This window comes from Streptomyces sp. NPDC030893, from assembly GCF_055571535.1.
On sequence record NZ_JBVIFC010000019.1, the window covers coordinates 1 to 57,505 of the forward strand.

The 57,505-nt window shown below is 73.3% G+C and carries 47 protein-coding genes and 1 pseudogene (1 of these 48 cut by a window edge); 21 read left to right on the forward strand and 27 right to left on the reverse strand.

Going from position 1 to position 57,505, the window contains the following annotated elements:
• Positions 1-544, reverse strand: a pseudogene (locus tag ACZ434_RS28095) (IS5 family transposase); the annotation flags it as partial.
• 211 nt (positions 545-755) lie between these two features.
• Here ACZ434_RS28095 and ACZ434_RS28100 point away from each other — a divergent pair.
• On the forward strand, positions 756-2,813 hold the full coding sequence (locus tag ACZ434_RS28100) for a PA14 domain-containing protein (protein WP_468460643.1): 2,058 nt from the start codon (positions 756-758) through the stop codon (positions 2,811-2,813).
• A 74-nt stretch (positions 2,814-2,887) separates the two neighbouring features.
• Positions 2,888-3,853 (forward strand): phosphotransferase family protein, encoded by a 966-nt coding sequence (locus ACZ434_RS28105; RefSeq protein WP_468460645.1) that lies wholly within the window; start codon positions 2,888-2,890, stop codon positions 3,851-3,853.
• Between the two features lie 19 nt (positions 3,854-3,872).
• Here ACZ434_RS28105 and ACZ434_RS28110 read toward each other — a convergent pair whose 3' ends face one another.
• Together ACZ434_RS28110 and ACZ434_RS28115 are read right to left on the reverse strand one after the other, a co-directional pair.
• Entirely contained in the window at positions 3,873-4,400 is a 528-nt protein-coding gene (locus ACZ434_RS28110; protein WP_468460647.1) for a hypothetical protein, read from the reverse strand.
• Positions 4,397-5,440 (reverse strand): Clp protease N-terminal domain-containing protein, encoded by a 1,044-nt coding sequence (locus ACZ434_RS28115; protein ID WP_468460649.1) that lies wholly within the window; start codon positions 5,438-5,440, stop codon positions 4,397-4,399. Before ACZ434_RS28115 ends, ACZ434_RS28110 begins: the two co-directional genes overlap by 4 nt.
• A gap of 147 nt (positions 5,441-5,587) precedes the next feature.
• On the opposite strand from ACZ434_RS28115, the gene trkA reads away from it, so the two are divergent.
• Entirely contained in the window at positions 5,588-6,901 is a 1,314-nt protein-coding gene (gene trkA / locus ACZ434_RS28120) for a Trk system potassium transporter TrkA (RefSeq protein WP_468460651.1), read from the forward strand.
• Positions 6,898-8,451: a TrkH family potassium uptake protein gene (locus tag ACZ434_RS28125; RefSeq protein WP_468460653.1), complete on the forward strand. Its 1,554-nt coding sequence runs from the start codon at positions 6,898-6,900 to the stop codon at positions 8,449-8,451. The genes trkA and ACZ434_RS28125 overlap by 4 nt, the downstream gene beginning before the upstream one ends.
• On the opposite strand, the gene ACZ434_RS28130 is transcribed toward ACZ434_RS28125, so the two are convergent.
• The 7 genes from ACZ434_RS28130 to ACZ434_RS28160 all read right to left on the reverse strand — a co-directional run bounded on the left by ACZ434_RS28130 (position 8,405) and on the right by ACZ434_RS28160 (position 17,704).
• Entirely contained in the window at positions 8,405-10,969 is a 2,565-nt protein-coding gene (locus tag ACZ434_RS28130) for a sensor histidine kinase (protein ID WP_468460655.1), read from the reverse strand. The genes ACZ434_RS28125 and ACZ434_RS28130 overlap by 47 nt on opposite strands.
• A 29-nt stretch (positions 10,970-10,998) precedes the next feature.
• Positions 10,999-11,682 (reverse strand): response regulator, encoded by a 684-nt coding sequence (locus tag ACZ434_RS28135; RefSeq protein WP_468460657.1) that lies wholly within the window; start codon positions 11,680-11,682, stop codon positions 10,999-11,001.
• Positions 11,683-11,711: 29 nt separating this feature from the next.
• Entirely contained in the window at positions 11,712-12,380 is a 669-nt protein-coding gene (locus ACZ434_RS28140) for a potassium-transporting ATPase subunit C (protein ID WP_468460659.1), read from the reverse strand.
• A gap of 5 nt (positions 12,381-12,385) precedes the next feature.
• Positions 12,386-14,518 (reverse strand): potassium-transporting ATPase subunit KdpB, encoded by a 2,133-nt coding sequence (gene kdpB / locus ACZ434_RS28145; RefSeq protein ID WP_468460661.1) that lies wholly within the window; start codon positions 14,516-14,518, stop codon positions 12,386-12,388.
• A complete protein-coding gene (kdpA, locus tag ACZ434_RS28150; RefSeq protein WP_468460663.1) occupies positions 14,515-16,179 on the reverse strand; it encodes a potassium-transporting ATPase subunit KdpA in 1,665 nt (554 codons plus the stop codon). Before kdpA ends, kdpB begins: the two co-directional genes overlap by 4 nt.
• 7 nt (positions 16,180-16,186) lie before the next feature.
• The gene (gene kdpF / locus ACZ434_RS28155; RefSeq protein ID WP_468460665.1) at positions 16,187-16,276 is read right to left on the reverse strand and encodes a K(+)-transporting ATPase subunit F; all 90 of its coding nucleotides are present in this window, start codon (positions 16,274-16,276) and stop codon (positions 16,187-16,189) included.
• A gap of 201 nt (positions 16,277-16,477) precedes the next feature.
• Positions 16,478-17,704: an MFS transporter gene (locus ACZ434_RS28160; RefSeq protein ID WP_468460667.1), complete on the reverse strand. Its 1,227-nt coding sequence runs from the start codon at positions 17,702-17,704 to the stop codon at positions 16,478-16,480.
• A gap of 76 nt (positions 17,705-17,780) precedes the next feature.
• Between ACZ434_RS28160 and ACZ434_RS28165 the strand changes: the two genes are divergently transcribed.
• The 3 genes from ACZ434_RS28165 (at position 17,781) to ACZ434_RS28175 (ending at position 20,219) form a co-directional block, all read left to right on the forward strand.
• Positions 17,781-18,794, forward strand: coding sequence for an ArsR/SmtB family transcription factor (locus ACZ434_RS28165; RefSeq protein WP_468460669.1), 1,014 nt, complete (start codon positions 17,781-17,783; stop codon positions 18,792-18,794).
• Positions 18,784-19,281, forward strand: coding sequence for a glutathione peroxidase (locus ACZ434_RS28170; RefSeq protein WP_468460671.1), 498 nt, complete (start codon positions 18,784-18,786; stop codon positions 19,279-19,281). The genes ACZ434_RS28165 and ACZ434_RS28170 overlap by 11 nt, the downstream gene beginning before the upstream one ends.
• 80 nt (positions 19,282-19,361) lie before the next feature.
• Positions 19,362-20,219: a MerR family transcriptional regulator gene (locus tag ACZ434_RS28175; protein WP_468460673.1), complete on the forward strand. Its 858-nt coding sequence runs from the start codon at positions 19,362-19,364 to the stop codon at positions 20,217-20,219.
• A gap of 216 nt (positions 20,220-20,435) precedes the next feature.
• Here the strand turns inward: ACZ434_RS28175 and ACZ434_RS28180 are convergent, their stop codons facing one another.
• From ACZ434_RS28180 to ACZ434_RS28190, 3 genes are all read right to left on the reverse strand, one after another.
• On the reverse strand, positions 20,436-20,627 hold the full coding sequence (locus ACZ434_RS28180) for a DUF397 domain-containing protein (RefSeq protein ID WP_468460675.1): 192 nt from the start codon (positions 20,625-20,627) through the stop codon (positions 20,436-20,438).
• A 227-nt stretch (positions 20,628-20,854) separates the two neighbouring features.
• A complete protein-coding gene (locus ACZ434_RS28185; protein WP_468460677.1) occupies positions 20,855-21,712 on the reverse strand; it encodes a helix-turn-helix domain-containing protein in 858 nt (285 codons plus the stop codon).
• A gap of 289 nt (positions 21,713-22,001) precedes the next feature.
• Positions 22,002-22,757, reverse strand: a complete 756-nt coding sequence (locus ACZ434_RS28190) for a GOLPH3/VPS74 family protein (protein ID WP_468460679.1) — start codon at positions 22,755-22,757, stop codon at positions 22,002-22,004.
• Between the two features lie 808 nt (positions 22,758-23,565).
• Here ACZ434_RS28190 and ACZ434_RS28195 point away from each other — a divergent pair.
• Entirely contained in the window at positions 23,566-26,022 is a 2,457-nt protein-coding gene (locus ACZ434_RS28195; RefSeq protein WP_468460681.1) for a D-alanyl-D-alanine carboxypeptidase, read from the forward strand.
• Positions 26,023-26,155: 133 nt separating this feature from the next.
• Positions 26,156-28,054 carry an MFS transporter gene (locus ACZ434_RS28200; protein WP_468460683.1) on the forward strand — a complete coding sequence of 633 codons (1,899 nt, stop codon included), beginning with the start codon at positions 26,156-26,158 and terminating at the stop codon, positions 28,052-28,054.
• A 21-nt stretch (positions 28,055-28,075) separates the two neighbouring features.
• Here ACZ434_RS28200 and ACZ434_RS28205 read toward each other — a convergent pair whose 3' ends face one another.
• A complete protein-coding gene (locus ACZ434_RS28205; protein WP_468460685.1) occupies positions 28,076-28,585 on the reverse strand; it encodes a DUF2165 domain-containing protein in 510 nt (169 codons plus the stop codon).
• A 110-nt stretch (positions 28,586-28,695) separates the two neighbouring features.
• On the opposite strand from ACZ434_RS28205, the gene ACZ434_RS28210 reads away from it, so the two are divergent.
• Together ACZ434_RS28210 and ACZ434_RS28215 are read left to right on the forward strand one after the other, a co-directional pair.
• Positions 28,696-31,197, forward strand: a complete 2,502-nt coding sequence (locus ACZ434_RS28210; protein WP_468460830.1) for a tetratricopeptide repeat protein — start codon at positions 28,696-28,698, stop codon at positions 31,195-31,197.
• Positions 31,198-31,318: 121 nt separating this feature from the next.
• On the forward strand, positions 31,319-32,437 hold the full coding sequence (locus tag ACZ434_RS28215) for an ADP-ribosylglycohydrolase family protein (protein ID WP_468460687.1): 1,119 nt from the start codon (positions 31,319-31,321) through the stop codon (positions 32,435-32,437).
• A 25-nt stretch (positions 32,438-32,462) separates the two neighbouring features.
• On the opposite strand, the gene ACZ434_RS28220 is transcribed toward ACZ434_RS28215, so the two are convergent.
• The 3 genes from ACZ434_RS28220 to ACZ434_RS28230 all read right to left on the reverse strand — a co-directional run bounded on the left by ACZ434_RS28220 (position 32,463) and on the right by ACZ434_RS28230 (position 36,616).
• Positions 32,463-33,041 (reverse strand): hypothetical protein, encoded by a 579-nt coding sequence (locus tag ACZ434_RS28220; RefSeq protein WP_468460689.1) that lies wholly within the window; start codon positions 33,039-33,041, stop codon positions 32,463-32,465.
• Positions 33,042-33,118: 77 nt separating this feature from the next.
• Positions 33,119-35,707 carry a bifunctional FO biosynthesis protein CofGH gene (locus ACZ434_RS28225; RefSeq protein WP_468460691.1) on the reverse strand — a complete coding sequence of 863 codons (2,589 nt, stop codon included), beginning with the start codon at positions 35,705-35,707 and terminating at the stop codon, positions 33,119-33,121.
• Positions 35,708-35,731: 24 nt separating this feature from the next.
• Positions 35,732-36,616, reverse strand: a complete 885-nt coding sequence (locus ACZ434_RS28230; RefSeq protein ID WP_468460693.1) for an LLM class F420-dependent oxidoreductase — start codon at positions 36,614-36,616, stop codon at positions 35,732-35,734.
• 367 nt (positions 36,617-36,983) lie between these two features.
• Here ACZ434_RS28230 and ACZ434_RS28235 point away from each other — a divergent pair, with 367 nt between their 5' ends.
• The 3 genes from ACZ434_RS28235 to afsS all read left to right on the forward strand — a co-directional run bounded on the left by ACZ434_RS28235 (position 36,984) and on the right by afsS (position 40,868).
• The gene (locus ACZ434_RS28235; RefSeq protein WP_468460695.1) at positions 36,984-37,376 is read left to right on the forward strand and encodes a nitroreductase/quinone reductase family protein; all 393 of its coding nucleotides are present in this window, start codon (positions 36,984-36,986) and stop codon (positions 37,374-37,376) included.
• Between the two features lie 126 nt (positions 37,377-37,502).
• Positions 37,503-40,460 (forward strand): SARP-family global regulator AfsR, encoded by a 2,958-nt coding sequence (gene afsR, locus ACZ434_RS28240; protein WP_468460697.1) that lies wholly within the window; start codon positions 37,503-37,505, stop codon positions 40,458-40,460.
• A gap of 213 nt (positions 40,461-40,673) precedes the next feature.
• Entirely contained in the window at positions 40,674-40,868 is a 195-nt protein-coding gene (gene afsS / locus ACZ434_RS28245; RefSeq protein ID WP_468460699.1) for a regulatory protein AfsS, read from the forward strand.
• A gap of 70 nt (positions 40,869-40,938) precedes the next feature.
• On the opposite strand, the gene ACZ434_RS28250 is transcribed toward afsS, so the two are convergent.
• From ACZ434_RS28250 to kbpA, 3 genes are all read right to left on the reverse strand, one after another.
• On the reverse strand, positions 40,939-41,457 hold the full coding sequence (locus ACZ434_RS28250) for a hypothetical protein (RefSeq protein ID WP_468460701.1): 519 nt from the start codon (positions 41,455-41,457) through the stop codon (positions 40,939-40,941).
• Between the two features lie 185 nt (positions 41,458-41,642).
• Positions 41,643-44,051, reverse strand: a complete 2,409-nt coding sequence (gene afsK / locus ACZ434_RS28255; RefSeq protein WP_468460703.1) for a protein serine/threonine kinase AfsK — start codon at positions 44,049-44,051, stop codon at positions 41,643-41,645.
• Between the two features lie 185 nt (positions 44,052-44,236).
• Positions 44,237-44,959, reverse strand: a complete 723-nt coding sequence (gene kbpA / locus ACZ434_RS28260; protein WP_468460705.1) for an AfsK-binding protein KbpA — start codon at positions 44,957-44,959, stop codon at positions 44,237-44,239.
• A gap of 134 nt (positions 44,960-45,093) precedes the next feature.
• Between kbpA and ACZ434_RS28265 the strand changes: the two genes are divergently transcribed.
• From ACZ434_RS28265 to ACZ434_RS28275, 3 genes are all read left to right on the forward strand, one after another.
• Entirely contained in the window at positions 45,094-45,729 is a 636-nt protein-coding gene (locus tag ACZ434_RS28265; RefSeq protein WP_468460833.1) for a TetR family transcriptional regulator, read from the forward strand.
• 219 nt (positions 45,730-45,948) lie between these two features.
• The gene (locus ACZ434_RS28270; protein WP_468460707.1) at positions 45,949-46,374 is read left to right on the forward strand and encodes a pyridoxamine 5'-phosphate oxidase family protein; all 426 of its coding nucleotides are present in this window, start codon (positions 45,949-45,951) and stop codon (positions 46,372-46,374) included.
• A 27-nt stretch (positions 46,375-46,401) separates the two neighbouring features.
• A complete protein-coding gene (locus ACZ434_RS28275) occupies positions 46,402-47,073 on the forward strand; it encodes a pyridoxine/pyridoxamine 5'-phosphate oxidase (protein ID WP_468460709.1) in 672 nt (223 codons plus the stop codon).
• Positions 47,074-47,294: 221 nt separating this feature from the next.
• Here ACZ434_RS28275 and ACZ434_RS28280 read toward each other — a convergent pair whose 3' ends face one another.
• On the reverse strand, positions 47,295-47,885 hold the full coding sequence (locus ACZ434_RS28280; protein WP_468460710.1) for a GNAT family N-acetyltransferase: 591 nt from the start codon (positions 47,883-47,885) through the stop codon (positions 47,295-47,297).
• A gap of 107 nt (positions 47,886-47,992) precedes the next feature.
• Between ACZ434_RS28280 and ACZ434_RS28285 the strand changes: the two genes are divergently transcribed.
• A complete protein-coding gene (locus ACZ434_RS28285) occupies positions 47,993-49,219 on the forward strand; it encodes a flavin-containing monooxygenase (protein ID WP_468460711.1) in 1,227 nt (408 codons plus the stop codon).
• 83 nt (positions 49,220-49,302) lie between these two features.
• Here ACZ434_RS28285 and ACZ434_RS28290 read toward each other — a convergent pair whose 3' ends face one another.
• Positions 49,303-50,604, reverse strand: coding sequence for an MFS transporter (locus tag ACZ434_RS28290; protein WP_468460713.1), 1,302 nt, complete (start codon positions 50,602-50,604; stop codon positions 49,303-49,305).
• 72 nt (positions 50,605-50,676) lie between these two features.
• Between ACZ434_RS28290 and ACZ434_RS28295 the strand changes: the two genes are divergently transcribed.
• On the forward strand, positions 50,677-51,720 hold the full coding sequence (locus tag ACZ434_RS28295) for a GlxA family transcriptional regulator (RefSeq protein ID WP_468460715.1): 1,044 nt from the start codon (positions 50,677-50,679) through the stop codon (positions 51,718-51,720).
• Between the two features lie 468 nt (positions 51,721-52,188).
• Here ACZ434_RS28295 and ACZ434_RS28300 read toward each other — a convergent pair whose 3' ends face one another.
• From ACZ434_RS28300 to ACZ434_RS28310, 3 genes are all read right to left on the reverse strand, one after another.
• On the reverse strand, positions 52,189-52,668 hold the full coding sequence (locus tag ACZ434_RS28300; RefSeq protein WP_468460835.1) for an ATP-binding protein: 480 nt from the start codon (positions 52,666-52,668) through the stop codon (positions 52,189-52,191).
• Between the two features lie 483 nt (positions 52,669-53,151).
• Positions 53,152-53,664: an EF-hand domain-containing protein gene (locus ACZ434_RS28305; RefSeq protein ID WP_468460717.1), complete on the reverse strand. Its 513-nt coding sequence runs from the start codon at positions 53,662-53,664 to the stop codon at positions 53,152-53,154.
• A 172-nt stretch (positions 53,665-53,836) separates the two neighbouring features.
• Entirely contained in the window at positions 53,837-54,217 is a 381-nt protein-coding gene (locus tag ACZ434_RS28310; protein WP_468460719.1) for an STAS domain-containing protein, read from the reverse strand.
• A 361-nt stretch (positions 54,218-54,578) separates the two neighbouring features.
• On the opposite strand from ACZ434_RS28310, the gene ACZ434_RS28315 reads away from it, so the two are divergent.
• Positions 54,579-55,160 (forward strand): sigma factor, encoded by a 582-nt coding sequence (locus tag ACZ434_RS28315; RefSeq protein WP_468460721.1) that lies wholly within the window; start codon positions 54,579-54,581, stop codon positions 55,158-55,160.
• Positions 55,157-56,344: a maleylpyruvate isomerase N-terminal domain-containing protein gene (locus tag ACZ434_RS28320; protein ID WP_468460723.1), complete on the forward strand. Its 1,188-nt coding sequence runs from the start codon at positions 55,157-55,159 to the stop codon at positions 56,342-56,344. The genes ACZ434_RS28315 and ACZ434_RS28320 overlap by 4 nt, the downstream gene beginning before the upstream one ends.
• A gap of 70 nt (positions 56,345-56,414) precedes the next feature.
• On the opposite strand, the gene purU is transcribed toward ACZ434_RS28320, so the two are convergent.
• A complete protein-coding gene (gene purU / locus ACZ434_RS28325) occupies positions 56,415-57,296 on the reverse strand; it encodes a formyltetrahydrofolate deformylase (RefSeq protein WP_468460725.1) in 882 nt (293 codons plus the stop codon).
• A gap of 47 nt (positions 57,297-57,343) precedes the next feature.
• A protein-coding gene (locus ACZ434_RS28330; protein WP_468460727.1) for an SCO4402 family protein crosses the window boundary here: on the reverse strand, positions 57,344-57,505 show its final stretch. The gene runs 339 nt beyond the window's last position; only the last 162 of its 501 coding nucleotides appear in the window; the start codon falls outside the window, past its right edge — the gene reads right to left on this strand; the stop codon is at positions 57,344-57,346.

A 57,505-nucleotide genomic window follows, 5' to 3' on the forward strand; every position in this document is an offset into this window, starting at 1 on the left:
CGTCGGCGGGGTCTGCCGACCCGGCCCGCGACGGCGGGAATCTTGTCGAGCAGCGGCTCGAGCTGGGTGACGTCGTTGCGGTTGCCGCCGGTCAGCGACACCGCGAGCGGGATGCCCTGGCCGTCGACGATGAGGTGGTGCTTGCTGCCCGGCCGTGCGCGGTCGACCGGGCTGGGCCCGCTTTTGGGCCCCGTCGGGCGGCCCGCACGTGCGAGGAGTCGATCACCGCCCGGTCCCAGTCCAGCTGGTTCTTCGACCGCAGCTCGTTCAGCAGCAGCTGGTGCAGTCGGTCCCAGACGCCGGCCTCGTTCCACGCCGCAAGGCGCCGCCAGCAGGTCATGCCCGAGCCGAAGCCGAGCTCCTGGGGCAGGTACTCCCACTGGATGCCGGTGTGCAGGACGAACAGGATCCCCGACAGGGCCTGGCGGTCCGGCACCCGTGGTCTGCCCTGGACCTTCTTCGGCCCCGGCTTCGGCAGCAACGGCTCGATCAGCGACCACAGTTCGTCCGACACGATCCACGGCCGCGACTGACGGTTTCCCATACCCAGACATACGAGCAGAGAGGCCGACAGCCTCATGATCAGCAGCTTTTGTTAGAGCCAGTAAGGGGGAGGGCATCGGCCACGGTGGTGGTGGTGGTGATCGTCGGGGTGGCCGGCCGGTGGTGTGCTCGCCGTACAACCAACCCCTCTGCTCGTGGGTCGTGATCATGGCGGCCTCGGCCGCCGTTCCGAGTCTGAAGCAGAGGACTGAATGAAGCACGACAGACGCACGACCTCCGCGGCCGCGACCGCGCTCGTGCTCGCCACCACGGGTGGACTGCTCACTGCCGTCGTCACGCCCGCCTCCGCCGCGGCCTCCTGCGCCTCGCCGGTCTACAAGCGGCAGTTCTTCGCGAACACCACCTTCGCCGGAAAGCCGAAGAAGACCGACTGCGACTCCAGGATCGACCAGAACTGGGGCACGAAGGCCCCGGCGTCCGGGCTGCCGGCGAACAACTTCGGTGTCCGCTGGACGGTGACCCGCGACTTCGGCTCCGGTGGCCCCTTCACGTTCCCCGTCGAAACGCGTGACGGCATCCGCGTCTACGTCGACGGTGTCCGCAAGGTCAACCTGTGGAAGAACGTCTCGACGACGGTGAGGAAGACGGTCAACGTCACCATTCCGCCCGGCAAGCACACCCTGCGCGTCGACTTCGTCAACTGGACCGGCGCCGCCAACGTCAAGTTCGGCTACCAGCCACGGACTTCGGCGACGGTCGACAAGGTCAAGCCGCGCACCCCGGCGGGCACCGCCGTCACGTACGCCGCGGCGACCGGCAAGGCGAGGATCACCTGGTCCAAGAACAAGGAGATGGACCTCGCCGGCTATCGCCTCTACCGCCGCCTCAAGGGCAGCGCGTACCCGGCCAAGCCGCTGGCGACCACGTCCTCCACGTCGTACACCGACACCCCGCCTCCCACCGGGCAGACGTACTACTACGAGGTTCGCGCGGTCGACAAGGCCGGCAACGAGTCCGCCGGCACCGCCGACCAGGGCGTCACCACGCCCGACCGCACGGGTCCGGCCGCCCCGACCGGGCTCACCGCGCACGGCGACCTCCACGGAATGGTGCTCGGCTGGAAGGCCGTGCCGGACGCGGTCGCCTACGAGCTGTACGAGAGGGACCCGGCCACCGGCTCGTACGCGCTGGTGAAGAAGCTCGCCGGCACCTCGTACACGCATCCCGTGGGGCACGACGAGACGCCGCACACCTATGTCGTCCGCGGCCTCGACGCGGCGGGGAACCCGGGGCCGTACTCGAAGCCCGTCACCTCCGACGGTATCGACCGGGCGGCCCCGGCCCCGCCCGTGAACCTGCAGGTGACGCCGGGCCGGACCAGGGTGCTGCTCACCTGGAACGCCCCGGAGCACCCGACGGCCGACGAGCTGCTCAATGACGCCTACTTCACGGTGCTGCGGTCCGAGGGCACCCGGCTCGGCGCGGACGCGGTGCGGGTCGCGTGCGCGGAGGAGAGCCAGACGTTCAACTCGGGCCGGAAGGAGTACGCGTTCGTCTGTTACGACGAGAGCGGGGAGCTGGACACCACCTACACCTACGGTGTCGTCCTCACCGACGGTCGCGGCAACGAGTCGGCGCCCTCCCGCACCGTCACGGTGACCACCGCCGACCGTGTCGCGCCGCGGCCGGTCACCGGACTGACCGCGACGCCGCGCGCCGACGGCATGCTGCTGCGCTGGAACGCCTCGGCGGAGGACGACATCGCCTCCTACCGCGCCGTGCGCGGAACCCGGCAGGCCGACGGCTCGGTCAAGTGGCTGGGCACCTGCACCGTGGGCCCGGACGCCGCGCAGGCCGCGCTGTGCGTCGACGTTCCGGACGGCCAGTCGTACGTCTACGCGGTCTACGCGGTGGACACGTGGGGCAACGCCACGGCCAGCGCCGACTGGGCCACCGTGACCGCCACCGAGCTGGACACCACCCCGGCCGAACCGATCGGCCAGGACAAGGGCCCGCTGTACGGCGGCGGCGGCTGGACGGTCTCCGAGGAGGCCAGGCCGGTGGAGTGGCACTGCTCCGGCGCCGTCTGCGCCTCGGTCACCGAGTACCGGGTGAGCCGCTGGAACCCGGAGACGGGGGCGTACGACCTGCTGGGCAGCGTCGCGCCCACCAGCGCCTACTACCAGTCCTACGACGACCCCGACCAGCCGCTCGGCTCGATCTCCTACTACCGCGTGGTCGGCGTCCTCGCCGACGGCAGCGAGACCGCGGCCGCGCATCCGTGGAAGATCCGGCCGGACCTGGTCTGAGGGGAAGCCGGTGGGAGGCCCTGCGGTCGAGCGGGCGGCGGGGCCTTCGCCGGTGGGGTCAGTAGTCTGCTCATGTGGTGGCGAACGAGGGTGACGACGGCCGGAGTTGGGATGCGACGCGGGTCTGGGTGGAGAAGGGGTTGTCCGGGGCGGAGCGCATCGAGGGTGTCGTGCGGTTGCGGGGCGGGTGGACGTCGGAGATGCGGCGTCTGGACATCTGCGGGCCGGGTGGCGGGCGGCGGTCGTTGGTCCTGCGGTCGTTCGTCAAGCCCTTCTTCGTACGTCATGCGGAGGGGCTGCTGAATCGTGAGGCGGCCGTGCTGCGGCTGCTCGGTGGCACGGATGTGCCCGCGGCCGCGTTGGTGGCCGTGGACCCGACCGCGGAGTACTGCGACCACCCGTCCTTGCTGATGTCCCTGTTGCCCGGGACCGTGCGCGTGGGTGATGAAGGGGCCGGTCCGCGTGCCGAGTTGCTGGCCCAGCAGTTGCTGCGCATCCACCGGCTGGCCGTGACCGGCGAGGCGCGGCCTCGTACGTATCAGGCGTGGGCCTCTCCCGAGCGGGTGAGTCTGCCCGAGGACACCGGTCGACCCGAGCTGTGGCGGCGTGCCGTGGACGTGATCCGACGCGAGCCCCCGGCGTACCGGGGCTGCTTCCTGCACCGGGACTTCCATCCCGGCAACGTCCTCTTCACCGGCGACGGCGACGCTCTGCGGATCGGCGGTGTCGTCGACTGGGTGGAGACCTCCTGGGGGCCGGCCGATCTGGACGTGGCGCACTGTTCGACGGCCCTGGCTCTGCTGCACGGGGTGTCCGCGGGCATGGGTTTCGCCGACCGTTACGTCGCGGCGGGCGGGACGCCGGCCGACGACCGCGCCGACCACCTCTACTGGCGTGTGCTCGACGCCTTGGGGTTCGCTCCGGACGCCGAGAAGGTCGCCGTACCATGGCGGGAGATGGGTCGTGTCGAGCTGACTCCCCACCTGTTGCGCGAGCGGCTGGAGGGGTATCTCCAGGCGCTCTTCGCGCGTTACGCGTGAGAGGTGTGCGACGGCTTGCTTACAGCTGGTCTCCGGTGCCGGCCGGTTCCGGAGGGTGGGGGCCGCCGCCGTCCTTGAAGTCCTGGTCGCAGGTTCGTCCGCCGGAGGTGGACTGGTCGTTGGGGATGAAGAGCACTTCGGCGACCTGCTCCGGGTGCTCGACGGCGATCCAGTCCTGGCCCGCGAGGTCACCGTCCCGCCCGGGCGTCTCGGACGAGTGAATGGTCCGGCATCCCAACGCCACGCGTTCCTCGTCGACCGCGCAGGCGTCCACGGCGGGGCCGGTCCTCTCGTCGGCGCCCTTGAGGCGGTAGTGGAAGTGGGCCCTGTCACCGTCGTCGGGCGTCTGCGGGTGGGGGGCCAGGCGCCAGCCGACCACCTCGGCGGTGACGCCGAGGGGCCGCCCGGACGTGTCCTCGACCTCCACCCTGACGCCCGCCTCACCGCGCTCCGCCGTCGTGTCGGTGCAGTCCCAGAGGAGGGAGGAGCAGCCGGACAGGGTGAGGAGCGTCAGAGCCAGCGGAACGCCGGCGACTTTGCGTGTCATGGGGTGGCGGTGAGGGTTTCGATGAGGTGGCGGGCGCGTGTCTTCTCCCTGAGGAGGACGTCGAGGAGAGGACCCGTGCCCGGGTCTGCGGTGGTGGAGGTGGTGGGGGTGGTCTCGTCGAGGTAGTGGTCGGTGGGGTGGGGGTCGGGTGGGAGGGGGATGTGGGCGGTGGTCAGTGCGTGGTGGACCGTGGCGTGGTCGAGGCCCAGGCCGGCCAGGTGTTCGCCGGCGGTGAAGCGGGGGTCGGGGGTGGGGGCTGTGGGGTCGGTCATGTGCGGGTACCGGTGCGCGACCTCGTGCGTGGCCAGGATGGCCAGCAGGATGTGCTCGGTGCCCACCGTGTCGTGGCCGAGGCGGTGTGCCTGCTCGGGGGTCTCCATGCTGACCCACCAGGCGGGCCGGGACGCCCAGTTGACGCCCGCGCGCTTGAGCAGCCAGCGCTTCCAGAGGACCTTGGGCCGATAGTGGGCGCGGCCGAGGAGGATGTCGCGGGTGGGGTGCAGCAGGGGGTCCAGGTCGTCCTCGCCGGGGCCGGGGCCGCCGTCGAGGAGGGACAGTACGGTCAGGGGTGAGGCACCGCAGGCGTGCAGCAGTCCCGTCGCGCGGTTGGTCGTGTCCGGGTCTGTCTCCGGGGTCCGGTCCAGCAGGGCCCGGAGCAGATGTACCGCCGTGAACTTCTTCGCGTCCTCGCGGCGGGCCTGTTCCATCGCCGCGGTCAGTGCCTTCGCCGCCGCGCCTGTGAAGCGGGTGTTGCGGCCGCCGTCCTCCCCCACCACGTCCCGCGCGGCGACGCTGCCCTCCTCGTCGTCGTCCCCGGTCCAGGTGACGCCCCGGTCCGCCGCGTTCCGCAGCAGTGCCGCCACCACGGTCCTGGTCGCCCCCGCGTCCGCGAGCGCCGTGCGGGCGGGCCCCTTGGCGGAGGTGATGCCGGCGAGCAGGTGGTCCGTGCCGATGGCCGACCCGGTGGACGCCTGTGCCGCGCCCCCGGCGGCCCCCAGGATTCCCACGGTGTTCCAGTCGGGCTCCTTGATCGCTTCCATGCTGCCTTTCCTCGTGACCGCGTGTGCCGGGTCTGCGCGTGCCTGTTGGTGGTGCTGCTGTGTGCAAGCTTCCCGACCCGGGGGCGGGGGCCGCATCGTTCGCGAGGCGTATCTGCGTCTGGTCCTTTGGGGTGCCACGATGCCGGTATGCGGGTCATCGTCGTGGGTGCGGGCCAGGTCGGGCACACCGTCGTCAAGTCGCTCTCCGAGACGCACGAGTGCACGGTGATCGACATCGACGAGGGGCGGCTGCAGGCCCTGTCGCACGCCTACGACGTACGGGTCACGCGCGGCAGCGGCACCCGGCGCGAGACGCTGCTCGACGCCGGTGTGGCCGACGCGGAGCTGGTGCTGGCCTGCACGTCGCGGGACGAGGTCAACCTGGTGACCGCCATGCTCGCCCGCCGGCTGTCGTCGGCGCGGACGGTGGTGCGGGCCACCGGAATGGACTACCTGGCGGCATGGCGTGCGGGCGATCTCGATGTGGACCTGCTCGTCTCGACGGCGTACGAGACGGCGAGTGCCGTCGCCCGGGTCCTGCACGTGCCGGGGGCCCGGCACGTGGACTTCTTCGCGGGCGGTGAGGTGGTCGTGCTCGGGGTCGACATCCACGAGGAGAAGCCGCCGTGGTTCGCCGGGCGGCCCCTGCGTGAGGCGGGGCTGCCCGGGGATTCGCGGGTGGTCGCCGTCGTACGGGACGGGGAGTGGGTCAGGCCGGACGGGCGGGAGGTGCTGCGGCCCGGCGACTGGGTGATCGTGATGGCGTCGCTGTCGGCGGCGCGGGCGTGGGGCCGGCTGGCCAGCGGGGCCGATCCGGTCGACGAGGTCGCGGTCTTCGGCGCGGGGCGCATGGGGACGGCCATCGCGCGGGTGCTGCTGGACAGGGGGATCGCCGTACGGATGATCGAGCCGGACGCGGCGCGGGCGCGGGCGGCCGGGAACGTGCTGCACCGGGCGCGGGTGTTCCACGCGTCGGGGCTGGATCCGGAGTTCCTGCGCCGGGAGCGCATCGGTACGGCGGGAGCAGCGGTGTTCGCGGGAGGGGACGACTCGCGCAATCTGCACGGGGCGGTGCTGGCGGGACTCCACGGGGTGAAGCTCACGCTGACGGTCCTCGACGACCCCGCCGCCGCCGAGGTGTTCGAGGCGGTCGGTGTCGACGTGACGATCGATCCGGGTGACGAGACCGCCGAGAAGATGGCCCGCTTCACCTTCGACGAGCGCACGCGGCAGGTGGCGATGGTGGGGGACGACCGTTTCGAGGTGCTCGACATCACCGTACGGGCGGACAGCCGGTACGCGCACCGGGCGGTGGACGCGGTGCCCGACGCCGGGGTGGGGGCGATCGTCCGGGACGGCCAAGTGTTCTTCCCCGACGGGAGGGACGAACTGCTGCCGGGCGACCGCGCCATCGTGCTCTGCGAGCCCGAGCACGTCCCCGGGATCGAGCACGGCCTGTGAGGCCCCGGCAGACGGCGCCGGGCCGCCGTCCGCGCCGGTGGCTGCCGCGCGGGCGGCTCGGTGTGGACCTGCGGACCGCGCTGGGGGTCGTGGGCGCCCTGCTCGCGTGGTTCGCGCTCGCGTTCGCCGTGCCGGCGGTCGTCGCGCAGGCGATCGGCGAGCCCGCGTGGCCCTTCCTGGCCGCCGGTGCCGTCACGGCCGTGACGGGTCTGACGCTGCAGCGACTGACGGGTGAGCGGTCGCCGCTGGGTGTCAGGGAGGGGTTCCTCGTCGTCGTCGCGGTCTGGCTGCTCGTGCCCGCGTTCGGCGCGCTGCCCTTCCTGCTGGGGCACGTCCCGCAGCTCGACCATCCGGTCGACGCCTACTTCGAGGCGATGTCGGGGTTCACCGCGACCGGTGCGACGGTGCTGACGGACGTGGACGCGCTCGGCACCGACATGCTGCTCTGGCGGCAGCTCACGCACTGGCTGGGCGGCATGGGCATCATCGTGCTGGCGCTGGCGGTGCTGCCGCGGCTGCGCATCGGTGGCCGCGAGCTGCTGCGTTCGGAGCTGCCGGGGCCGGTCGAGATGGAGTCGCTGGGGGCGACGATCCGCGACACCGCCCGGCGGCTGTGGAAGATCTACGTGGCGGTGACGGCGGCCGGTGTGCTGGCGCTGGCCGTGCTGGGGTGGGCGGGCCTGGACCGGCGGATGGGGCTGTTCGACGCGTTCTCCTACGCGACGTCCGCCGTGGCCCTCGGCGGGTTCACCCCGGACGCGGACTCGGCGCGGAGTCTCGCGCCGGTGACGCAGTGGGTGCTGTGCGCGCTGATGGTGGTGGCGGGGGTGAACCTGCTGCGGCTGTACCGGCTCGCCGTGCTGCGTCAGTTCCGGGCCGGGGCCCGCGACGAGGAGCTGCGTCTGTATCTCGCGCTGCTCGTGGTGGCGTCGGCCGTGCTGGCGGCGGAGCTGTTCGCGGACGGCACGGTGGCCGGGGCCGGCGGTGTGCGGCACGCGGTCTTCCAGACGGTGTCGGTGATGACGACCACCGGGTTCGCGACGACGGACTGGTCCGACTGGGGGACGCTCGCGGCGCTCACCCTGCTGGCGCTGATGTTCGTCGGGGCGTGCGCCGGTTCGGCGAGCGGCTCGGTCAAGGTGGTCCGTCATCTCATCCTCTTCCGTTTCACCCGCCGGGAGCTGGAGCAGGCCGTCCATCCCGAGGCCGTGGTCCCGGTGCGGGTGAGCGGCCGGGTGGTGGACACCGCCGCGCTCCGCTCCGCGCTCCTGTTCGCGCTCCTCTACGTGCTGGCCCTGGCGCTGGGCACGCTCTGCCTCGCCCTCGACACCGGGGCGAGTACGCCGGGGACCGGGGTGTTCACCGCGCTCGGCGCCGCCGCGGCCTGCCTCGGCAACGTCGGGCCGGCGTTCGGGGAGCTGGGCCCGTTCGGTTCGTACGCGCCGCTCGGGGGGCTGTCGAAGGTGGTGCTCACCGCGCTGATGTTCCTCGGCCGCATCGAGATCATTCCCCTGGCGGTGCTGCTCCGCCGCGGGTACTGGCGGGCGTAGCCACCACCGGGCTCCCCGCGGTGGGGAGGCTGAGGACCATGGTGAGGCCGCCGCCGGGGGTGTCCTCGGCCTGCAGGGTGCCGCCCATGGCCTCGGCGAAGCCGCGGGCGACCGCCAGGCCCAGGCCGACGCCGTTGCCGCGCGGGGCGTCGCCGTGGCGCTGGAACGGGGCGAAGATGCGCTCCTTGACGTCGTCGGGGACGCCGGGCCCGCGGTCCACCACCCGCAGTTCCACCCGGTCGGCGAGCGTGCTGGCCGCGACCAGGACCGGCTGGTCGCCGGGGCTGTACTTGACGGCGTTCTCCACGACGTTGGCGACCACCCGCTCCAGCAGGCCCTTGTCCGTGGCCACCATGGGGAGGCTCTCGGGGATGTCCAGGACCACGGCCGACTCCGGTTCCGGGACGCCGCCCAGGGCCAGCGGTACGACCTCGTCCAGGTCCACTTCGCGGATCAGCGGTGTGACGGTCCCGGTCTGGAGGCGGGACATGTCGAGCAGGTTGCCGACCAGGTGGTCGAGCCGGTCGGCGCCCTCCTCGATCGCCTCCAGGAGTTCGGCGCGGTCCTCCTCCGTCCAGTCCACGTCGTAGGACCGCAGCGACGACACGGACGCCTTGATGCCGGCGAGGGGGGTGCGCAGGTCGTGGCTGACGGCGGCGAGCAGGGCGGTGCGGATGCGGTTGCCCTCGGCGAGTTCCCTGGCCCGGTCGGCCTGGGACTTGAGCCGCCGCCGGTCCAGGACGACGGCGGCCTGTGCCGCGAACGCGGCCAGGACGCGGCGGTCGGAGGCGGGCAGCAGCCGGCCTGAGATCGCGAGCGCCATGTCGTCGCCGACCGGCACGTCCACGTCGGCGTCCTCGGGCCGGGCGACGGCGGGGGTGGCGCCGACGCTGCCGGCGCAGGTCCACGGGGCCTTGTCGTTCTCCCGTTCCAGCAGGGCCACGGAGTCCACGGCGAAGGTCTCCCGTACGCGGTCCAGCAGCGCCTCCAGGCTGGTCTCGCCGCGCAGCACGTTGCCGGCGAGGAAGGACAGGGTCTCCGCCTCGGCACGCAGCCGGGCCGCCTGGTCGGTGCGGCGGGCCGCGAGGTCGACCACCGAGGCCACGGAGACGGCGACGCCCACGAAGACCACGATGGCGACGATGTTCTGCGGGTCGGCGACGGTGAAGGTGCGCACCGGCGGGGTGAAGTACCAGTTGAGCAGCAGTGATCCGGCCACGGCGGAGGCGAGGGCGGGCAGCAGGCCGCCGAGCAGGGCCGCCGCCACCGTGAGCGCCAGGAAGAGCAGCATGTCGTTGGCCAGGCCCACGTCGGACGTGACGGTGCTCAGCAGCAGGGTCAGCAGGACGGGGCCGAGGGTGCCGGTCAGCCAGCCGGCGACGATGCGGGACCGGCCGAGCCGGGCGCCCCGGGCGGCCGGGAGACCGCGGCCCTTGCCGACCTCGTCGTGGGTGATGAGGTGGACGTCCAGGTCCGGTCCGGAGTCACGGGCGACGGTGGCGCCCACGCCGGGTCCGAGGACGTACTGCCAGCCCTTGCGGCGGGACGCGCCGAGCACTATCTGGGTCGCGTTGGCCCCGCGGGCGAACTCCAGCAGCGAGGTCGGGATGTCGTCGCCGACGACGTGGTGGAAGCTGCCGCCCAGGTTCTCGACGAGGGTGCGCTGGACGGCCAGTTCGCCGGCCGAGGCGGAGGTCAGTCCGTCGCTGCGGGCCACGTAGAGCGCGAGGACCTCGCCGCCGGCGCCCTTCTCCGCGAGGCGTACCGCCCGCCGTATCAGGGTGCGGCCCTCGGGGCCGCCGGTGAGGCCGACCACGATCCGTTCGCGGGAGCCCCATATCGCGCGCACGCCGTGTTCGCTGCGGTAGCGCTGCAGGTATTCGTCGACCCGGTCCGCCACCCAGAGCAGAGCCAGCTCGCGCAGGGCGGTGAGGTTGCCGGGGCGGAAGTAGTTGGACAGGGCCGCGTCGACCTTGTCGGGCCGGTAGACGTTGCCGTGCGCCATCCGGCGGCGCAGCGCCTCGGGGGCCATGTCGACCAGTTCGATCTGGTCGGCCCGGCGCACCACCTCGTCCGGTACGGTCTCGCGCTGGCGGACGCCCGTGATCGACTCGACGACGTCGCCGAGCGACTCCAGGTGCTGGATGTTGACGGTGGAGATGACGTCGATGCCGGCCGCGAGCAGCTCTTCGACGTCCTGCCAGCGTTTGGGGTTGCGGGAGCCCGGGACGTTGGTGTGGGCGAGTTCGTCGACGAGGGCGACCGCGGGGCGGCGGGCCAGCACCGCGTCCAGGTCCATCTCGGTGAAGGAGCTCCCCCGGTACTCCAGCTGTCTGCGCGGCACCTGTTCCAGGCCGTGCAGCAGCGTCCGGGTGCGGGGCCGGTCGTGGTGTTCCACGAAGCCGATCACGCAGTCGGTGCCGCGTTCCACCCGGCGGTGTGCCTCGGACAGCATGGCGTAGGTCTTGCCGACGCCCGGTGCCGCGCCGAGGTGGATGCGGAGTCTGCCGCGTGCCATGGTCCTGCTCTCCTGTGGCGGGAGGAGGCTCACGCCTCGAAGTGGTAGCCCATTCCGGGGTCGGTGATGAGGTGGCGGGGCCGGGAGGGGTCCGCTTCCAGTTTGCGGCGCAGCTGGGCCATGTACACGCGCAGGTAGTTGGTCTTGTTGCCGAGGGTGGTGCCCCAGACCTCCTGCAGGAGCTGTTTCTGGGTGATGAGGCGGCCGGGGTTGGTCACGAGGATCTCCAGCAGGTGCCACTCGGTCGGGGTCAGCCGGACGTCGCGGCCGTCCCGGCGGACCTTCTTGGCGAGCAGGTCGACGGTGAAGCCGTCCGTGGTGACCAGCGGGACCTCGGGGGCGTCCGGGGCGGTCCGGGTGCGGCGGACGGCGGCGCGCAGCCGGGCGAGCAGCTCGTTCATGCTGAACGGCTTGGTGATGTAGTCGTCGGCTCCCGCGTCCAGCGCGTCGACCTTCTCGTCGGAGGCCTGCCGGGCGGACAGCACCAGGATCGGTACGCGGGTCCAGCCGCGCAGCGCCTTGATGACGTCGACGCCGTCCAGGTCCGGCAGGCCGAGGTCGAGGACGACCACGTCGGGCCGGTGCGCCGCCGACAGGTGCAGGGCGGTGGCGGCGTCCGGGGCGGCGTCGACGGTGTAGTGGCGGGCCTGCAGGGTGATGACGAGGGCGCGGGCGAGCTGGGGGTCGTCCTCCACGAGCAGCACCCGGGTCATCGGCGTGGGCCCTTCCTGTCGTTCTTCCATCAGTGTCGGGCCACGAGTTCCCTGAGCGCGATGTTGAGCTCCAGCACGTTGACCCGGGGTTCGCCGAGGAACCCGAGGGTACGGCCGTCGGTGTGCTCCTCGACGAGACCGGCGACGCGGGCGACGGGCAGGCCGTTGCGCTCGGCGACCCGGTGCACCTGGAGCTCGGCGTACCGGGGGGAGATGTGCGGGTCGAGGCCGGAGCCGGAGGAGGTGACCGCGTCCGCGGGCACGTCGGAGGGGTCGACGGTGTGGCCGGCCACGGAGTTGTCCCTGACGACCGCGGCCTTGGCGTCCTTCACCCACTGGACCAGTTCGGGGTTGTCGGCGGCGCGGTTGGTGGCGCCGGACAGGATGAGGTCGTACTGGGTGTTGACGCTGTTGGTGCCGAGGCCGTTCGCGGGGCGGCCCTGGAACCACTTGAGGTCGGGTTCGGGGGTCTCCTGCCCCTCCTTCAGCGGCAGGGTGTACGACTGCCCGATCAGGGAGGAGCCGACGACCTCGCCGTCCGCGGTGATCTCGGAGCCGTTCGCCTTCCCGGGGAACAGCGCCTGGGCGACGCCGGTGACGGCGAGGGGGTAGACGATGCCGGTGACCACGGTCAGTGCGAGGAGGGCGCGCAGGCCCGCCCCGAGCAGCCGGGCGGTGTTGGTGGCGGAGTGGTTCATGGTGATCAGCCGATTCCGGGGACGAGGGAGACGAGCAGGTCGATGAGCTTGATGCCGAGGAACGGGGCGATCAGCCCGCCGAGCCCGTAGACGGCGAGGTTGCGGCGGAGCATCCGGTCGGCGCTGACCGGCCGGTACCGCACTCCCTTCAGGGCGAGCGGGACCAGCGCGACGATGACCAGCGCGTTGAAGATCACCGCCGAGAGGATCGCGGAGTCGGGTGAGGACAGCCGCATGATGTTGAGCGTGTCCAGGCCCGGGTAGACGGCGGCGAACAGGGCCGGGATGATCGCGAAGTACTTGGCGACGTCGTTGGCGATGGAGAACGTCGTGAGCGCGCCCCGGGTGATGAGGAGCTGCTTGCCGATCTCGACGATCTCGATGAGCTTGGTGGGGTCGGAGTCGAGGTCGACCATGTTGCCGGCCTCCTTGGCGGCCGACGTGCCCGTGTTCATGGCGACGCCGACGTCCGCCTGGGCCAGCGCGGGCGCGTCGTTGGTGCCGTCGCCGGTCATCGCGACGAGTTTGCCGCCGGCCTGCTCCCGCTTGATGAGGGCCATCTTGTCCTCGGGGGTGGCCTCGGCGAGGAAGTCGTCGACGCCGGCCTCCTCGGCGATCGCCTTGGCCGTCAGCGGGTTGTCGCCGGTGATCATGACGGTCTTGATGCCCATGCGGCGCAGTTCCGCGAACCGTTCGCGCATCCCGTCCTTGACGACGTCCTTGAGGTGGATCACCCCGAGGACCCGGGCGCCGCGCTCGTCCTCGACGGCGACCAGCAGGGGCGTGCCGCCCTCCGCGGAGATGCGGTCGGCGGTCTCGCCGGCGTCCCCGGGCACCGTGCCGCCGCGCTCGCGGACCCAGGCGATGACCGAGCCCGTGGCGCCCTTGCGGACCTTGCGGCCGCCGGCGTCCACGCCGGACATACGGGTCTGCGCGGTGAACCCGATCCATTCGGCGGCCGCGAGCTCGCCCTGGTGGCGTTCGCGCAGCCCGTACTTCTCCTTGGCGAGGACCACGACGGAGCGGCCCTCGGGTGTCTCGTCGGCCAGGGAGGAGAGCTGGGCGGCGTCCGCCAGCTCCGCCTCGGTGGTGCCGCGCACCGGCACGAAGGCGGCGGCCTGCCGGTTGCCGAGGGTGATCGTGCCGGTCTTGTCCAGCAGCAGCGTGGAGACGTCACCGGCGGCCTCGACGGCGCGGCCCGACATGGCCAGCACGTTGCGCTGCACCAGCCGGTCCATGCCGGCGATGCCGATCGCGGAGAGCAGGGCGCCGATCGTGGTCGGGATCAGGCAGACCAGCAGCGCCACCAGCACGATCATCGACAGTTCGGTGCCGGCGTACTCGGCGAACGGGGTCAGCGTGGTGCAGGCCAGCAGGAAGACGATGGTCAGCGAGGCGAGCAGGATGTTCAGCGCGATCTCGTTGGGCGTCTTCTGCCGCGCCGCGCCCTCGACGAGGCCGATCATCCGGTCGATGAAGGTCTCGCCCGGCTTGGTGGTGATCCGCACGACGATACGGTCGGAGAGGACCTTCGTCCCGCCGGTGACGGCGCTGCGGTCGCCGCCCGACTCGCGGATGACGGGTGCCGACTCGCCGGTGATCGCCGACTCGTCGACCGAGGCGACGCCCTCGACGACGTCGCCGTCGCCCGGGATGACGTCACCGGCCTCGCAGATCACCAGGTCACCGATGCGCAGCCCGGTGCCGGGGACCCGTTCCTCGCGCGCGCCGGCCAGGCGGCGGGCGACGGTGTCGGTCTTGGCCTTGCGCAGGGTGTCGGCCTGTGCTTTGCCCCGGCCCTCGGCGACCGCCTCCGCCAGGTTGGCGAAGAGCACGGTGAGCCAGAGCCAGGCGCTGATGGTCCAGCCGAACCAGTCGCCGGGGTGGGCGAAGGAGAACACCGTGGTCAGTACGGACCCGATGAGGACGACGAACATGACCGGCGACTTCACCATCACCCGCGGGTCCAGCTTGCGGAAGGCGTCCGGCAGTGACCTGATCAGTTGCTTCGGGTCGAAGAGGCCCGTGCCGACACGGCCCTCGTCGGAGGTGTGCCCGGTGGGTGCGTCGCGGTGCGGCGCCCGGGTCGGGGTGGCTGTGGACATCGAGTCCTCGTGTTCGTGCGTGTCGGTGGTCATGCCGCCAGCCCTTCGGCGAGCGGGCCCAGCGCCAGCGCCGGGAAGTAGGTCAGACCGGTGATGATCAGGACGGCGCCCACCAGCAGGCCGGCGAAGAGCGGCTTCTCGGTGCGCAGGGTGCCGGCGGTGGCCGGGACGGGCTGCTGCCGGGCGAGGGAGCCGGCGAGCGCCAGCACGAACACCATGGGCAGGAAACGGCCGAGCAGCATGGCCAGGCCCAGGGTGGTGTTGAACCACTGGGTGTCGGCGTTGAGTCCGGCGAAGGCGGAGCCGTTGTTGTTGGCCGCGGAGGTGTAGGCGTAGAGGATCTCGGTGAAGCCGTGCGCGCCGCTGTTGGTCATGGAGTCGCCCGGGGTGGGCAGGGCCATCGCCGCGGCGGTGAGGCTCAGCACCAGCGCCGGGGTGATGAGGATGTAGCAGGCGGCGCACTTGATCTCGCGGGTGCCGATCTTCTTGCCCAGGTACTCGGGGGTGCGGCCGACCATCAGACCGGCGAGGAACACCGCGATGACCGCCATGATCAGCATGCCGTAGAGGCCGGAGCCGACACCGCCGGGGGCGATCTCGCCGAGCATCATGCCGAGCAGGGTGATGCCGCCGCCGAGGCCGGTGAAGGAGGAGTGGAAGGAGTCCACGGCGCCGGTGGAGGTCAGGGTGGTGGACACGGCGAAGAGCGACGAGCCGCCGATGCCGAAGCGCAGCTCCTTGCCCTCCATCGCGCCGCCCGCGAGTTCCGGGGCCGGGCCGTGGTGGGAGAACTCGGTCCACATCATCAGGGCGACGAAGCCGGCCCAGATGGTGCCCATGGTGGCGAGGATCGCGTAGCCCTGGCGGACCGAGCCGGTCATGATGCCGAAGGCCCGGGTGAGGCAGACCGGGATCAGCAGGATCAGGAAGATCTCGAAGAGGTTGGTGAACGGGGTGGGGTTCTCGAAGGGGTGGGCGGAGTTGGCGTTGAAGTAGCCGCCGCCGTTGGTGCCGAGTTCCTTGATGGCCTCCTGGGAGGCGACCGCGCCGCCGTTCCACTCCTGGGCGCCGCCCGTGAACTGGCCGACCTCGTGGATGCCGGAGAAGTTCTGGATCACACCGCAGGCCGCGAGGACGACCGCGGCGACCGCGGCGATCGGCACCAGGACCCGGACGACGCCGCGGACCAGGTCCGCCCAGAAGTTGCCGAGTTCACCGGTGCGGGACCGGGCGAAACCGCGGACGAGGGCGACGGCCACGGCGATGCCGACGGCGGCGGAGACGAAGTTCTGCACGGCCAGACCGGCGGTCTGCACGATGTGGCCCATGGCCTGTTCGCCGTAGTACGACTGCCAGTTGGTGTTGGTGACGAAGGAGACGGCGGTGTTGAACGCCTGGTCGGGGTCGACGGCGGTGAAGCCGAGCGAGCCGGGCAGGACGCCCTGGAGCCGCTGGAGCAGGTAGAGGAAGAGGACACCGGCGAGGGAGAAGGCGAGCACGCCGCGCAGGTACGCGGACCAGCGCATCTCCGCGTCCGGGTCGGCACCGATGCCCTTGTAGATCCATCTCTCGACGCGCAGGTGCCTGGGCGAGGAGTAGACCCTGGCCAGGTAGGCGCCGAGGGGGCGGTAGGCGAGCGCCAGCGCGGTGACGAGCGCGAGCGTCTGGAGCACGCCGGCGAGGACGGGGCTCATGGGGTGCTCAGAACCTCTCCGGGTCGATCAGGGCGAGGACGAGGTATCCCAGCAGGGCGACGGCCACGATCAGGCCGACGACGTTCTCGGCGGTCACAGCTTCGTCACCCCCTTGGCGACGAGAGCCACGAGCGCGAACACCGCGACCGTGACGGCGACGAAGGCCAGATCGGCCATCGCGAGCTCCTAGTGAGGTTCGAAAAGGAATCCGACCAGAAGAGAGAACCGCACGTCCGGCCGCATGTCGGCGGCCCTTGACGGCTTCCGTACGGCGGCCCGGGCGTTCTTAGCGGGTCCCTTACGGTCGTCGTCCCGGGGTGGCGTCGCCCACGGCCCCGGCCCCGCTCCGGGGCCGGGTCCGGGTCCCGCGGCGGGCGGGTGCCGTGGCGGCGAGGAGCAGGGTGGTCGCGCAGGAGGCCACCGCCAGGGCCGTCATGGCGGTGGCGGGCGAGGTGAGCTGGGCGAGGGTGCCCGCCAGGGCCGCGCTGACGCCCTGCAGGGTGAGCATGCCGGAGGAGTGCAGGCCGAGGGCGTGGCCGGAGAGGTCCGGCGGGGTGAGCGACATGAGCCGCTCCTGCTGGACCAGGCTCGCCCCGAACCCGGCGGAGGCCACGGTGACCAGGACGGCCGTCACGGGCAGCGGCGGCTGGAGGACGAGGGGGAGGTAGGGCACGGCGAGGAGCAGGAGCAGCGGGGTGGCCAGGCGCCGGCGGCGGGCCGGCGGGATCAGGCGGCCGACGGCCACGTCGCCGGCCAGCATGCCCGCGGCGGCGCAGGCGAAGAGGACGCCGGCGGCGCCGGGGGCGTGGGAGACGTAGAGGGATTCGCAGCCGACGATCAGACCGTTGGGGATCCACAGGCCGAGGTAGACGTGGCGGCGGGGCGGGGACGACCAGAGCCGGGCGTTGGCGCGCCAGGTGGCCCGTACGGAGGGGCGGCCCGCGGCGCGCGGGGGGCGGCGGGTCAGGCCGAGGCGGGCGGCGAGCGCGGCCGTGCCGAACAGGGCCGCCGCCAGCAGCAGCGACAGGCGCGGGGAGAGGACCGCCAGCAGGACGCCGCCGGTCGCGTAGCCGGTGATCTGCGCGATGCCGTGCATCATGTTGAAGACCGAACGGCCCAGCAGGTAGCCGTCCTTGGGGAGGATCTCGTTCAGCAGGCCCCATCCCACTCCCCCGGACACCGACGCCACCAGGCCCTGGAGGAGGAGCACGGCGAAGACAGCCGTGACGGGGAGGCCGGGGAGGGCGAGCAGGAGTGTGGCCGCCGCGAAGGCCAGGGCGGTGCCGGTCATGGTGGCGCGGGGCGGGAGGCGGTCGGCGGCGGACATGAAGAGCGTCGCGCCGAGGACGTGCGCGAGGGACGGGCCGAACATGCTCAGTGCGGACAGCAGCGGTGAGGCGGTCTGCCGGTGGACGAGCGTGGCCAGGGCCAGGCCGCTCGTCGTACGGGCCAGGGTCTGGGCGGAGGCGGCGAGGAAGAGCGGAGTGAACTCCGGGGTGCGGAAGAGGTCCCTGTAGCTGCGCATGCGCGGAGTCTGCGGAGGGCGCGGGGGCGGTCGTTAGTGTTTCGCGCAGGGGCGAAAGGTCGGAAGGCGGGCGGTCGTGGGCTGGTGGCAGATCAGTGCGGACACGCTCGCCGGGAGCCGGTTCGTGCTCTCGCCGCTCGCCGAGACCTTCGCGGGTCTGCGGCTGCTGCACACGGCGCGGGCCGCGCATCCGGGCGAACGGGCCTGGCTCGCGGCGCATCTGCCCGCCTACCGCGCGCGGCTGGCCGCCGACCCGGTGACCGCGCTGCTGGTGCCGTCCGCGCTCGGCACGGTGTGGATCGCGGACTTCCTGACCGGCACCCCGCGCGGCGGTGAGAGCTTCGCGCAGGAGGTCGGGCGGGTGCGCGCGGTTCCGCCCGCCGCCGCCCGCGCCCAGCTGCGGGTCTCGCTGGGCGGCGGCCCGCTGCCCGCCCCGCTGGACCGCGACGACCTGGCGGACCGGGCCGCGGACCTCCTCACCCACGTGTGGGAGGACGCCGTACGCCCGTACTGGGCGCGGCGCCGGCGGATCCTGGAGGCCGATGTGGTGGCCAGGACGGCGCAGGTGGGACGGAGCGGCTGGGCGACGGTGCTGGACGCGCTGCGGCCGGGGACCCGCTGGCTGGGCGGCAACCGGCTCCAGGTCAACGCGCACGAGCTGCCCCCGCGGGAGATCTCCGGGGCGGAGCTGCTGTTCGTGCCGGTGACTCCGCAGCGGGTGGGCTGGGTATCGTCGGAGGGGACGCGGCGGTACGCGCTGGTGTACCCGTGCGCGGGCGCGCTGGCCGGTGACCGTGACCGGGAGCCCGTACCGGCGGGCCTGGGCACGCTGCTCGGGGGTGCGCGGGCCCGGGTGCTGATGCTGCTGGGCTCCCCGATGAGCACCAGCCAGCTCGTCGCCGTGACCGGGCAGGGGCTGGGCTCGGTCGGCCGGCATCTGCGGGTGCTGCGGGAGGCGGGGCTGGTGGAGCGGGCGGGCCGTGCGGGCCGGTCGGTGCTGTACGTGCGGACGGCGGCGGGAGATGTCCTCACGGAGGCCGGGCGGGGGGAAAGTCACCGGCCGGGGCTAGGGTCGGCTCATGACGACTGAAGCGAAACCCCTCGATGTCGAGATCGGCGCCCTGAACGGTGGGCCGGCGGCCCTCGCCCAGTACGCGGGCCGGGCCGTGCTCGTCGTGAACGTGGCCTCCAAGTGCGGGCTGACCCCGCAGTACGCGGGCCTCGAGCGGCTGCACGAGCAGTACGAGGAGCGCGGCTTCACCGTGCTCGGCGTGCCCTGCAACCAGTTCCTCGGCCAGGAGCCGGGCAGCGCGGAGGAGATCGCCGAGTTCTGTTCGGCGACGTACGGGGTGACCTTCCCGATGACGGAGAAGGTGGAGGTCAACGGGGAGGGGCGGCACGCGCTGTACGAGCGGCTGGTCGGCGTGGCCGACGCCGAGGGGCACAGCGGGGACATCCGCTGGAACTTCGAGAAGTTCCTGATCGGGCGGGACGGCGAGGTCGTCGCCCGTTTCTCGCCGCAGACCGAGCCGGATTCGGCGGAGCTGGTGGCGGCCGTGGAGAAGGCGATCGGCTGACCGTTGACCTTGCCCCTGGGTCAAGGGGGAGCGTCCTGACCGCCGGGCGGAAGGCCCGCCCGGCGGCGGAGGATGTCGGCGTGGACGAGGAACTGATCGGCATCGGGGCGTTCGCGGCGCGGGCGCGGCTGTCGGCGAAGGCCCTGCGGTTGTACGACCGGCTGGGGCTGCTGGCGCCGGCGCGGGTCGACGAGACCACCGGGTACCGGTTCTACCGGGCCGGTCAGATCGAACGGGCCCGGCTGGTGGCGCTGTTGCGGCGGCTGGACATGCCGCTGGCCCGGATCGCGGAGGTCGTCGACGCGGACGGCGGTGCGACGGGGGCCGAACGGCTCGCCGCGTACTGGTCGGACGTCGAGGCGCTCCACGCCGAGCGGCGGACGCTCGCCGAGTACCTCCGTGGACGGTTGTCGGGGAGGAGCTCCGAGATGTACGGGAAGTTCACGGTCGAGACGGTCGAGGTGCCGGAGCAGGTACTGATCACCGAGTCGCGGCACCTCCTCGGGGAGGAGTTGTCGTCGTGGATCGGGGCGTCGCTGGGCCGGCTGGAGGAAGCGGCCCGCGAGTGCGGGGGCATGACCGGGGCGCCGTTCGTGGTGTACCACTCCGAGGTGTCGGCGGAGAGCGACGGTCCCGCGGAGGCGTGCGTCCCGGTCGCCGACGAGGCGGCGGCGCGTGCCTGGGCCGAGGCGCGGGGCCGGGCCCGCGGGACGGCGGTGCGGGTGGAGCCGGCGCTGCGGCTGGCCTGCGCCCGGATCACCAAGGCGCAGGTGGCGTACCCGCAGATCCTGGCCGCGTTCGAGGCGGTGGAGGAGTGGATCAAGGGGCAGGGGCTGACGCCGGCGGGCCCGTGCCGTGAGGTGTACTTCGCGGACTGGGGGGCCGCGGGGCCACAGGACCCGGTGTGTGACGTCGCCTTCCCGGTGGCGCTCCGGTAGCAGCTGCCCGGTAGCCGTTTCCGGCGGCGCTCCGGTGGTCGGTGCTCGGTGCCCGGTGGTCGGTGGCCGCCCGCCCGGCGGTTCCGGCGCCGGCTGGGCCCGGGGGCACCGGCCGAGCCCTCTCGGCTAGGACGGCGGACTGGTCGAGAGGGCTCTTCGGTGGTGCTGGTGACGGGCGCCGGTCCGGTCCGCGGGCCCGGCCGGCAGCCGGTGCGGTCAGCTCCTGACCGTGGCCACGAAGGCGCTCCACGCGTCCGCGGGGAAGGCCAGCTTGGGACCCTCGGGGACCTTCGTGTCCCCGAGTTCCAGCACTGCCTCGGTGGTCGACCTGACCATCACGCACGCGCCGTTGTTGTTGGTGTAGGAGGACGTCGTCCACGTTTCCGTGGCGCCCAGACGAATTGCCATGTTCGCTCCGTAGCCAGATGCTGAGTTGCTGTCACCGACCTGCGCATTCCGGCATGGACCCGCAGAACGGATTGCGCCAACCCTCACTGCCGGTTGGCGTGATCGACGCTACTCGCCAACATCTGCCGCCGGAGCGGTCGTTCACTCGTCCGGGTGACATTCTCCGCACGGCACTTCCCTCCGCGGCGCGGGCGGCGTAGCCTTCCGCCGCGACACCTGGCGGTGGATCAGCGCGCGTAGTCCTTCGCGAGGCGTTCCACCAGCTGACGGGACTGTTCCACGTTCAGCGACTGCGCCCGCAGGTGTTCGTACATCACCGTGTACTTCTGCACGTCGTGCGGCTTCTCCAGGTACAGGTCACTGGTGACGCCCTCGATGTACACCACGCTCGAATCCGCCGCGTCGGCGAACTCCAGGATGGAGTACTGGCCGTTGATCCCGGCGTGCGCGCCGACCTCGAACGGCAGCACCTGCACGGTGATGTGCGGCAGCTGGCTCAACTCCATGACGTGCTCCAGCTGTTCCCGCATCACCTGGCGGCTGCCCACGATCCGGTGCAGGGACGCCTCGTCGAGCACCACCCACAGCCGCAGCGGGTCGCCCTCGGCGGTGATCCGGCCCTGCCGGCGCAGCCGCACCTCGACCCGCCGGTCGTTCTCCTGCTCGGTCGACTCCGGCGAGCCGCCCTGGACGATCGCCTCGGCGTACGCGCGGGTTTGCAACAGGCCGGTGATGATCTGCGGTTCGTAGACGCGCAGCGACTCCGCGTCGGTCTCCAGACCGATGTAGACGCTGTACGGGATGTCGCCGAAGGCGTGCCACCAGCCCTGCTGGCGGGAGTCCTTGGCCATCTGCATCAGCGACTCGACGATCCGGCTGTCCTCGACCTCGTACACCCCGCACAGGTCGCGCACGTCGCGCTGGCTGATGCTGCGCCGGCCGTTCTCCAGGCGGCTGATCTTCGACTGCGAGACCAGCAGCCGCTCGGCCACCTCCTCGGCCGTCATGCCCTTGAGCTCACGGAGCCTGCGCAGCTCCTGGCCCAGCCGGCGCCGCCTGACGGTGGGATTGACATTGGACGCCACGGGACGTGCACCTCCGGCTGCGTGCCTCATACTTGCCACTTTGCGTGTCTGCTGATGAGCAGACTGCCACCAAGGTGCTCACCACCGCTGGAAAATGGTGGATATACGACGGGTACACGCCACTTCACGGTCCGGTGACGGGTGCGGACACCGGCCGGGGCACGCCGAGCGGGGCGGAGAGCTCCCGTGCGCTCTCTCCGCCCCGCTCGGACAGCGGCTCCCGTGACCGGGTCTGCGGTGCCGCGGATCCGTGAACGCCGTGCCGTTCGGCCCCGGGGGGACGTACGGCTCAGTGGGCCGCGGCGCGTGCCATGGATCCCCGGCGTGGTTGCGCCGGAACGCCTCGGGCGGGTTCCGGTGCGCCCCGGCCGCCGGCGGCGGCCTGCCGGCCCGCCGGCGCGGAGCTGCGGCGCGGCTGGGCCGCGGCGCCGTTCTGGACGTCCATCACCGCGTGCGCGACGAGTCCGCCCATCGGGTCGTGCCGGATCAGGTCCCGCAGCCGGGAACGCGAGGAGCGTCCCTCGTTCCCCGGATACAGGTGCTTGCCGAGACCCACCGCGTGCGCCAGTGCGGCGAGCGCCGCGGTCCGCGGGTCCGGCGGGACGCCGGTGCGGATCGCGGAGTCCAGCCGGGCCCTGATCTCCCGGCTGATCTCGGTGTCCGTCGCCTGGTAGCGAGTCGTCGGCAACACCCCGCACATCTGACCGGCCACGGCATGCACCATGCCGCACCGCTCCAGATGCGAGAGGTAGGTCTGGCGCAGCCCGAGACGCGGCCCGCCGATCCAGTGGACCGCCCGTACCGGAGCGCCGCGCCTTCGCAGCAACTCCAACGCGCAGTCCAGTGTTGGGTCTCCAGTCGGCCGTGGCACCACCACGGCGATACGATCCCCGTCTGGGGCTATCCGTCCGGCCAGCGCCAGCTCCACTAGCTGTGCTCCGGCCAGACCGAGGTCGAGCGACTGCGGCTGCGCAGTGGTACCCGTGGCCGGGTCCAGTGCCAGCAGCAGAAGCTCCTCCGGAAGTGTTCTGCGGCTCCTGCCCATCCATGCCTCCCCGCGTGGATGTCTGACAGGGTGACCCCTCTCACATTGGTCTGTCGAGGGTGCGTGACCGGTTCGTAGTGGAACCGGTAGGTATGTCGTTCTCGTCTACCGCGTGGGGTAAGCCCGCACACAGGACACTGGTACATGGTTCGGACAGCGCCGCGGAGGGCTGTCGCGGGCGGGCGGTACACGGTTCGGATGGCGCACGCGGGGCGTGCGGCGCATGGAGGAGGCATCGGTGGCGGGCGAGTCCCCCGACAGGTCGAAGCAGCGCGAGTCGTCGGCAGAACCGACGTCGGGGAGCGCGGGTCCGGTTCCCGGGAAGCGGGATCCCCGTTTGGCGGTGGCACGCGACACCACGCCCCCGGAACCCCGCGGCACGACGGCCGACACGGCCACGAGGGTGCTGTCGGTACCCCCCGCGCAGTCTCCTGCGGAGGGCGAGGGGGGCGGTGCTCCTGCGGAGGGCGGGGGCAGGACTCCGGCGGAGGGCCAGGGCGGCGGTGCCCCTGCGGGGGGCGAGGGCGAGTCTCCGGCGGAGGGCCAGGGCGGCGGTGCCCCTGCGGGGGGTGAGGGGCAGACTCCGGCGGAGGGCGAGAGCAGCGGTACTCCCGCGGAGGGTGAGAGCAACTCCCCGGCGGAGGGCAAGAGCGCCGGTGCCCCTGCGGACGGTGAGAGCAAGACCCCGGCGGAGCGCCAGGGCGGCGCGGCCCCTGCGGAGGGCGAGAGCACGACTCCGGCCGAGGGCGAAAGCGGCAGTGCTCCTGCGGAGGGCGAGAGCAACTCCCCGGCGGAGGGGGACGGTCGGTTGCGTGAGGCGGTCGCCGCGTGGGTGCGCTCGGCGGAGCCGAGCGAGGACCTGAGCGGCGACGCCGGACGGGAGTCCGGTGAGGGCGAGCCCGACGCGGACACGGAGGCGTCCGGCGGCACCTCCGACGACGCCGGTACGGCTCCGGCGACGGACGGCGCCTCCGAGGGCTCCGGTGCGGACGGCGCCGCGAAGGGTGCCGCCGCCGACGTGACTGGCAACGGTGACTCCGAGGACACCGGCGCGGACGGTGCTTCCGACGGCACCGGTACCGTTCCGGCCGCGCGTAGCGCCTCCGACGACGGTGAAGTGCAGGCTCCGGCCGCCGACGCGTCCCGCAAGGAGGACGCCGCGACCGACGACGCGGACGCGGCGGCCCCCACGGCGCAGTCCCCCGAACCCGGCGACGACTCCGGCCCGGATGCCGCCGAGACCGCCGACGAGGACGCGAACCGCAAGGACGCCACCCCCGCAGCCGACGACGACAACGCCCCCGAGGCCACGTCACCCACCCCCGGGCGCACGAACACCGACCCAGCGGACGACGACACCCCCAAGGCCGCCTCGCCCGAACCCGGCGACGACTCCGGCCCGGATGCCGCCGAAACCGCCGCCCCCGCAGCCGACCGCAAGGACACTGGCGCCGCAGCGGACGACGACAACGCCCTCGAGGCCGCCTCGCCCGAACCCGGCGACGACGCCGGCGCGGATGCCGCCGAAACCGCCGCCCCCGCAGCCGACCGCAAGGACGCCGGCGCCGCAGCGGACGGCGGCAAGGCCCCCGAGGGCACGTCACCCGCCCCCGGCCGGACGGAGACCGGCGCCGTGGGCGAGGGCGAGGACGGCGGCGACGCCCCCGGTGCGGCCGGCCGTTCCGGCAAGGGGCCCGTCGATCAGCCCACCGCTGTCTTCCGGGCCCCGCAGCCCTCCGTCGATCAGCCCACCACCATGCTCAAGCTGGGTGACGCGGACGCCGAGGGCAAGCCCGAGGCGGACGCCGAGCGGACCAGCAAGTTCGTCGCGCTGAAGGAGTTCGACGACCCGGCGGTCCGCAAGCCCCCGCGGACCACAGACGCCGCCGCGTCCGCCGCCGCGTCCTCCACCCTGCCGCCCGCCGAGGCCACCACCTCGCTGCCGCAGGTCGGGCCGGAGCGGACGACGCAGCAGCCGCTGCCGCCCAAGCCGCCGCTGGACCTGCTGGCGGAGCTGACCAACACCCCGCCGCCCCCGCAGACCCCGCTGCGGACGGCCGTGCGGCGGGTCAAGATCTGGACGCCGCTGGTCGTCCTGCTGGTGATCGTCTTCGCGGTCGTACAGAACATTCGTCCGCTTCCCGAGCCCACGCTCGAACTCACCGCCGAGGACGGCTACACCTTCGAGGGCGGCAAGCCGGAGATCCCGTGGCCGGCGGACGGGCAGGCCGCGCTGGACGTGCAGGGCATCGGCACGTTCGGCTCCTCCGGTGAGCAGAAGCCGGTACCGATCGCCAGTGTCGCCAAGGTCATGACCGCGTATGTGATCCTGCGCGACCACCCGCTCAAGAGCGGTGAAGAGGGTCCGATGCTCAAGATCGACAAGCTGGCGGAGGAGCAGTCCGACGCCGGTCAGGAGTCGACCGTCGACGTCACCGAGGGCGACGAGATCTCCCAGCGGGAGGCGGTCGAGTCCGTCCTGATCGCCTCCGCGAACAACGTGGCGCGGCTGCTGGCCCGCTGGGACGCGGGGTCCGAGAAGGCGTTCGTCGAGAAGATGAACGACGCCGCGAAGGACCTCGGCATGACCAACACGACGTACACCGACCCCTCGGGTCTGAACGACACCACCGTGAGCACGGCCGTGGACCAGGTGAAGCTGGCCAAGGAGGCGATGAAGCAGCCCGCGTTCCGCGAGGTCGCCGCGATGATGTCGTACGACGACTACAAGGGCGTCAACCACTCCAACTGGAACCAGCTGGTCGGCCGGAACAACGTCGTCGGCATCAAGACCGGCACCACCACCTCCGCGCTCGGCAACCTCGTGTTCGCCGCGAAGAAGGACGTCGACGGTGAGACGCGGACCGTCGTCGGCGCCGTGGTCCGCCAGCCCGCGGGCGGCAAGGACAACACCATCCTGTCCGCCGCCCTCACCGCGGGCGACGACCTGATCCGGGCCGCGCAGGGCGCGCTGGAGTCGGCGACCATCCTGAAGAAGGGCACCGTCGTCGGCTACGTGGACGACGGTCTGGGCGGCCGTACGCCCGTCGCCGTCACCGAGGACGTCAAGGCCGTCGGCTGGGCCGGCCTGTCGGTGAAGCTGACGTTCGCCGCGGACGAGCTGCCGCGGACGGCGAAGGCGGGCACGAAGGTGGGCACGCTCACCGTGGGTGACGGTACGAGCAGTGCCGTCAAGGTCCCGGTCGCCCTCCAGGAGGACCTGGTGGAGCCGGGCTTCACGGACAAGCTGACCCGTATCTCCTGAGGCGGAACCGGCGCAGCAACACCCGCACCCCGCGGGCCCACGCCCACCCGGGCGACGGCCTGCGGGGTGCGTGCTAGCGTCACGAAACGGGCAGGATCGGGCAGGGAAAACGGGACACGGGGAGTACTTTCAGGTGGCCACAGCGGAGCCGACACGCGCCGACGACGCCGATCCCGGTGCGGGATCCGCGGGTCCGCGAATACCCGTGTCCGGGACACGGCGGCCTACCCGGGAGCCCGAGCACCCGCCCGGCGACGACGGCGACGACGGCAACGGCAACGGCGGCAGCGCTCCCGGCGCCCTCATGACCGCCGTCCTCGCCGTGCGCGCCCGCATGCTGCGGCACCCCGCACTGTCCGTCACCGCGCTCGCCGGTCTGCTGCACATCGTCTGGTTCTTCACGTTCGCCAACAGCGGCGGCGACCTCGCCGCGCAGGACGCGTGGGCCGAGTTCGTGGGCCGGCACCCGGACTCGGCGTACAACCTCGCCTGGTACGGCGGGATGCACCCGGTGTCGTACAGCATGGTGTCGCCGTACCTGATGTCCCTCCTCGGCGTGCGGACGACGATGATGATCGCGGGGACGGTGTCGGCGGGGCTGCTGACCCTGGTGCTGATGCGCAGCCGGGTGGTGCGCAACCCTCTGTGGGCGGCGCTGGCCGGGGTGTTCGCCCTGCTGTGCAACGCCGCCTCGGGGCGGGTGACGTTCGGGCTCGGCATGATGTTCGCGCTCGGCGCGGTCGCCGTCGTCTTCTGCTGGCCCCACCGCTGGCGTTACAAACGCTGGGCGAAGGCCCTGTGCGCGGCCCCGCTGGCGGCGCTGGCGACCATGGCCTCGCCGGTCGCGGGCCTGTTCGTGGGCCTGGTGGCGGTGGCGCTGTTCCTGCAGAAGCGCCGGCCGGGGGCGTGGGCGCTGGGCCTGGCGCCGAGTGCGGTGGTGGCGGTGTCGGCCTGGCTGTTCCCGTTCTCGGGGACGCAGCCGATGGGCATCGGTTCGGTGGTCCTGCCGCTGCTGTACTCGGTGCTGGTGTACGTCCTGGTGCCCGCGGAGTGGAAGACCGTGCGGATCACGGCCGCGGTGTACGGGCTGGGGATCGTGCTGGTGTGGCTGATCAGTTCGCAGATCGGCTCCAACATGACGCGCCTCGCGATGCTGTTCGGCGGTGTGGTGCTGGTGGCGGCGCTGCCGTTCGCGGTGCCGAAGTCCCTCAAGTGGTACGCGATCGTGGTCGCCTTCGTCGGCTTCACCGGCTGGATCGGCTTCAAGTCGGTCGACGACGTGGTGCACACCACGCCGCGCGCCTCCTGGGCGCGCGAGCTGGCGCCGCTGGTGAACGAGTTGCAGGAGGTCGGCGCCGAGCGGGGCCGCGTGGAGGTCGTCCCGGCCCGCTCGCACCGCGAGGCGTCCGCCCTCGCCCCGTACGTCAACCTGGCCCGCGGCTGGAACCGGCAGGCCGACATGGAGCGCAACCCGCTCTTCTACGACGACACCCTCAACTCGGCGAACTACCGGGAGTGGCTGAAGCGCTGGGGCGTGCACTTCGTGGTGCTGCCCAAGGACGAGCCGGACGGCGACGGCGGCCAGCGGGAGCGGGAGCTGGTGCAGCGCGGGCTGCCGTATCTGAAGCAGATCTGGGGCGACGCGAACTGGCAGCTGTTCGCGGTGGACGAGCCGACCCCGCTGGCGGAGCCGAACACGGTGGTGGAGCGGGCCGAGCAGGGTGAGTGGACGCTGCGGGTGGAGAAGGCGGGCCGGATCCTGATCCGCATCCCGTACTCGCCGTGGCTGGGCCTCGTCGACGCCGAGGGCAGGGCGCTGGAGCCGCCGCGGGAGACGGAGGAGTCCGAGAACCGCCCGGAGGACGAGCCGAGGACGTACGAGAACGTCCACGGCTGCCTGCTGGAGACGGAGGAGGACGCCGACGGCGACCGCTGGACGACCCTGCTGGCCCCGGAGCCGGGGATCTACCGCCTGGCGGCCCCGTACAAGTGGGGAGAACGCGGCACCCCCTGCCCCGACGAGCTCCGCTGATCCGGCCCGGGGGGTGTGCGGCTACTCGGTGTCACGGAGCGCGTGCGTGCCCGGCAGGTGGTTGACCAGCAGGACCACGCCGCTGAGGACGAACACCCGCAGCGCCGCGTCCAGGCCGTTCCAGTCCTGCGACTGCCACATCGCGAACCACTCGCCGCCGATCGCCATGAAGCCGGCGCCGAACAGGAGCATGACCATCAGCAGGCCGTAGGTGGAGAAGCGGCGGGCGCGCGGGTGGTCGTGGCGGGCCCAGAGCCAGGTGCCGTACAGCAGCACCAGCGCGGCGGCCGTCTCCCAGACGATGATCAGGACGTACGCGGCGTCCTGCAGGCCCTCGCCGGTGATCGCGCGCCACATCAGGTCGTCGTCCTTGAACGTGGTGTCCATGGCCAGGACATGCCGTACGAACTCGCGGTTCGTCCCGAAGTCCGTGATGTTGCCGAAGGCCACCAGCGCCATGTAGAGGGCGACGGTCGCGGTGAGGAGGGTGGCGGTGAGGGGCAGCGCGCGGCGCGCGGTGGTGGTGGACATGGCGGTTCAATTCCCTTTGCCGGCACGCGTATTCCGGAACGCGTGGGCCAGAATGAGGGCGGCCGGGACATGGACGGAGGGACGGACGCGTGGCGCAGGCACGGCTGTCGATGCAGGAGATCGTCCAGCAGCGCAGGCGCGCCGCCTTCGTGGGCCGTGCGGCCGAACGCGGGCTGTTCCGGGCGAACCTGGCCTCGTCCGCCATCGGAAGCCGCCACTTCCTGTTCCATGTGCACGGCCCCGCGGGCGTCGGGAAGTCCATGCTGCTCGCGGAGTTCGAGCACATCGCCCGGGAGTCCGGGGCGCTGACCGCGTACGTCGACGAGGCCGCGGCCGACATCCCGGAGACACTGGAGGTGCTCTGCCGCCGGTTCGCCGCGCAGGGCCACCGGGCCAAGGACCTGGAGCGGCTGCTGGCCGCCCACCGGGAGCGGCGTCACCAGGCCGAACTGGCCGCCCTGGCCGCGCTGGAGCCCGGGCCGGACGGCGGCCCCTCCGCGGGCAGCATGGCCGTGGCGCGGGCCGGCCTCGCCGGGCTGGGGCTCGTCCCGGGCGTGGGCGCCTTCGCCGGTGTCCTCGACCCCACGCACCTCGCCCAGGGCGCCGACCGTCTGCGCACCGGGCTCGGCGCGCGCTTCCGCAGTCACGAGGACGTACAGCTGGTGCTCTCCCCGGAGAGCGTCCTCACCCCCGTGCTGGTGGACGAGATCCGCCGGGCCGCCGCCGACGTGCCGTGGATCGTGCTGTTCTTCGACGCCTACGAGCGCACGGGACACTTCCTCGACGCCTGGCTGTGGGACATCATGTCGAGCGACCGTTACGGGTTCCTCCCCGGTTCGACCCTCGTCGTCACCGCCGGCCGGGGCCCGGCCGACAACTCCCGCTGGGGCGCCCTGCCGGGCTTCGTGACCCCGCTGCCGCTGCGGCCGTTCACGGAGGCGGAGGCGCGCGGCCTGCTCGCGGACCGGGGTGTCCGGGCGGAACCGGTCGTCGCCGAGGTGCTCCGGCTGACCGGTGGTCTCCCCGTCCTCGTCTCCCTGCTGGCCGACTCCCGCCCGGCCGGCCCCGAGGACGTACGGGACCCCAGCGCCACCGCCGTGGAACGGTTCCTGGAGGGGGAGCAGGACCCGGTGCGCCGGGCCGCCGCGATCGCGGGCGCGCTGCCCCGCCGGCTGGACGCGGACGTGTTCCGGGTGGCGGCCGACCTCGACCGGGAGCGGGCGGACGAGCTGTACGGGTGGGTGAGCACGCTGCCGTTCACCGATCCGCTCGGGGGCCGGCTCCGCTACCACGACGTCGTACGCGCCCCGATGCTGCGGCTGCAGCGCGGACGCTCCCCGCGCGGCTGGGCGGCGGACCAGCGGCGGCTGGCGGACGCGTTCCGCCGCTGGCGCGAGGAGACGGAGAGCGGGCCGGGGGCCGGGCGGCCGTGGGCCGACGAGGACTGGCGGGAGCTGCGCACGGCGGAGCTCTACCACCGTCTGTGCGCCCGGGACCGGGAGGCGCTGTCCGAGCTGCTGCACGACCTGGTGGAGGCGTGCGACCAGGGCGAGTCCGTGGCGGCGCGCTGGATCGCGGTCCTGGAGGACGCCGGCCGGGACGCCGACGAGGCGGCGGTCGCCGCGTGGGGGCGGCGGCTGTCGCCGGCGCTCGTGTCCGGCGGCCCGCAGGCCGTACTGGAGGAACTGCTCCTCAGCGACGGCCATGCGCCGCCGGCCGGCGGCCCCACCGGTGGGTCGGGCGGTGGGCCCTACGGTGTCGGCCCCGACGTCCCCCCGGAGACACTGGACCGGGCCTTCCCGGAGCCGCAGCCCCAGGCGGCGCAGCCCCAGGCCCGGCCCGCCTACGGGTACCCCGGCCCGGTCCGGCGCCCCGGAGCCCCGTCGCGGACCGGGGAGCAGCCCCGTGAACACGCCGGCTGGGACGTGGAACTCCCCGCCGGCCTGGTGGCGCGGATCCACCGCGACCGTGCGCTCGCCCACGCCGCCCGGGGCGATTACGCGACCGCCGTCAGCACGCTGGACCGGGCGCTCCGCACCGTTCCGGACGACGCCGGGACCCACGCCCTGCGCGGGGAGTACCTGCGCGTCCTCGGACTGCACGAGCACGCGGCGGCGGGCCTGGGGCGTGCCGTGGCGCTCGATCCCGCCGACGCGTTCGCCTGGGCCTCCCTCGGCGCCGTCCGGCTCGCCCTCGGCGACCCGGCCGCCGCGCTCACCGCGCTGGACCGCGCACTGGAGCTGAAGCCCGACTACCCGTGGGCCCTCATCCGCCGCGGCCGGGTCCGGCGCGTGCTGGGCGACACCGGGCGCCGGCTCGCCGACCTGGACCGGGCCGTCGCCGTGCAGCCCGACTCCCGGTGGGCCCACTGCGAGCGCGGGGACGCGCTGCGGGACGCCGGGCGTGACGAGGAGGCCCTCGCCGCCTACGGCCACGCCCTCGCCCTCGACCCCGCCTACGCGTCGGCGTACGCGAGCCGGGGCGTCTCCCGCTTCCGCCTCGGCCGTACGGAGGAGGCTTTGGCCGACCTGGACCGCGCCCTGGAGATCGACCCGTCCTACGCGTGGGCGCGCGCGCAGCGGGACGCGGTGGTACGCCACCGTGACGGCTGATACCGACCGCTTCCGATCAATCGGGTCACATTCCGCATACCGATCCGCCCCCTGAACCGACCGTCCGGGTTCGATTACAGTGCTCGCGTCGTACGTACGGACGGTCCCCCGGGAGGTCTTGGTGACCGGTACTGCCGGGCCCGTGTGGGGGCGCCGTGAGCAGCAGGACTTCCGCAGCCGGGTGCGCGGGACGCTGCTCGGGGTGGCCGTCGGGGACGCGCTGGGCGCGCCGGTCGACGGCCTGACGGTCGACGCGATCCGCCGGGCGCACGGCGCGGAGGGCGTCGCCGACCTCGCCCCCGCCTACGGGCGGCGCGGTGCCGTCACCCACCACACCCAGCTCACCCTGTTCACCGTGGACGGGCTGATCCGCGCCCAGGTGCGGCGGGACACCGGCGCCTGGCATCCGCCGACCGATCTGCACCGGGCGTACCGGCGGTGGGCCACCACGCAGCGGGACTGGGGCCCGGACGAGCGGCGCAAGGAAGACGGCTGGCTGGCGCGCGAGGAGTGGCTGTACGCCCGCCGGGACCCCGCCCGTACGCTGCTGCTCGGGCTCGGCGACGAGACCATGGGGACGCTCGAGGCGCCCAAGAATCCCGGTGAGCCGGGGCCGGAGGCCGCCGCCCGGTCCGCGCCGTTCGGGCTGCTCGTCGGCTGGGAGCCGCAGCTGGTCGCCCAGCTCGCCGTGGAGTGCGCGGCGCAGACCCACGGCCATCCGGACGCCTGCCTCGCGGCGGGCGGGTACGCGGTGATCGTGCACGCGCTGGCCCGGGGCGAGAGCCTGGACACGGCGGTGCAGCGGGCGCTGGCGCTGCTGGCGGCGCGGCCGGGACACCGGCCGGTGTCCGAGGCGCTCCAGCAGGCGCTGGGGGCGGTACGGCAGGGGATGCCGACCCCGGAGCGGGTCACGGAGCTGATCGGCGACGCCACCGCCGGGGGGCTGCTCGCCGCCGCCGTGTACTGCGCGCTGGTGGGCGAGGACGTACGGCACGGGCTGTGCCTCGCCGTGAACCACGACGGGCCCAGCGCCGCGGCCGGTGCGCTGACCGGGGGGCTGCTCGGGGCGCTGCACGGGGAGACGGCGCTGCCGCCGGGGTGGCTGGCGGAGCTGGAGGGCCGGCCCACGGTGCTGGAGCTGGCCGACGACTTCGCCATGGAGATGACGCAGGGGCCGGCGCTGCACGGGCCCGGGGGGTCCTCCGCGGCGTGGCTGGCGCGGTATCCGCGGGGGGCCTGAGCCCGCGGGGCGGGCGGCAGGGCCGTTACCGGACGACCCGTACCGTCGTGCCGGCCGTGCCGAAGGTCCACAGGGCCTTGCCGTCGTCCTTGGTGACGCGGATGCCGCCGGTCTTCGCGTCCGGGGCGGCGGGCGGGGGCGAGGAGCCGTCGACCGCGTTGGAGAAGGCCACGGAGACGCCGGACTTCGCGCCGAAGTACATGATGTGCTCCACCGGGACGCCGTCGCTGCCCGTGGTGGCCTCGGTGCGGGAGCCGATCCGGTACGTGCCGGGGTCCGGGGAGACCGTGCCCGGCCAGACCGTGAAGGTCCGGCGGGCCGCGTCGCTGGCGTCGACCAGCCAGACGCGCTTCTGGTCGAGGGAGTACACGATCCGGCGGCCGGTGCCCGAGTCGGCCGGGACCGCCGCCGGTTTCTCCTCCTCCGGCTCGGCGGACGGTTTCGCGTCCGGTTTCGCGTCCACCGTCGCCGACGCGCTGGGCCGGGAGGTGGCGGCGGTGGGCTTCGTCCCCTGGTCCGCCTGGACGGCCAGGACCGCCACCACGGCTATCGCCCCCGTGGTCAGCCCGGTCACCCAGGCCCACGAAGGAAGACGGGCAGACACCGGTACGTATCTCCTCAGCTACGGGTCCCGAACGCGCGTCGGATCATCCTACTGCCAGCGCGCGCGGCGCCCGCGTCTCAGTCCAGCACCGGCAGCAGCTCCGGAAGGTGACCGTCGGAGGCCTCCGCCGCGCGGCGGCGTTCCCCGGGGACCTCGCCGTAGAGGGTGGTGCGGGGCTTCGCGGGGCGTCCGGCGGCCTCGGCGACCGCGATCAGGTCCTTGACCGACTTGTAGGAGCCGTAGGAGGAGCCCGCCATCCGGGAGATGGTCTCCTCCATGAGGGTGCCGCCGAGGTCGTTCGCCCCCGAGCGGAGCATCTCCGCCGCGCCCTCCGCGCCCAGTTTCACCCAGCTCGTCTGGATGTTGGGGATGTGCGGGTGGAGCAGGAGGCGGGCCATGGCGGTGACCGCGCGGTTGTCGCGGACCGTGGGGCCGGGGCGGGCGATGCCGGCCAGGTAGACGGGGGCGTTGGTGTGCACGAAGGGCAGCGTCACGAACTCCGTGAAGCCGCCGGTGCGCTGCTGGATGCCGGCGAGGGTGCGCAGGTGGCCGAGCCAGTGGCGGGGCTGGTCGACGTGGCCGTACATCATCGTCGACGACGAGCGGATGCCCAGTTCGTGGGCCGTCTCGACGACCTCGATCCAGGTGGCCGCCGGGAGTTTGCCCTTGGTGAGGATCCAGCGGACCTCGTCGTCGAGGATCTCGGCGGCCGTGCCGGGGATGGTGTCCAGTCCGGCCTCCTTCGCGGCCGTCAGCCACTCGCGGATGGACAGGCCCGTGCGGCTCGCGCCGTTGACGACCTCCATCGGGGAGAAGGCGTGCACGTGCATGCCGGGGACGCGCTCCTTCACCGCCTTCGCGATGTCGAAGTACGCCGTCCCGGGCAGGTCCGGGTGGATGCCGCCCTGCATGCAGACCTCCACCGCGCCCACGTCCCAGGCCTGCTGGGCGCGGTCGGCGACCTGGTCCAGCGAGAGGGTGTAGGCGTCGGCGTCGGTGCGGCGCTGGGCGAAGGCGCAGAAGCGGCAGCCGGTGTAACAGACGTTGGTGAAGTTGATGTTGCGGGTGACGATGTACGTCACGTCGTCGCCGACGGCGGACTTGCGGACGTCGTCCGCGATCTGGCACAGCGCGTCCAGCGCGGGACCGTCGGCGTGCAGCAGCGCGAGCGCCTCCGCGTCGGTCAGCTTCGTCGGGTCGCCGGCCGCCGTGCGCAGCGCCTCGCGGACGTCGGTGTCGATGCGCTCGGGCACCATGCCGGGGGCGGCGGCCTCGCGCAGGACCTCCCAGTCGCCGTAGACCTCGTCGAAGTCCTCGCGGCGGTCGCCCGTACGTCCCTCGGTGTCGATGGTGCGGTGCAGATCGGTGCGGCCCGTCGCGGTGAACGCCTCGTCCGGTTCCTGCCAGGGCAGCCCCCGCGGGAGCGCGTCGGGGCGGGCCAGGCCGGTGTCGGGGTCGGCGAGCGCGGCGACGTGCGGGCGCAGCCGGGGGTCCAGCCAGGGCTCGCCGCGCCGTACGAACTCCGGGTAGACGCAGAGCCGTTCGCGCAGTTCGAAGCCGGCCGCCCGGGAGGTGGCGGCCAGTTCCTCGATCCGCGGCCAGGGGCGTTCGGGGTTGACGTGGTCGATGGTGAGCGGGGAGACCCCGCCCCAGTCGTCGATACCGGCCGCGATCAGCCGCCCGTACTCGGAGTCGACCAGGTTCGGCGGGGCCTGGAGACAGGCGGAGGGGCCGAGGAGCAGCCGGGCGACGGCCACCGTGGCGACCAGTTCGTCGAGTTCCGCGTCCGGCATGCCGCGCATCGCGGTGTCCGGCTTGGCGCGGAAGTTCTGGATGATCAGTTCCTGGATGCCGTGGTGGGCGCGGGAGACCTTCCGCAGCGCGAAGAGGGACTCGGCGCGCTCCTCGTACGTCTCGCCGATGCCGATGAGGATGCCGGAGGTGAAGGGGACCGAGGAGCGGCCCGCGTCCTCCAGCACCCGCAGCCGCACGGCCGGTTCCTTGTCCGGGGAGCCGTGGTGGGGGCCGCCCGGCTCGGACCACAGGCGGGTCGCGGTGGTCTCCAGCATCATGCCCATCGACGGCGCGACCGGTTTCAGGCGCTGGAAGTCGGTCCAGGTCATGACGCCCGGGTTGAGGTGCGGGAGCAGCCCGGTCTCCTCCAGGATGCGGATGGAGACGGCGCGGACGTACGCGATCGTGTCGTCGTAGCCGTGCGCGTCGAGCCACTCGCGCGCCTCCGGCCAGCGGTCCTCGGGCTTGTCGCCGAGGGTGATGAGGGCTTCCTTGCAGCCGGCGGCGGCGCCCTTGCGGGCGATGTCCAGCACCTCGTCCGGCGACATGAACATCCCGTGCCCGGCGCGGCGCAGCTTGCCGGGCACGGTGACGAACGTGCAGTAGTGGCACTTGTCCCGGCACAGCCGGGTCAGCGGGACGAAGACGCTCTTGGAGTACGTGATGACCCCGGGCCGCCCCGCCGCCTCGAGCCCGGCGTCGCGGACCCGGGCGGCGGACGCGGCCAGGTCCTGGAGGTGCTCGCCGCGCGCCTGGAGCAGGACGGCGGCCTCGGTGACGTCCAGGGAGACGCCGTCCCGGGCGCGTCTGAGGGCACGGCGCAGGGAGTTCTCGGTCGGGCCGCCCGCTCCGGAGGTCACGGAAGTCGTCATCCCTTGAGGATACGTTCGGGGTGATCAGGAACCGTGCCGGTCCCCGCGGTCCGCGCCGTCCCCGCCGACGAATGGCTGGTACGCGTCCAGCGTCCGCAGTACCTCCGCCTCCCCCGCCGCCGGCAGTTGCAGCACGGTCTCCTCGACGCCCAGCTCGGCGAAGTGGGCCAGCTTGCCCGCGCTGGGCAGGACGGCGTACGGCACGACCTGGAGGGCGCCCGGGTCGCGGCCCGCGTCGGCCCAGGCGGTGCGCAGCAGCGGCAGCGACTCGGTCAGGCCCCGCCCGCCGATCGGCATCCAGCCGTCGGCGTACTCGCAGATGTGCGCGAACAGCTTCGGCCCGGCCGCCCCGCCGACCAGCGTGCGCGGACCGACCACCGGACCGCGCGGCTTCTGCACCGGCTTGGGGTGCGCGAAGCTCGCCCGTACGCTCGCGAACTCGCCCTCGTACCCGGTCGGTTCCTCGGTCCACAGCGACCGCATCAGGCCCATCCGGTCCCGCACCAGCTCGCGCCGGGTACGCCACTCCACCCCGTGGTCGGCGGCCTCCTCGACGTTCCAGCCGAAGCCGAGACCGAGGGTGAAGCGGCCGCCGGAGAGGTGGTCCAGGGTGGCGATCTGCTTGGCCAGGTCGATCGGGTCGTGCTGCGCGGCGAGCGTGATGCCGGTGCCCACCCCGAGCCGCTCGGTGACGGCCGCGGCCTGCCCGAGCGCGACGAAGGGGTCCAGGGTGCGCCCGTACTCGCGGGGCAGCTCCCCGCCCGCCGGGTACGGGCTGGTCCGCTCGACGGGGATGTGCGTGTGCTCGGGCAGGTACAGCCCGGCGAACCCGCGCTGTTCCAGCTCACGGGCGAGCCGGACCGGGGTGATCGTCTCGTCGGTGAGGAAGATCGTGACGGCGATGCGCATGAGCGGCCTTTCGTACGCGGACGACCACCCATCAATACCCGGCCGCACCCCATCTGTCCATACCGACCGGTCGGCATCGACTCGGCCACCCTTCGCGGAGGACCCGTCCCCACCGGCCGCCCGACCCGGCGGGCCGTCCGGGACGGCATCGACGCGGGCCGTTCCCACGGTACCGAGCTGCCCGCCGTCTCCCTCCGCCGGCGGCGCTCCGTACCGCACCGGCCGCTCGGTTTCGACCGGGAGGTGCGGCACACCGGCACCCGGCTTCCGGTGGACGCGCCGCGAGACCGCCGCCGGGCCGCCGCCCGGACCACGGCCGTCCGCACCGACCCCTCTCGCCCGGCCCGCCGGTAGGCTCGTGCGCACGATGACTTCTCGTGCCGCACGCAAGTACCGGGTCGCCACCGCCTTCCAGCGCCGGATCAACCCCGTCCTGCGCCGGCTGCCCGTGCAGACGGTCCTGGAGACCACGGGCCGTGTCTCCGGTCTGCCCCGCCGCACCCCCGTGGGCGGCCGGCGGATCGGTGACTCCTTCTGGCTGGTCTCGGAGTTCGGCGAACGCTCGCAGTACGTCCGCAACATCAAGGCGGACCCCCGGGTGCGGGTGCGCGTGCGGGGCCGCTGGCACACCGGCACCGCCCGCCTGCTGCCCGACGACGACCCCGTCGCCCGGCTGCGCCGCCTGCCCCGCCTCAACAGCGCCGCCGTGCGGGCCTTCGGGGCCGAACTGCTGACGGTGCGGGTGGATCTGGACGGCTGAGGGCGAAGATGTGTGGGCCCGGTGGCGGCCCGCCGATCCCCGTGTGATCGGCGTCTCGCACGGCTGACTCATCCGTCAGGAGAAGGCAGACTGGCCTTGTTGCTCAGGATGCATGAGGGGGACTGCATGGACGGTGTGCCGCGAGGACCGGAACGGCGGCGCCCCGGCTTCTCGACACAGCCGCGGGCACTGCGCTTCGGCGTGCTGGGCCCGGTGCGGGCCTGGCGCGACGACGAGCCGGTCACCACCGGCAGCCCCCAGCAACGCGCCCTGCTCGCCGCCCTGTTGCTGCGCGAGGGGCGGACGGCCACCGCGGCCGAGCTGATCGACGCCCTGTGGGACGGGGAACCGCCGGCCCAGGCGCTCGCGGCGGTGCGCACCTACGCCTCCCGGCTGCGGAAGGCGCTGGACCCCGGGGTCCTGGTCAGCGAGTCCGGCGGGTACGCGGTGCGCGGGCTCGGGGAGGGGGCGCTGGACCTCGCGGCGGCGCAGGACCTGGCGACGCGGGCGGAGAAGGCCCGCGGCGGCGGAGACCTGTGCCACGCACGGGAGTTGCTCGACCGGGCGCTGTCCCTGTGGGACGGCGAGACCCTGGCCGCGGTGCCCGGCCCCTACGCGCAGGCCCAGCGGGTCCGGCTGGAGGAGTGGCGGCTCCAACTCCTCGAATCCCGCCTGGACATGGACCTGGAGCAGGGCTGTCACGCGGAGGCCGTCTCGGAGCTCACGGCCCTCACCGCCGCCCACCCGCTGCGGGAGCGCCTGCGGGAGCTCCTCATGCTCGCCCTCTACCGCAGCGGCCGCCAGGCGGAGGCCCTCGCGGTGTACGCCGACACGCGCCGGCTGCTCGCCGACGAGCTGGGCGTCGACCCGCGGCCCGGCCTGCGCGATCTCCAGCAGCGCATCCTCCAGGCCGACCCGGCCCTCGCGGAGCCGTCCGCGCCCATGGCCGAACCGGCCACCGTCCCCGTCCGCCCGGCCCAACTCCCCGCGACGGTGACCGACTTCACCGGCCGGGCATCCTTCGTACGGGAACTGAGCGAGGTACTCGCCGCCGCGTCCGGCGCGGAGGGCCGGGTGATGGCGGTGTCGGCGCTGGCCGGCATAGGCGGCGTCGGCAAGACCACCCTCGCGGTCCACGTGGCCCATCAGGCCCGCGCTGCCTTCCCCGACGGCCAGTTGTACGTCGACCTCCAGGGCGCCGGCGCGCGAGCGGCGGAACCGGAGACGGTCCTGGGTTCCTTCCTGCGCGCCCTCGGGACGGCGGACTCGGCGATTCCGGACTCCCTGGAGGAACGGGCGGCGCTGTACCGCTCGGTGCTGGACGGCCGCAGGGTCCTGATCCTGCTGGACAACGCGCGCGACGCGGCCCAGGTACGCCCCCTGCTCCCGGGCACGGGGGGCTGCGCGGCGCTGGTGACCTCCCGCGTGCGGATGGTGGACCTGGCGGGCGCGCACCTGGTCGACCTGGACGTGATGTCTCCGGAGGAGGCGCTGACGCTCTTCACGAAGATCGTCGGCGTGGAGCGGGTCGCCTCCGAACGCCAGGCGGCCCTGGACGTGGTGGCGGCCTGCGGCTTCCTCCCCCTGGCCATCCGCATCGCCGCGTCGCGGCTGGCGGCGAGGCGGACCTGGACCGTGTCGGTGCTGGCGGCCAAGCTCGCCGACGAGCGCCGCCGCCTGGACGAACTCCGGGCGGGCGACCTGGCGGTCAAGGCCACCTTCGAGCTGGGCTACGGGCAGTTGGAGCCCGCGCAGGCCCGGGCCTTCCGCCTGCTGGGCCTGGCGGACGGCCCGGACATCTCGCTGGCCGCCGCGGCGGCGGTGCTCGACCTCCCCCCGCAGGACACGGAGGACCTGCTGGAGTCCCTGGTCGACACGTCCCTCCTGGAATCGGCGGCCCCGGGCCGCTACCGCTTCCACGATCTCGTCCGGCTCTACGCGCGTGCGTGCGCGGAGCGGGACGAACAGCCGCCCGTCGAGCGGGAGTCGGCGCTGTCGCGGCTGCTGGACTTCTATCTGGCGACGGCGGCGGGCGTGTACGCCATCGAGCGGCCCGGGGACCGGCTGGTGGACGGCCTGGAGCCGACGGGGCACCCGGGCCTGCGGTTCACCGAGGGGCCGGCGGCCCTGGACTGGCTCTACACCGAGGCCGGTTCGCTGCTGGCCGCGGTCCGGCAGGCGGCCGGGACGGACAGGCTGCGGCGGGGCGTGGACCTGCTGTGGGCGGCGAAGGACCTGGCCGAGTCCGGGGCCAACTGCCACCAGTACGAGACGACGGCGAGAGCCATGTGCGGGGCCGCCCGCGACGGCGGCGACGTCCGCGCGGAGGGCAGGGCGCGGACCACGCTCACCAACGCCCTCCTGGTCTCGGGCCGCATCCAGCAGGCCGCCGAGCAGGCGGAGTCGGCCATGTCCCTCGCGGAGGCGTCGCACGACACGACCGCCGCCGGCTGGGTCGCCAACGACCGGGGCCTCATCTCCCTGCACCAGGGCCGCTACGCGGACGGACGGTCGTTCCTGGAGCAGGCCATCGAGAGCTACCGCGCCGCGGGCAACCGCGCGGGGGAGGCGCTCAGCCTCTCCAACCTCTCCCGGGCGCACCTGGGCATGGGCAACGTGGAGAAGGCGGTGGCGATCGCGCAGCACGGGCTCACCGCCCACCAGGACATCGGCCGCACGATGCGGCTCGCCAACGGCCACTTCACGCTGGGCATCGCCCTGACCCAGGCCGGCCGGTACGACGAGGCGCTCGGCCGGTTCGCCGACGCCCTGCACATCTTCGGGGACCACCGCCAGCGGTTGTGGCAGGGGACGACCAACTTCCGTATCGCCGAGGTGCACTGGGCGGCCCGCCGGCACGCGCACGCCGCCCAGTACGCCGAACAGGCCCTGGCTCTCGGCTGCATCGGCGGCGACCGGATGCGCGGCAACGTCCTGGCCCTGCTGGGGCGGACGCTGTCCGCGCTGGGCCAGGCCGGCCGGGCCAAGGCCTGCTGGACGGACGCGCTCGCGCTCTACGAGCAGTGCGGTGCGCCGGAGGCCCACGACATGAGGGCCCTGCTGTCGTCGACGCACGCCGCCTGACGCGCGCCGTCGTCAACGCGCGCCGCGAGGCGTTCAGCGTTCGTTTATCCCCCTCGGGCACGCTCGTTCCCGTCACACCGTCGCGTCGGGGGGCAGACGGGGTGACCTGGAGCCCAGCCAGTATCGTGCGGCTCCGAACGCCCGTCCGGTGTCCGCGGGGGAGCATCCGGACGGGCGTTCCTCACCGTCCGTCACCCGAGCGAAGGAAGCACCGTGAGCGACAAGAACAAGGACGCAGAGGCGACCACGCAGGACAACGCCATGCCCGCGCCGCCGGTGGGGGACGGCACCGTGAGGCCGCTCGACAACGCGATGCCCAGCGGGCCCGCCAAGGCGGACGGCGTCACCACGATGGACAACGCCATGCCCGCCCCGCCCGCCCTGGACCTGGACCGGGACGGCAAGTAGGGCTTTCGCCCAGGGGGATCGGCCGCGGCGGCGCGGAGGGGGAGCCGTCGCGGCCGACGTGTGTCCGGGGTCAGCGGACCGCGAGGGCGTAGCGGTCCGGGACGCAGTCGTGGATGCGGCGGACGTCGTCCGGGCTGGCCACCTCCACGCGGGCGGTCGCCGTCCCGCCCGCCGGGACGTCGACCGTCTGCGTGTGTTCGACGACCGTGCCGCCGGTGCTGTTGTCGAAGGTCACCATGACCGTGAAGGTCCCGTCGACGGTGTTGGGGTTGGTGACCTCGACGGTGGCGTACGGGGCCTTCCTCGAGACGCAGGTCAGCAGCTCGACCGTGGCGTCCCTGAGGGACGCCGACGTGCTTCCGCCGCTTCCGCCGCTGCCGCCCGTGTCGTCGTCATCGTCGTCGTCCCGGTGCGAGCCGCCGCCGGAGCCGGACGACGAGTCGTGGTCCTGGGACGAGCTGCTGCAGCCGCCCCCTCCCCCGTCGCCGCTGCCTCCGCTGCTGCCGCGGCCGGTCGAGAAGCCGGTGAGGGTCAGGACGACGAGCGCCGAGACCGCTGTGAGCTTGAGAGTGTTCCCCCGTGGATTCATGTACGCCAGGTTAGCGACCCCGGTGTCACGGTCATGTCACCGCCTGGCGACCTCCTGGTACCCGGCGTAGCGTCGGCGGTGGGAACGGCCACCGGGCCGTCCCCCACAGCGGCGGCCGCCGTCCGGCACCCTTCCGTGCGACCGGTACGACGGCCGTCCCGCGAGACGGGTCCCTCCCCCCGCGTCTAGGCGGTGCGGGCGGTGCCCGTTCCCTTCTCCGCGTCGAGCGCGTACACGCAGCGGTCCTTGCTGCACGCGTACACCACGCCGTCCCGGACCACCGGGGAGCCGGTGATCTCGCCGCCGGTCGCGAGCTTCCACCGCAGCCGGCCGTCGTCGGCCTTCAGGGTGTACAGCAGGTGGTCGCTGGAGCCGAAGTGGATGCGGCCCTCGGCGACCGCGGGCGCGCCGACGATCTCGCCGCCGGACTGGAAGCGCCACTTGGGCGTGCCGGTGACCGCGTCCAGGGTGTACAGGCCCTTGCCGCTGCCGACGTGGACGTGGCCGGCGGCGACCAGGACCGGTTCGGACGAGGAGCGGGACTCGGTGGCGATGCGCCAGCGGTCTCGGCCGTCGGTGGCGTCGAGGGCGTAGACCGTCCCGAGGTAGTCGGCGAGGTAGACGCCGCCGCCGGTCACCGCGGGGCCCGGGACGAAGGCCGGCGGGCAGAGGAAGACCGCCGGTGCCTCGAAGTGCCAGCGCACGCGCCCCGAGGTGACCTCCAGGGCGAGGACCCGGGTGCCGGCGCAGACGTAGACGTAGCCGTCGGGGGCGTGGGCGAGGCGGAGCGGGACTCCGCCGCAGGAGGCCGCGTCGCCGATGGGGTAGGACCAGCGCTCGTCGCCGCTGCGGGCGTCGAGGGCGCGCAGCCGGGCGTCCTGCCAGACGTAGACGGTGCCGTCGTGGACGGACGGTCCGGCCTCCGGGGACTCGAAGTCGCTCTGGCAGCCGGTGACCTCCCACAGCTTCCGGCCGGTCGACGCCTCCCAGGCCTGGACACCGCCGCCGCGCGTACCGGTGACCACCGTGCCCCGGTCGGCCTGGAGGGAGTACACCCAGGCGTCCGTGGACAGCCGCCACAGGTCGCCGCCCTCGCGGGCGTCGAGGGCGAAGAGGGTGGGGCCGTCGGAGGCGTGGATACGGCCGTCGGCGACCGCCATCGACCAGGCGACGTCCCGGGTCTTGAAGCGGCGCCGGCCGGTGGCGACGTCGAGGGCGTGCACCTCGAAGGAGGTGACGTAGACGAGGTCGCCGTCGACGGACGGGGTGCCCCAGACGTCGTTGGACATGCGGAAGCGCCACGGACGCCAGCCGCTGGGGTGCTCCGGCGCGGCGGTGGGCGCGGCGGGCGCCGGCACGGCCGGGTCGGCGCCGTTGACGCCGGGGCGGGGCTTGGACCAGGTGGCGGCGAGGGCCGCCTCGGGCGGGGGTGCCTTGACGGCGGCCGCGCGCGTGTCGGCGACGCGCGGGCCGGGGCCGATGGGCACCTGCGCGCCGGCCAGCCGCACGGGGCCGGTGTCGGGCGCGCCGACCGGGGCCGTCACCGCCGGACCGGCGTGCGCGCCCGCGTGCGCGCCCACCGGCGCGGGCCGGGACGGAGGCGGCGGGACGACCGGGTCGTGCCGCGGCGGGGGCGGTACGGCCGGACGGCCGCCGCCGGCGCTGCGGCCCGCTCCGTGCGCCGGTCTGGGCGCCGGACGGCCGCCCCGGCGGGTCTCGATCAGGCCCACCGCCCGCTCGGGCAGCCACGCCGACGCCGTACCGCTGTCGTCGGACCCGGAGCCGAAGAGGTGCGGGGCGAGCTGGGCCTGGAGGTCGGCGGGGTTGGGGCGGGCCGTCGCCTCCATCTGCATGCACGCCTCGATGAGCGGACGCAGCTCGTCCGGGAGGCCGTCGAGGTCGGGGCCCTCGCGCAGCAGCATGAAGACGGTCTCGACGGGGTTGGCGCCGTGGAAGGGCGGGTGGCCCGTGGCGGCGAAGACCAGCATCGAGCCGAGGGAGAAGACATCGCTCGCGCCGGTGACGCTGCGGGAGTCCTTGGCCTGCTCCGGGGACATGTAGGCGGGGGTGCCGACGGCGACGTTCGTCATCGTCAGGCGCGTGTTGGAGACACCGGAGGCGATACCGAAGTCGATCACCCGGGGCCCGTCCTCGACGACGAGGACGTTGGACGGCTTGAGGTCGCGGTGGACGAGCCCGGCGCCGTGGATGGACTGGAGCGCCTCCGCGACGCCCGCCGCGAGCCAGCGCACCGCCTGCGCCGGCAGGGGCCCGCACTCGTTCACTATCTCCTCGAGGGAGGGCGCGGGAACGTAGGCGGTGGCCAGCCACGGCACGGCGGCGCGCGGATCGGCGTCCACGACGGCCGCCGTGTAGAAACCGGAGACCGCGCGGGCCGCCTCCACCTCGCGCGTGAAGCGGACCCGGAAGAGCTGGTCCTCGGCCAGCTCCGTCCGGACCGTCTTGATCGCCACCCGCCGGCCGGACGCCGAGCGCGCGAGATAGACCAGCCCCATGCCGCCGGCTCCCAGCCGTCCCAGCACCTCGAACGGCCCGATACGCCGCGGATCGTGCTGCGTCAGCTGATCCACCACTTGCCTGCCACCTCCCCGTACGAGTCGCGCCACCACCTGTGCGCGACCGTAGTGCAGCGTCTCACCACCCCACCGCCGTGGCGGCACGCACCCCGATTCTTCCTGTCCGCGCTCCCGGTGGCGAACCGGCCGACAAATCGGGTGTCCAGGTTTACATACGACAACGGGGGTGTTAACAGCGGCGGTCAGCGCCGCAGCAGCGCGAAGGACGCCCCCTGATTGTCGGTGACCACGGCCGCCGTGCCGTAGGACGTCTCGAAGGGCGGGACCTGGACCCGGCCGCCGAGCCGGGCCACCTCCGCCAGCCCGGCCGCCAGGTCCCGGGCGGCGAAGTGGACCAGGAGGTGGGGCGGCATCTCGGCGGCGAAGACGTCGGAGACGGGCGCCCGGCCGAAGGCGGGGTCGGCGTCCGGGCCGAAGAGGGCCTCGTGGAAGAGGTCGCCGTAGAAGGTGTTGGCCGCCTCGGTGTCCCGCGTGTAGAGCTGCGCCCAGGAGAAGGTGCCCGGCTCGTGGCGGCGCCCGAAGCCGGGAGTGCGGGCGCCCTGCCAGAGGGAGAACACGGCACCCTCGGGATCGGTGACGAGCGCGGTGACGCCCAGGTCGCCGAAGGGCAGCGGAGGGGAGAGGATCTGTCCGCCGCCCGCGCGGATCCGCCGGCACGTCGCCTCGGCGTCGGGGGTGGCGAAGGACACCGTCCACACGGTGGGCAGCCGGCCGTCCGTCTTGTGCGCGAGGGAGGCGACGGGCTCCCCGTCCTTCAGCGCCCGCACGGTCCCCTGGGGCTGGTCCTCGAAGGTCCATCCGAAGAGCTCACCGTAGAACCGCTTGCCCGCCTCCACGTCGGGAAGCTGCGCGTCCACCCAGCACGGGGTGCCCTCCGTGTACCGCGATGCCTTGTTTTCGGCCATGCCGCCAAACTAGCCGCGCCGCCCGCACCGCGCAGACCAGGCACACCAGCGTCCGCACGGCGGTGCACCCCATTTGCAGTCGGCCGAATCGCGCCCCGATCACCCGTCGGTAAGCTGACGGCATGACAGGACAAGTGCGTACCGTCGACGGCCGCGTGGCCGGCCGGCGTGGGCAGGCGACCCGGCAGAAGCTGCTCGACTGCCTCAGCGAGATGCTCAGCTCGTCCCCCTACCGGGATGTCAAGGTCATCGACGTCGCCCGCCGCGCAGGTACGTCGCCGGCCACCTTCTACCAGTACTTTCCGGACGTGGAAGGCGCCGTCCTGGAGCTCGCCGAGGAAATGGCCGCCGGGAGCGGCGCGTTGACGGAGCTGCTGGAGGGCCGCTCGTGGGCGGGGCGGGCCGGCTGGCAGACGGCGCAGGAACTCGTCGACGGGTTCCTGGAGTTCTGGCGGAAGAACGAGGCGATCCTGCGGGTCGTGGACCTCGGCGCCGCCGAGGGCGACAAGCGCTTCTACAAGATCCGCATGAAGGTCCTCAACTCGGTGAACACCTCGCTGGCCGACTCCGTCGCCGAGTTGCAGTCCAAGGGACGCATCGACAAGGACGTGAACCCCGCGGCGGTCGCGGGGTCCCTGGTCGCCATGCTCGCGGCCGTGGCCTCCCACCAGAAAGGTTTCTCCTCCTGGGGTGTGAAGCAGGCCGAGCTCAAGCCCAATCTGGCGCTGCTGGTGCACCTGGGGGTCACCGGCAGGAAGCCGACGAAGTAGCCGCCCGGCGCCACGCCCCCTCCCCCGCGACCTCGCAAGTCCTGTCATCCGGGCGGCGGTTCACTCCGGTGGGCCGCCGCCTGTCGCGTGGCCGGGGGCGGACCGGGTCCGATGGACCGGGAATCCTCACCGCGCGGCCGGCGTTGTACCCGCCGGAGCCCGACCGCACATCCCGAGCAGACGCCCCGGCACGACCACTCGTCGCAGGAGGAACCCGGCATGGCCCTGACCCGTGAAGAGCGCGAGCAGTTCCTCACCGAACCCCGCATCGCCGCGCTCGCGGTCGCCGCGGAGGACGGCCGCGCCCCGCTGACCGTGCCGATCTGGTACCAGTACGCGCCCGGCGGCGACGTATGGATCATGACCGGCCGCGACTCGCGCAAGAACCGGCTGATCGACGCGGCGGGACGCTTCTCGCTGATGGTGGAACGCGTCGAACCCACCATCCGCTACGTCTCCGTCGAGGGCCCGGTCGTCGACACCTCCCCCGCCACGATCGAGCTGCTCCGGGAGATCTCCGCCCGCTACCTCCCGGCCGACAAGGTCGAGGGGTACGTCGACTTCGCCTGGAAGAACCACGGCGAGCAGGTCGTCGTACGGATGCGCCCCGAGCGGTGGGTCTCCTCGGACCTCGGCTCGGTCTGAGCGGGCCCGACGCCCGACAATCGGGGCATGGAACCCGATCTCCACGAGCTGCTGAGGTCCCTGCGGGTGTGGGACCCGGCGGTCACCACCCTGCCGGCGCTCGACCCGGACGCCGCTCCCGCCGCGCCGCTGCCGCTGTTCGCGCGGTGGCTGGCGGAGGCGGCGGCGGCCGGGCAGGCCGAGCCGCACACCATGTCCCTCGCGACGGCGGACGCGCGGGGCCTGCCGGACGTACGGATCGTGATGCTGCACGGCGCGGACGACGAGGGCTGGTCCTTCGCCACGCACGCGCACAGCCGCAAGGGCGCGCAGCTCGCCGAACGCCCGTACGCCGCGCTGGCCTTCTACTGGCCGGTGCTGGGCCGTCAGGTACGCCTGCGCGGACCCGTCACCGTCGCGCCACCGGAGGACGCACAGGCGGACCTGCACGCCCGCTCGACGGGCGCACTGGCCGCCGCCCTGACCGGCAGACAGAGCGCGCTCCTCGACTCCCCGGAAGAACTGACCCGGGCCTCACAGGCCGCCTGGGAGCAGGCCCAACGGGATCCGGAAACCCCGGTCCCGTCCTGGACCCTGTACCGCCTCCACCCGAACGAGGCGGAATTCTTCCAGGGCGACACCAGCCGCCGCCACCTACGCCTGCGGTACCGACGGGAGACCGGGGGAAGAGGGTGGACCAGGGAACTGCTGTGGCCCTGAGATCAGGCCCGGGCGGCGCAGGCCGCGGACCGGGGGCAGAACCCCCGGGGAGGGGCGCTTTGCGACCTACCGAGTCGGGTGGTGGGTGGGCATAGGGCCGGGGGTCCGGGGGCGGAGCCCCCGGTTGGTGACGGCGGGGGGCGGAGCCCCCGGTTGGTGACGGCGGGGGGCGGAGCCCCCGGTGGGTGACGGGGGGGCGGAGCCCCCGGTGGGTGACCGGGTCAGACCTCGTCCGTGGCGAGGCGGGCGTGCAGATGGGCGTCGCGGAACGCGTCATGGCGGCCCGCCTCGAAGACCGCCCCCCGCAAAGTCCCCTCGTAGCGGAACCCGCACCGCTCGGCGACCCGGCACGACGCCTCGTGCCCGACGGCATGGTCCAGCTCCAGCCGGTGCAGGCGGAGTTCGGTGAACGCCCAGTCCGCGGTGAGCAGCAGCGCCCGGGTGGCCACGCCCCGGCCGCGGGCCTCGGGGAGCACCCAGTAGCCGACGCGGCCGACGCGCAGCGCGGGGCGGATCTCGTTGACGCCGATGTGCCCGAGCGCCGTACCGGTGTCCGCGTCCGCGATCCGGAAGGAGGCGGCGCCGCCGTCCGCGGCCACGGCGGCCCGGGCGCGCAGTGACTCACGTGCGCCGGCCCGGTCGGTGACGGGCCGGACCGGGGTGTTCCAGCGCCGGAACTCCGGATCGGTGGTGCCGCGCAGCCATACGTCGACGTCGGCGGCGGACGCCGGGTCCCAGGGGCTCAGAAGCAGACCGTGACCGTGGAGCTCGGGCAGCGGACGGGCGGAGGCGCGCCGGCGGGCGTGGGGCATGGGTTCCATTCAAGAGCTCGTACCCGGTGAAACGATGTGATCAATCCGCAACCAATTCCGGTCTTGACCGAGACCCATCAAGCAGGTGCGGGATTACGCTCGCGCTCATGGCCGATTCCTCCGACTCCTCCGGCTCCTCCGGCTCCTCCACCTCCGCGCAGCCGCCCGCGCCGAACCCGGCGGACCGCCCCGTGTACGTCATCGGCGGCGGCCCGGGCGGGCTCTCCGTCGCGTACGCCCTGCGCGCCCGGGGGGTACGGGCCGTGGTCCTGGAGCGGTCCGACCGCGTGGGCGCGTCCTGGCGGCGCCACTACGACCGGCTGCGGCTGCACACCACCCGGCGGCTCTCCGCCCTGCCCGGGCTGCCGATGCCGCGCCGGTTCGGGCGGTGGCCGGCCCGCGACGACGTGGTCCGGTACCTGGAGAAGTACGCCGAGCACCACCGTCTGGAGATCGTCACCGGCGTCGAGGTCTCCCGCGTCGAGCGCACCCCCGACGGCACGGGCTGGCTGCTGCACGCCACCGGCGGCCGGGAGCTGACCGGCGCGGCGGTCGTCGTCGCCACCGGCTACAACCACACCCCGCGCGTCCCCGACTGGCCCGGCCGGGACACGTACACCGGCGAGTTCCTGCACGCCTCCGCGTACCGCGACCCGAAGCCGTACGCCGGCCGGGACGTGCTCGTGGTGGGCGTCGGCAACACGGGCGCGGAGATCGCCGTGGACCTGGTGGAGGGCGGCGCCTCCCGGGTGCGGCTGGCGGTGCGCACCCCGCCGCACATCGTGCGCCGCTCGACCGCGGGCTGGCCCGCGCAGTACTCGGGCGTCCTGGTGCGCCGGCTGCCGGTCGGGCTCGTCGACCGGCTGTGCCGGGTCCAGGCGAGGGTGGCGCTGCCGGACCTGTCGGCGCAGGGTCTCCCCCGGCCCGGCACCGGCCTCTACAGCAGGGTGCGGGAGGGCGCCATCCCGGTGCAGGACGTCGGCCTGATCGACGCGGTGCGCAAGGGGAGGGTGGAGATCGTGGCCGCGGTGGCGGGGTTCGAGGAGGGGGAGGTGCTCCTGGCGGACGGGGAGCGCGTCGCGCCGGGGGCGGTCGTCGCGGCGACCGGGTACGCACGCGGGCTGGAGCCGCTGGTGGGCGACCTCGGCGTGCTCGACGAGCGCGGGAGGCCTGTGGCTCACGGCCCCCGCACGGCGCCGGGCGCGCCCGGCCTCCACTTCACGGGGTACACCAACCCGATCAGCGGGAACCTGCGGGAGCTGGCGCTGGACGCGGAGCGCATAGCGAAGGCGATCGCCCGCGCGGGAGTGGCATCCCGCCTTCCCACCGTGTAACCCCGGCGGGTGGTGCCGACCGGGGGGAGCCCACCCGGACGCGCCCACCCGGACGCGCCCGGCAGGCGCACGACTGCCCGCGGTCACGGCGTCGCCGGCCGCCGCCGGATCACCAACGCCATCAGCGCCGCCGCGGCGCACAACGCCCCCGACGCGTACCAGACCACGTCGTACGACCCGAACGCGTCCCGCGCGGCGCCTCCCGCGAAGGCGACCACCGCCGCCCCCACCTGGTGGGAAGCGAGCACCCACCCGAAGACGATCGGGCTGTCGTCGCCGTAGTGCTCCCGGCACAGCGCCAGCGTCGGCGGCACGGTCGCCACCCAGTCGAGGCCGTAGAAGACGATGAAGAAGAGCATCGGCGGGTGCACGCTCGGCGCCAGCAGCATCGGCAGGAACAGCAGCGAGACCCCCCGCAGCGCGTAGTACACGGCGAGCAGCCGCCGTGAGTCGTACCGGTCGGTGAACCATCCGGACGCCACCGTCCCGACGACGTCGAACACCCCGATGACCGCCAGCAGCGACGCCGCCGTCGTGATCGGCATGCCGTGGTCGTGGGAGGCGGGCACGAAGTGGGTCTGGATCAGCCCGTTCGTCGAGGCGCCGCAGATCGCGAAGGTCCCGGCGAGCAGCCAGAAGGGCCCGGTCCGCACCGCCGAGAACAGCACGGTCACCGTCCGCCGGGCGGCCCCCGGCACCGGCGCCGGCTTGGGCACGAACTCCTTCGCCCCGTACGGCTTCTGCCCCACGTCGGCCGGGTGGTCGTGCAGCAGCAGCCAGACGAACGGGACCACCGCGAGGGCGGCGAGCGCCACCGTGACGGCGGCCGGCCGCCAGTCGTGCCGGTCGACGACCCAGGACAGCACGGGCAGGAAGATCAGCTGCCCGGAGGCGGCCGCGGCGGTGAGAATGCCGGTGACCAGGCCGCGGCGTTCGGTGAACCAGCGGTTGGTGACGGTCGCGGCGAAGGCCAGCGCCATGGAGCCGGAGCCGAGTCCCACCAACAGGCCCCAGCACAGCATCAGTTGCCAGGCCGCGGTCATCCACACGGTCAGCCCGGAGCCGAGCGCGATCACGGTGAGGGCGACCGCCACGACCCGCCGGATGCCGTAGCGGTCCATCAGCGCCGCCGCGAACGGCGCGGTGAGTCCGTACAGCGCGAGGTTCACGGAGACCGCCGCGCCGATGGTCCCGCGCGACCAGCCGAACTCGTCGTGCAGCGGGTCGATGAACAGGCCCGGCACGGAGCGGAACGCGGCGGCACCGATGATCGTCACGAAGGTGACGGCGGCGACGAACCACGCGCGGTGGACACGGATGCGGCGCGGTGCGCGCCCGCTCGGGGGCGGCTTCACGGCGGCGGCGGTCTCGCTTGTCTGGGTCACGTCATAGAGCTTCCGCCGCGGGCGGGCCTCGCAACGAGTGGCCCGGAGGACAGTGTTCGCTAGGATCGGGCCATGGATCCGGCCGAGCACCTCCCCGCGCCCCACGGCTTCCGGCCGCATCGGGTCGTCGTCCTCGCCCTCGACGGGCTGCTGCCCTTCGAGACGGGCATCCCGCACCGCATCTTCGGCCGCCCCCGCGACGGCCGCGGGCGGCGGCTGTACGAGGTCGTCACCTGCTCGGTCCGGCCGCCCGGGCCGGTCGAGACCGACGCCGACTTCACGATCGACGTCGCGCACGGCCCCGAGGCCCTCGCCACCGCCGACACGGTGGTCATCCCGGCCTCCTACGAACTCGGCCCGGTCTACGAGCGCGGTGAGCTGACCGGCGAACTCGCCGCCGCCCTGGCCCTGATCCGCCCCGGCACCCGGATCGCGTCCATCTGCACCGGCGTCTACGTCCTGGCCGCCGCCGGACGCCTCGACGGGCGGCCCGCGACCACGCACTGGGCGGACGCCGAGCGCTTCCAGGAACTCTTCCCGCGGGTGCGGCTCGACCCCGACGTGCTGTTCATCGACGACGGCGACATCCTGACGTCGGCGGGCGTCGCGGCCGGCATCGACCTGTGCCTGCACATGGTGCGGCGCGACCACGGCGCCGCCGTGGCCAACGACGTGGCGCGGCGCACGGTCGTACCGCCGCACCGGGACGGCGGGCAGGCGCAGTACATCCAGCGGCCGGTACCCGACCCGCAGCAGGCGTCGACGAGCGGTGCCCGCGCGTGGGCGCTGGGGCGGCTGCACGAGCCGGTCCAGCTGCGGGACATGGCCGCGCGGGAGTCGATGTCGGTACGGACCTTCACGCGCCGCTTCCGGGAGGAGACCGGGGTCAGTCCGGGGCAGTGGCTGGCCCAACAGCGGGTGGAGCGGGCCCGGCACCTGCTGGAGTCCACTGGCCTGTCGGTGGACCAGGTGGCGCGGGACTCCGGTTTCGGTACGGCCCAGTCGATGCGGCAGCACCTCCAGGCGGCGCTGGGGGTGACGCCCACGGCCTACCGGCGGACCTTCCGGGACGGCGGGCGGCGGGACGGAGCGGTGGCGTCCGCCACGGCCGGGTGAGCGAAGGTTGTCCACAGCCTGTGGACGGCCGGGGGTTCTTCTGTGGCGGTGCGGCGCCGTCCGCCCCGAGCACGGCAGCGCCGCACCGCTCTTCGGCTCGGCGCTCCCGCCCGGGCTCCCCCTCGGCCCTGGGGGAGACCGGCGCCGACTGACGACCCACACTCGTCGAGGGCTCCCGTCGCCGGACCCTCGCCGTCCCCTCGCGGCGAATCGCTGACGACCAGCGTGATCAAACCTTCACGAGGCGTCAACACCGGTTCGGGTGAGATGAGCAGGGATGTGGCATAAGCCCTGTTTGTGGGCACAGCGCACGGAAGCACACCCGGCGCACGGTTCGCACACCACCCCCGCCGACCGGCCCGCCGTGCTCCCGTGCCCCTCCCGGGACGCGGAAACGCGGGCGCCGAAGCGCGGCCGGCGTCACCGCACGGTCCGGGCACGGAAGGCCCGCTCCCCCGCCTCGTGCGGTCACACCGCTTCGTACGCCAGCCCCTCGTACCCCTCGTACGCCGTCACGGCCGCCCCGCCGCAGGCCGGCGCGGCGGCCCGGGGCGGCTCCGCGCAGCGGTCCAGTTCGCACCAGATGCGCTTGCCGGTTCCCTCGGCGCTCCAGCCCCAGCGGTCGGCCAGGCCGTCCACGAGGGCGAGTCCGCGTCCGCCGGTCGACTCGCCGTCCACACAGCGCGGCACCGGCGCCCGGTCGCTGCGGTCGGCAACCTCCAGACGGACGACGGCGTCCTCGGCCGCCTCCGCGCCCGGCAGGGACAGCCGCAGCACGGCGGGGCAGCCGGTGTGCACCACGGCGTTGGTGACGAGCTCCGAGACGAGCAGGATCAGCGTCTGGGCCAGTGGTTCGTCGGCCTCTATCCCGGACCCGGCCAGCCGTGAGCGGGCCCACCGCCGGGCCCTCCCCACCTCAGCGGGGTCGGGCCGGATCTCCAGCTGCACTTGAAGCACCTGCACCGCTCACACCATCCGAACCGGCGGACACTTGGACTCGCGCCTCACGAGGGCCACGATCGTAGCCATTTTCTGCATGGCCAGAACAACGGCCGGGACAGGGGTCACGGACCGTGACTCCCTTGTGGGACAGCATGGTTGACGTACAGTCACGTCAACAAGCGCTTCGGGCATATTCCCGCGCGAAGGAGTACACGTACGGCATACTGTGCGACGCCCGTCACGGGGAGTCGAACAGGTGGCGGCGACCGGGCCGGTCGCACGGCGAGCAACCGCAGGCACCAGCCCGGACGGAGTCGCCTCGGGGGCGACTCCGCCGCGGTGCGTGCTCATAACGACTCGCATCCCACACAAGGTACCGGAGGGGACGTCCGACTCCGGGCCGTGACGAGTCGCGCGGAGGGCACAAGCCGGTCTCCACGCTCCGTGATCACGGGAATGCCACGATCCGTGACATCCGCGCGGGGCGCGTCACTCGGGAACGGTGAAGTAGCGGGCGAAGGCCCGGACGATCTCCTCCTCGCCGATCCTGCCGTCGCCGTCGGTGTCGAGCGAGGCGGCGACCGTACGGGCGAGGTCCTCGGCGACGCCGAGCACCTTGAGCACCCGCGCGGTGTTCTCCACGCCGGCCGCGCCGTCGTCCTCGCCGTCCGCGACGGCGAGCGCCGCGTGCAGGAAGGGGCGGGCGATCTCGGCGAAGCGGTCCGGGTTGTCCCGCAGCCGCTTGACCGCGCCGTTCACGAACTCCTCGCGCGTGATGCGCTGGTCGCCGTCCCGGTCCGCGATCCCCGCCATGCCCTGCCAGAACGCCTCGGCACCGATGTACAGGGCCTGGCCCCGGTCGGAACGGGCGGCGGTGCCGAACTCGGCGAGCAGGGCCTTGGCCGCTCCGCTGAAGTCCTCCCGGTCGATGTAGCCGTTGCCGTCCTGGTCGAAGGTGGCGAACCGGGCCGCGATCCTGCGCTCGTACTCGCTGGTGACCATGTCTCTTTCAGGCCGCCTTAGGTCAGTGGGTCGTCTCGCAGGGAGCGTACGTCGTCGGCGGGCGTCCGGGAGCACGAAGGCGTCCCCCGGGCCAGGACCGGGGGAACAACGGGACAACGCTGTGACACGTGTGAGCGGTCCCACGACGCGCGTACGGGCGCGCGGGCCCGGATCACGCCGACAGCGGGCGGGAATCCTCGTCGACGGCGGAGGGGACGTCCGGATGGATCTCGAAGAGGCGGCGGACCCCGAGGGCGCCGAGCACCCTGTTGACGTGACTGCCGTCGGCGGCCCCCCGCGCGGGAAGGATCAGCCGCAGGCTGCCCCGGCAGGAGCGCAGCAGCCGGCGGGAGGCTATGAGCACGCCCACGCCGCTGGAGTCGCAGAACCACACCTCGGAGAGATCGAGCACGAGGCGGTGCCGGCCCTCGGCCACCACGTCGTGCACCCGCTGGCGCAGCACCGGGGAGGTCACCAGGTCGAGTTCGCCCGAGACCCGGAGCACGGCCCATTCGCCGTGCTCCTGATCGGTCACTTGGAAGGTCACCACCACGCCCCTCGCTCGCCGAAACGGAAGCAGTACCTACGCTTCCCTGCAGCGTGGCTGCCCACCGGCCGTTCCCTGAAACACGGCCTGGAAAACGGTTATCGAACAGAAAGGGCTTGTTCTGGTCGCCATCGATCCGATTCGATCGGTTCCGATCGACGCGGAAGGGGGTAGATCGGTGCCGAACATCGTCCGGCGTGCCCGGGCGGCCCCTTACCACCTGTGGCTCGGCCCGGGGCGCACATTGCCACAAAGGGGCGTGCGCCCTTGTCCGTGCCGACTACATTCAAGGGGTCACCGGCCACACGCCGGCCCCGGGCACCGACCGGCCCGGGGAGCCGGGAAGGAACAGGGGGTGAGGGGCCGCATGCCGACACGGGACGTACCGCCCCGGTGGGACCGCACGATGCAGCAGCGGCTCGCGCGCGGGGAGGCGGCCGCCCTCGGCGAGCTGTACGACCGGTTCGCCTCCCTCGTCCACGGCCTCGCCCACCGCGTCCTCGGCGACGAACACGCGGCCGACACCCTCACCCGCGACGTCTTCGCCCACATCTGGCAGCACCCGCACTCCTACGACCCCGGGCAGGGGCCCCTGCGCAGCTGGCTCGCCGCGCTGACCAACCGGCTGGCCGTGCAGCGGCTGCGCACCACCGGCACCGCGGCACTCGCCCGCGGCGGCCCCGGCACCACCGAGGACCTGGAGCGCACGCTCCGGCACGCCTCGGTGGCCGCCCGCGCCGACTACATCGTCCAGTCCATGCCGGCGCCCCTGCGCGCCGCCCTGGAGCTGGCGTACTTCCAGCGCCGGGACTACCGCCAGACCGCCGTCGACCTGGGCGTCACCGACGACGAGGCCCGCCGCCGGCTCCGCCTGGGCCTGCAACTGCTGGCCACCGCGCACGACACCGAGGCCCCCGCCGCCCCGCCCGGGATGGGGGGTGCCGCGTGAGCGAGCAGGCCGGGCAGCGGCCGGAACGGACGGCCGCCGACACGCCCGACGCAAACGGGCCGGACGGTATGCCCCTGGTGCTGGAGCACCGCGTGCTGAAGTCGCTGCTGGGCGCCTGGGCACTGGCCGCGTGCGCGCCGGCGGAGGCGGAGGCCGTCGAGGAGCACCTCGGCGACTGCGGCCCCTGCGCGGACGAGGCGCTGCGGCTGCGGGAGGCGGTCGGCCTGCTCCACCGGCCCGACAGCCTCGACCTGGACCCGGGGCTGCGCACCCGCGTCCTGGAGTCCTGCCTGGAACGGCGCCCGCCGCGCGTCCCCGTCCCCGAGTGGGCCGCCGCCTACGACGCCGAGACCGCGCGCCTGGACGCGCTGCTCCAGGACTTCGGGGACTCCGAGTGGCACGCGCCGGTGCGGCTGCGCTGGTACGAGGCCGACGAGGCGAGCAGCCGCCGCACCACCGTCGCCGGGGTGATCGCGCATCTGCTGACGGTCGACGGGCTGGTCGCCGTCGCCTGCGGCCTGGACGACCCGCTCGGCGACGTCACCGCCGCCCGGCCCACCCCCTCGGGCCGCACCGAGGCGTACTGGCGGGCCGCCCACGTCCCGCCCACCCGCTCCGTCCGCGCGCCCTGGCGCGAGCAGAGCCACGCCCTCGTGCGGACCGTGTCCTTCACGGGCGGCGGCGCCCGGGCGACGACGGTTCCGTACGGCGACTTCGAACTGCCGCTGCCCGACGCGATGCTGGACCGGGCCTTCGAGTGCTGGGTGCACGCCGAGGACATCGCCGAGGCGGTCGACTACCCCTACGACCCGCCCTCCGGACGCCATCTGCACCGCATGGTCGACCTGGCCGCGCGGCTGCTCCCGACCGTGCTGGAGGACCGCAGGCTGCACGGTCTGGCCTCCCCCGTCGAACGGCGCCTGGTCGCCGCCGGGGAGCCGGGGCGCAGCCTGCGGCTGGAGATCGAGGGGTCGGGCGGCGGGGAGTGGCTGATCCCGCTGGACTCCCCCGCGGCGAAGGGCTCCGCCGAGCACGAGGTGGCGCATGTGGCGCTGGACGGCGCGGAGTTCTGCCGGCTGGCGGCCGGCCACGTACCGCCGCGGGAGGCTGCCGCCGGGCAGGAGGGGGACCGTACGGCGATCCAGGACGTGCTGTTCGCTGCGGCGAGCTTGAGCAGGATGTAGGGGCCGGTTGCGGCATCGCGGGCGGCCGCCGACTGCCCGCGGCCGCCGGCGGAACAGAACCCCCGGGCTCCTAGGCGAAGACGACCGTGCGGCGTCCGTTCAGCAGGATCCTCCGCTCCGCGTGCCACTTCACCGCCCGCGCCAGCGCCTGGCACTCCACGTCACGGCCGATGGCGACCAGGCCCTCGGGGGTGACGTCGTGGCCCACCCGCTCGACCTCCTGCTCGATGATCGGGCCCTCGTCGAGGTCGGCGGTGACGTAGTGCGCGGTCGCGCCGATGAGCTTCACGCCCCGCGTGTGCGCCTGGTGGTACGGCTTGGCACCCTTGAAGCTCGGCAGGAAGGAGTGGTGGATGTTGATGATCCGCCCGGAGAGCTGCTTGCACAGGTCGTCGGAGAGGACCTGCATGTAGCGGGCGAGGACGACGAGTTCGACCTCCTCCTCGCGCACGATCTCCAGCAGCCTGGCCTCCGCCTCCGGCTTGCCGTCCTTCGGCACGGGGATGTGATGGAAGGGAATGTTGTACGAAGACACCAGCTCGGCGAAATCGGTGTGATTGGACACCACACCGGCGATCTCCACGGGCAGGGCGCCGGTCCGCGCGCGGAACAGCAGGTCGTTCAGGCAGTGCCCGAACCTGCTGACCATGAGGAGGATGCGCATCTTCTCGTCGGCCCGGTTGATCTGCCAGTCCATCCGGAAGGAGTCACCGATCGCCGCGAAGCTCGCCCGCAGCTTCTCCACGGTCACCGGGGCCTCCGCGGAGAAGTGGACCCGCATGAAGAACAGACCCGTGTCGTGGTCACCGAACTGCTGACTGTCCTCGATGTTGCAGCCGGTCATGAACAGATAGCTGGACACGGCGTGCACGATGCCCTGCTTGTCGGGACAGAACAGGGTGAGGACGTACTGGTCGGCCGGGGCCGCGGCTCGGGTGGACTGCTCGCTCATGCAGGAAAGGGTCCCACACGCGGGGTCGCTCCCGGCCGGCCGTTCCGCTACCCGGACCGCGTCAGGATCCGCAAGACCTCGAGGGTGCTCGGCGGGGCGTCGGGGTCCTCGCCGTCGCCGGTCGTCATGCGCACGTGTGCGTCCCGCGCGGCGCGCACCGCCTCCGGCCACCCCTCGTTCTCGAGGTAGGCGGTCACCGGCGCGTCCGG

What these genes read in the sequence shown, in the direction of transcription:
- ACZ434_RS28100 (WP_468460643.1), top strand. Translation starts at nt 756, where the DNA reads ATGAAGCACGACAGACGCACGACCTCCGCGGCCGCGACCGCGCTCGTG.
- ACZ434_RS28110 (WP_468460647.1), bottom strand. Translation starts at nt 4,400, where the DNA reads ATGACACGCAAAGTCGCCGGCGTTCCGCTGGCTCTGACGCTCCTCACC.
- ACZ434_RS28115 (WP_468460649.1), bottom strand. Translation starts at nt 5,440, where the DNA reads ATGGAAGCGATCAAGGAGCCCGACTGGAACACCGTGGGAATCCTGGGG.
- trkA (WP_468460651.1), top strand. Translation starts at nt 5,588, where the DNA reads ATGCGGGTCATCGTCGTGGGTGCGGGCCAGGTCGGGCACACCGTCGTC.
- ACZ434_RS28130 (WP_468460655.1), bottom strand. Translation starts at nt 10,969, where the DNA reads ATGGCACGCGGCAGACTCCGCATCCACCTCGGCGCGGCACCGGGCGTC.
- ACZ434_RS28135 (WP_468460657.1), bottom strand. Translation starts at nt 11,682, where the DNA reads ATGACCCGGGTGCTGCTCGTGGAGGACGACCCCCAGCTCGCCCGCGCC.
- ACZ434_RS28140 (WP_468460659.1), bottom strand. Translation starts at nt 12,380, where the DNA reads ATGAACCACTCCGCCACCAACACCGCCCGGCTGCTCGGGGCGGGCCTG.
- kdpB (WP_468460661.1), bottom strand. Translation starts at nt 14,518, where the DNA reads ATGACCACCGACACGCACGAACACGAGGACTCGATGTCCACAGCCACC.
- kdpA (WP_468460663.1), bottom strand. Translation starts at nt 16,179, where the DNA reads ATGAGCCCCGTCCTCGCCGGCGTGCTCCAGACGCTCGCGCTCGTCACC.
- ACZ434_RS28160 (WP_468460667.1), bottom strand. Translation starts at nt 17,704, where the DNA reads ATGCGCAGCTACAGGGACCTCTTCCGCACCCCGGAGTTCACTCCGCTC.
- ACZ434_RS28170 (WP_468460671.1), top strand. Translation starts at nt 18,784, where the DNA reads ATGACGACTGAAGCGAAACCCCTCGATGTCGAGATCGGCGCCCTGAAC.
- ACZ434_RS28180 (WP_468460675.1), bottom strand. Translation starts at nt 20,627, where the DNA reads ATGGCAATTCGTCTGGGCGCCACGGAAACGTGGACGACGTCCTCCTAC.
- ACZ434_RS28190 (WP_468460679.1), bottom strand. Translation starts at nt 22,757, where the DNA reads ATGGGCAGGAGCCGCAGAACACTTCCGGAGGAGCTTCTGCTGCTGGCA.
- ACZ434_RS28205 (WP_468460685.1), bottom strand. Translation starts at nt 28,585, where the DNA reads ATGTCCACCACCACCGCGCGCCGCGCGCTGCCCCTCACCGCCACCCTC.
- ACZ434_RS28210 (WP_468460830.1), top strand. Translation starts at nt 28,696, where the DNA reads ATGCAGGAGATCGTCCAGCAGCGCAGGCGCGCCGCCTTCGTGGGCCGT.
- ACZ434_RS28225 (WP_468460691.1), bottom strand. Translation starts at nt 35,707, where the DNA reads ATGACGACTTCCGTGACCTCCGGAGCGGGCGGCCCGACCGAGAACTCC.
- ACZ434_RS28230 (WP_468460693.1), bottom strand. Translation starts at nt 36,616, where the DNA reads ATGCGCATCGCCGTCACGATCTTCCTCACCGACGAGACGATCACCCCG.
- ACZ434_RS28235 (WP_468460695.1), top strand. Translation starts at nt 36,984, where the DNA reads ATGACTTCTCGTGCCGCACGCAAGTACCGGGTCGCCACCGCCTTCCAG.
- afsR (WP_468460697.1), top strand. Translation starts at nt 37,503, where the DNA reads ATGGACGGTGTGCCGCGAGGACCGGAACGGCGGCGCCCCGGCTTCTCG.
- ACZ434_RS28250 (WP_468460701.1), bottom strand. Translation starts at nt 41,457, where the DNA reads ATGAATCCACGGGGGAACACTCTCAAGCTCACAGCGGTCTCGGCGCTC.
- kbpA (WP_468460705.1), bottom strand. Translation starts at nt 44,959, where the DNA reads ATGGCCGAAAACAAGGCATCGCGGTACACGGAGGGCACCCCGTGCTGG.
- ACZ434_RS28270 (WP_468460707.1), top strand. Translation starts at nt 45,949, where the DNA reads ATGGCCCTGACCCGTGAAGAGCGCGAGCAGTTCCTCACCGAACCCCGC.
- ACZ434_RS28275 (WP_468460709.1), top strand. Translation starts at nt 46,402, where the DNA reads ATGGAACCCGATCTCCACGAGCTGCTGAGGTCCCTGCGGGTGTGGGAC.
- ACZ434_RS28280 (WP_468460710.1), bottom strand. Translation starts at nt 47,885, where the DNA reads ATGCCCCACGCCCGCCGGCGCGCCTCCGCCCGTCCGCTGCCCGAGCTC.
- ACZ434_RS28285 (WP_468460711.1), top strand. Translation starts at nt 47,993, where the DNA reads ATGGCCGATTCCTCCGACTCCTCCGGCTCCTCCGGCTCCTCCACCTCC.
- ACZ434_RS28295 (WP_468460715.1), top strand. Translation starts at nt 50,677, where the DNA reads ATGGATCCGGCCGAGCACCTCCCCGCGCCCCACGGCTTCCGGCCGCAT.
- ACZ434_RS28305 (WP_468460717.1), bottom strand. Translation starts at nt 53,664, where the DNA reads ATGGTCACCAGCGAGTACGAGCGCAGGATCGCGGCCCGGTTCGCCACC.
- ACZ434_RS28315 (WP_468460721.1), top strand. Translation starts at nt 54,579, where the DNA reads ATGCCGACACGGGACGTACCGCCCCGGTGGGACCGCACGATGCAGCAG.
- purU (WP_468460725.1), bottom strand. Translation starts at nt 57,296, where the DNA reads ATGAGCGAGCAGTCCACCCGAGCCGCGGCCCCGGCCGACCAGTACGTC.